Source organism: Bradyrhizobium sp. NBAIM14 (assembly GCF_020193895.1).
Lineage (GTDB): Bacteria > Pseudomonadota > Alphaproteobacteria > Rhizobiales > Xanthobacteraceae > Bradyrhizobium > Bradyrhizobium yuanmingense.
In genome coordinates, this window is sequence record NZ_JADYVQ010000013.1 from 55649 (window position 1) to 113319 (window position 57671).

Here is a 57671-nt window from a genome sequence, read left to right on the forward strand (position 1 = left end):
GTCTGCCGACATCGACTTAACTCCAGATAACAAGAGACCAACGATACAGAGGATGGCTCCGAAGAAATTCGCCCTCATTTCGTCTTGAACAGCTTCGCCGGATCGAATGCCGGATCGGGCACGAACCCGTTCCTGTTGGGCATCCGGACATTTGGCAGGCTCTCCCGGTCGAGCTTGCCATCCGCTGCCACGATGCCATTCAAGCTCAAGATGTAAGCCGCCACCGCATAGGTATCGTCGTTGCTGAGCGAACCAGGAGCCTGGTAGGGCATTGCCCTATGGATGTAATCGAATAGCGTGGTTGCGTAGGGCCAGTAGCTGCCGACGGTCTTCACCGGAGCATCGGATGCCAGCGTTCCCTGCCCTCCGACAAGACGATCCTTGATCCCACCGACGCCGTTCTCACCATGGCAAGCGGCGCAATTCTCCGCGAAAACCTGTCTGCCGCGGGCTGCCGTCCCGCTCCCTGGCGGCAATCCGGTTCCATCAGGCCTGACGTCTATGTTCCACAAGGCGATCTCCTGTGGCGTCGCCGGGCGGCCGAAATCGTAGCTGATAACGGGGTCGCGGGCGAGAACGGGCGTCACGAGCGCGAGTGCACCACAAGCCAGGAGCGCTCGATCAATCCAGGACATTGCGGACCTTCCCCTTGTCGTCGATGCTCCAGGTCTGTTGCGCGCTGTAGTGAAACAGCGCGTTCGTGCCCACCGCGGCGATGAACGATTTCCGATCCGGCTGAACATTGCCCTTCTCGTCGGTAGACCGACTGACAATCTTGGTTGGCTTTCCGTCCCAGACCCAGTCTATCTGAAACCGGGTTTGAGCCTTCGGAAGAGCGGGAAGATTGAGCTTCGCCTCCTTCCAGCTCTTTGCCCCATCCGCAGAAACCTCGACCTTGACGATCTTGCCGTGGCCGCTCCAAGCAAGGCCCGTGATACGCTGATAGCCAGGGCGGATCACCATGGTTCCGGAAGGAGAGGTGATAACCGAGTTCGTTTCCATCCGGAGTTGGAACTGGGTCGCCCTACCGTCCGGACGTAGCTGAGTGTATCTGGCCGTCTCCCATCGGGTCATCCAAGGCTGATCGCCGAACTTGAGACGGCGCAGCCATTTGATGTTCAGGTTGCCCTCAAATCCCGGCATGATCAGTCGTATCGGAAAGCCGTGGGCCGGGCGTAGCGGCTCGCCGTTCTGCCCGTAAGCGACGAAGGCCTCGTCCAGGATTTCGTCGGTGAGCGGAATGCTGCGAGCAACACCGGCAGCGTCTCCACCTTCTGCAAGCAACCAATGGGCGTCTCTTTCACGGCCGACCAGCTCGGCTAGGAACCTCAAGGGAACTCCAGTCCACTCGTTCGTGCTGACCAAACCGTGGGTGTTCTGCACGCTGAGACTTTCGTCCGCCTTCTTCCAGTTCTCCCAACCGTTGCCGGTGCATTCAATGAAGACCGTGCGAGTGACCGACGGCATAGCCTTCAGATCTTCGACCGTGAACACCAACGGCTTGCGAACCATGCCATCCGCCAGCAATCGATGCTTGACAGGATCGATGTCCGGCGCGCCTGAATGGCTCCTCTCGTAATGTAGATCCGACGGAGTGATACTGCCGTAGAGCTTATCGAGCGGCGTCTTGGAGTTGATCGCATCGCTCGGATCGACGTTCCTTTTGCCAGGCCCAGCTTCGGGAATGCGGGCCAGGGTGACATATTTGGAACGTTCGCTGCGGGCGCCCAGATCGGCTCCGACCTCCCGTGGAGGCACATCGGCAAGGGACTCTGCGGCAGCGCGAGTAGAAACAATGCTCCCGGCGACTCCTGCCGAACCGGCGATGAACTTCCTGCGAGACAGATCGGACATCTTGTCCAGCCCGCCCCACGCGGGCGATTGATCTTTGCTCGACATCCTTATCCCTCGCTCTACACGGCCCCGTCAGACATTGTCGGTCTGCACGAGCTTGCGAAACTATACCGAGGTATGGTCTGACGTACCCTCGGCGCTCGAACCGTGCACGCTTGCGCCGAGCATCCTTACGACAGAGTCGGTAGCCAACAATGCGTTCGCCAGCCACCTGAAGTTCAGGAGCGCTGCCGAATAGCCGTCACCCTCCGGGATCCTGCTTCCTGCAGTCGCATCGCGTACGACGGCGACTTCGAATCCATGTTCGACGAAGTCCCGCAGGTGCGATTCTACGCAGAAGTTCGCGGCCATGCCTGCCAGAATCACCTGATCCACCTTGAGCTTGCGCAACTGGAAGATGGTATCGTTGGTCTGCGGTCCGGCGATCTTGTGCGGCGAGCACACGATTGTCCGGCCATCCTCAATGAGATCCTTGAGCTCCGGGAGCCAATCGGCTCCCGAACAGACGAATCCGTCCACGGACAACGGGCCTGGCCGATCAAACATGCGGAGCTTGTGCATAAGTGCCTCGCCTGGCGCAGCAAAGCTCCATCGGTGATCGTGCGGATAATAGTAGTGAGGCGATATGACGATCGGCAGATTTGCATCTCGCGCCGCCACGAAGAGGCGCCCCAGATTGTTCACTGTATCGAGCTCGGTAATGCTGTCCTTGAACACCTCCCAGGCAGCACCCTTCGGACTCAGAAAATCGATCTGGGGGTCGGTTATCACCAGCGCCGCCCGCGAAACATCCAACGCGAATGGTACGTGTGGAAGCGCAGGATTGGCCGGATCGGCGTAACGCTTAAGGTCTGGTGGCATGGAATTCCCCTTCAAAATACTCGCGCCATCTCTACTTCTGAATGAATGCCAATATGTCGGCATTCAGTCTGTCGGCGTTCGTCGTCAACATGCCGTGTGGAAATCCTTCGTAGACCTTGAGCTCACCTTGCTTCAACTGCTTGACGCTCAGCAGCGCCGAATTCGCGATCGGCACGACCTGGTCATCATTGCCGTGCATAACCAGAACCGGCACGTCGATGCGCGCCAGATCCTCGGTGAAATCGGTTTCCGACCAGACCGCAATGCAGTCGTACTGCGCCTTCGCCGCCCCCATCATCGACTGACGCCACCAGTTCCAAATTGCCGCTTCCAAGACCTTGGCACCTGCTCTGTTGAAGCCGTAGAACGGACCGCGAGCGATATCGAGATAGAATTGAGCGCGATTGGCAAAGAGCGCGTCGCGCAGGCCATCGAAAACCTCCTTGGGCAATCCGTTCGGGTTGCTCTGCTTCTTCAGCATCACCGGCGGAATCGCGCCGACAAGGACCGCTTTCGAAACTCGCCCAGGCTTGGCTTGGGCAACATATCGTGTAGCTTCGCCGCCTCCGGTCGAGTGACCCACGTGAACCACGCCGCTCAAATCGAGGTGATCGACGAGCGCCGCGACATCCGCAGCGTAAGTGTTCATGTCCGTTCCCGCGTCTGTCTGAGACGAGCGCCCGTGCCCGCGGCGGTCATGGGCGATGACGCGAAATCCCTTCTCCAGGAAGTAAAGCATCTGAGGGTCCCACTCATCAGAACTCAAAGGCCATCCGTGGTGGAAGAAGATGGGCGGAGCGTCCTTGGGACCCCAATCCTTGTAAAAGAGATTGATCCCATCGCTCATGGTCAAAGTGTTCAAGATCGCCTCCGTCAATCGCCTGCAAAGTAGTCAGGGCAGTATGGATCAGCGCCGGCTCCAGCCCAATCATACCTAGGAATGCTTGCGACCGAGCACCGACTGGACTGTCCTCGGTTCTGTTGACCAGCACTTCCAAAGGAGAACTTATGAAAAAGCTGCTGCTCTTGTCGCTCATCGCGATCGTGGGCTTCGTATCGCCGGGCCTCATCGGCCCGACATACGCCAAGGAGGACCGCGCGGTGCTCAAGCCACCGGTCACCGTGCACTACCGTTCAAAGACTATCGACGGCGTGAAAATGTTCTACCGTGAAGCCGGTCCGGGCGACGGCCCGGTCGTGCTTCTGCTCCACGGCTTTCCGACGTCTTCGCACATGTTCCGCAATCTCATTCCCTTGCTGGCCGATCGCTACCATGTCGTCGCTCCGGACTATCCTGGCTTCGGTGAGAGCGACGCGCCAGATCACACAAAGTTCGCGTACACGTTTGGCCACTTCGCCGACATGGTGGACACGCTGATGCAACAGCTTGGGACCCATAAATACGCGATGTACGTCATGGACTACGGAGCGCCGGTCGGCTATCGGCTCGCCCTCAAGCATCCGGACCGGGTTAGCGCTCTGATCGTTCAGAACGGCAACGCTTATGAAGAGGGTTTGCGTGACTTCTGGAACCCGATTAAGACCTATTGGGGTGATAATTCGGAGAAGAATCGCGAGGCGCTGGCTGGCCTAGTCAAGCTCGAGACGACCAAATTCCAGTACACCGACGGCGTGAAGGATCTGACGCGGATCAGCCCGGACAACTGGGTGCATGACCAAGCCGGGCTTGACAGACCGGGCAACAAAGACATCCAGCTCGATCTCTTCAAGGATTACGGCACCAACGTGCCCCTTTACCCCAAGTTTCAGGCATACTTCCGCGAGCGCAAACCGCCCACGCTGATCGTGTGGGGAAAGAACGACAAAATCTTCCCTGAGGAGGGTGCCCATCCCTACCTCCGTGATCTTCCCAAGGCCGAGATGCACATTCTCGACACAGGGCACTTTGCCCTCGAGGACAAGTTGGACGAGATGGCGCCGCTGATCAGAAGCTTTCTCGATCGACATGTGGCCAACACGGAACGATGACGGCCATCCAAACCTGCTTGAGCGCGGTAATCCCGCGCTCAAGCGCCTCGGAAGCAAGCCGTAGCCGGTTCAACCGCTCAGATCACCTTGTAGGTCGTGATAGAATACGTATCAGGACCTGTTGCGGAGAGCTTCTGTCATTCTCACGAGCGCAGCCAGCGAGCGGGCACCCATCTTCTTCATGACGTTGCTGCGGTGAATTTTGACCGTAATCTCGCTAATGGCCATTTTGAACGCGATCTGCTTGTTCATTTGCCCCTCCACGACATGAGAAAGGACTTCGCGTTCGCGGGCCGAAAGGCTGCTCAGACGCTCCTTGAGATCGGCGAACTCTTTTTCCTGAGCACGATTCTCTGCGTCGAGAGAGAGAGCCGAAGTCACGGCGTTCAATAGGTGCTGATCGTCAAACGGCTTGGGCAGAAAGTCCACTGCTCCCGCCTTCATGCCCTGCACCGTCGTTGGAATATCGCCCTGGCCGCTCATCAAGACGACAGGCATCAGTATTCCGGAATCGATCAGACGCCTTTGCAGATCGATCCCACTCACGTCCGGCAAACAGACGTCGAGGACGAGGCAGCCGGGTGACCGCGCGTTTCCAGATTTGATGAATTCCTCCGCGGCCCTGAACTGGCGCACGTTGTGCCCTTCCGATATCAACAGTTCGCCCAAGGCAACACGGAAGCCTTCGTCGTCGTCGATGATATGCACGGACGGAGCCTCACTCCGCCCGGCAGAAGCAGTAATCACCATTCGTCCCTTCGACCTCCGGGTTGATTTCGATCCGCATGCTCATCGGAACCCGATCGAAAGGGCCCGACCGTCATTGCTTGCCGCCCAGCTTCCTGATGTTCCCTACGAGAACCAAGGGGCTGCAGTTTTCCGGGTGACGGCTGCTGCATAGTTGGGTCAGCGTCGACACCGCGACCATTTGCCTCGGATCGCTCCGGCGTCGCCGATTGGGGCGTCTCATCCACCGCACGAATCCACAAAGGCAATGTGCACCCGAATTCAGCTCCGCCACCCTCGCAATTGCGGGCCCTCAAGGTGCCGTCGTGGGCTTCGATCACGGATTTGCTGATCATCAAACCCATTCCGGTCCCTTCTTCTTTCGTCGTGAAGAAGGAATCGAAGATTCGGTTGAAGATCTGTTCGGATATACCAAGTCCGGTGTCACGGACCTTGATGGTCGCGCACCCCTCGGAGTGAGCCAGAGCGACGATGAGCCTTCGCTGACCAATCCCTTGCTCGCGCAGTGCATGCACGGCGTTCAACACGAGATTGGCCAAAGCTTGCTGCAGGGCCACCCGATCGCCAAGGATCCAAACTTCGGTGGTGGGCTTGTTAACCAACAATTCGGCTCCGACATCGGCAATGTCCTGAGCGAGGAGTTCCAGAACGTCTTCGATCAAGCCGATCACGCCGAGTGGCGCGGGCCGCCTTCGTCGCCCCGCGACGAGTTCTTTGGTCTCCCGCACGATGTCGGCTGCTCGATCCCCCTCGCGGACCACCCGTTCGGCCGCCGACAAGGCCGCGCCGACGTCGGGTACTTCGCGACGCAGATAGCGGAGACATGTCTGGGCATTCAGAAGGATCGCGCCGATCGGCTGATTGAGTTCATGCGCAATCGCTGCCGACACCGTTCCGACGGACGCGACGCGAGTCGCCCGGGCCAACTCGGCGTTTGCCGCCATCAGGGCGTTGTTGGCCGCCTCCCTTGCGCTGACATCGACCAGCGTCACGATCACGGATCCGGCGCCAGCCCCCTTCAGATTGATTGAAGCGCCGAGAATGACATCCACTTTCTTGCCGTCGACCCTGGTGATGCGGCCACCACCGTCGTAGTATTCCTTGCCGGTCCACATCACCTGCAACAGTTCGAGCAGGCAATCGTCGTCGACGGCAACTGAAGCAATCGTTCTCGGAATTAAATCTACGCCCGGCTTCATGCCGAAATGAACGAACATCGCATCGTTCATGTCGAGCAGGCGGACATTCTCCTTCAAATTGGACAAGAAACCGGGCGTTTCGCGACTGAACTGCACCACGTCGACCACGCCCCTGGCCTTGAGGTTGTCCAGGAAGGGCAGCGCGGGCGAAAAGTCGACCTCCAGAATCGGAAATCGGCTTCGCGTGAAGATTGACTCATACCTCCACTCGCACGCCTGCCGTGCTGCGGCGATTCTTGAAAGAAGCAGACCCGCGACCGCAAGAGCGATGAGCTCTTCTGAGAGCCGCACGACCCCTGCCCAATTGGCAGCCGTCCGCGCGTTCACGACGAAGGCGGCAATCGTCAGCAGTGCAGCTATTGCACTGATCCCGACCAGCCCAGTCTCTCGTCCATTGCGCGAAGTCACGAGCAGCTGCGCGAGAAGGTAGAGAAGGATCGGGCTCGCGGTGTGGCCCACGATCAGATCGAGATAAAACGCCGCAGCGGCAAGTCCGGCCGCCCACAGCAAACTTGTGTATTGCCAGGGGCTGCGACACCTGTTGCGGTTGGGCTCCCGGCGAGGTTTGGCAGCCTGTAAGCTTGCCGCCCACCTGCCGGGGTCGCCGGAGGCATCGAACTCCGTGGAAGTATCGGTATCAAAATACCGCTTATCTGCAAGTTTAGGCATTTCGTGGTAGGTGTAACGACGAGATCATCCCATGCGTACCTCCAAGAGCATGAACGTCATCGCGAATTCCTGCTTGGCCAGGACCGAAGCTAATTGTTCTGGGAGTGAAAAATTGCCTGGGAAATCTGGAGATCTCCTTCATCGAAGCTGGACGACAGCCGCCGTCAAGCCGTCAGAACGGTTTGCTTACTACCGCGAGGCGATCTGCCAAGCCTTCATGAGAGTAACGCCCGAGTGTCCCTCCGGCATTGAGTTTTCTGCAAACGGCCAGAGTATCGGCTTGGGAAATGGTGCGCTGAATCGCGTCCAATTTCCGGCGCACACCACGATACGCTCGCGAGCCGACGTTGCGGCATCCGACCGTCGCGGTTTCTATCTCAATCTCAGGCTCGCCGGCGAAAGTGTTGTCGAACAAGCTGGCTGCACCTTCGTTCAGTCGCCCGGCCAAGTGTCGATCATAGACAGCGACCGGCCGTTCAGGTTTGCTCATCAACCGTCGGAGCCCATCAAGGTCGCTTCTTTCTGGGTGCCCGCAGATAATCTGCGCGAGCGACTGGGACCGGCGTTCGACATCAAGCCCGTTCAATTGTCCGGCGATCCTCATCTTGGATCGTTGATTACCGAGACGGCCCGCACGCTGAACGCCAAGGCCTTCTCGATGGAGGCCAACGAAGCTGCGCGCTTGTTCGAGGTCCTTCTTGAACTCGTCGCTCTAGGCCTGAGGCGCGAAAGCCATGGAGTGAAGGAATCGACGTCGATCGCGCATGCAACCTTGCTGTCGGTCAAGCGCGCAATCGAGACGAAACTGCACGAGCCCGGCCTGAAGGCCGTCGATGTCGCGGCTGCAGCAGGCGTAAGCGAGCGCTATGTACATATGCTCCTTGCCAGGACAGGAACGACCTTCTCGGACTACCTGATGGAGCGGCGGCTCGATGGAGCTGCTGCGGATTTGCGCAAAGTCGACCCCCTCAATCAGAACGTCGGAAACATCGCGTTCGACTGGGGGTTCGTCGACCTGTCCCATTTCTCGCGACGTTTCAAGCAACGATTCGGAATGCGACCGAGAGACTGGCGGAACCAGAAATAACCTAGGGGACGTCCGTCCCCCGTCCGGCGCGCAGCGTTGAGGTGCATTCAGCTCACCCTGGTCACCGGCAGATGACGCCCGTTGCGTCGCAACGTGTGACCCGGTCCATGCTGCATCTCCAGCTAGACGAAGGTATGGGTGAATTCCACGCCCTGCACCATATCATCGGCCGGCAATTGCTCAAATTAACAGCATGGCGGCGGGTGTGGACCAACTTGCAACAATCGCACTCGTCGATGACGATCGAGGGTTCCGCGAAGCTCTGGAGGGCCTCATCCTTTCGCATGGATATAGGGTCTGGGCCTTCGCATCCGCTCGCGCTTTCCTGGTCTCGGCGGAAAGATCTAAGGTAGATTGCATTATTCTGGACGCGCGCATGCCCGGCATGAGCGGCCTCGAACTTCAGGCCAGGCTGAACCAGGAAGGCGTCTCCACTCCGATTATATTCCTTACTTCGTACGCTGATCCGGTTATGAAGCGTCAAGCCCTTGATGAGGGCGCAATGGGCTTCTTCGGCAAGCCAGTAGATCATATGGCATTGCTGGAGTGCATCCGTCTTTGTCTCGCGAGAGGGCGGGGGCCATCACGGGCATGAGCGCGCGCCCGACACACGGGCCTCATCATACTCGCGTATGAGTGCCTGGAAGCCCCCTGCCGCCCTACTCTTCTTCCGCGAGTTCATCGGCCCAATCCACCGATGGCGGCATCTGCGTCGGCGTCCCATTGCGGCGCGTAACGCTCGCAATCGCTCAGCCGCGGAAATCATATTCACGGAGAAGGACTCAACCATGCACAAGAAAGCTTTCACACCCGAAACGGCCGCCATGATCTTGATTGATCATCAGCTCGGAACGATGTCCTGGACTCACTCTCACGACATAAACCTTGTGAAGTTGAACACGATAAAGCTTGCCAAAATTGCCAAGGCATCCGGCATGCCGACAGTCCTCACGACGAGCATGGAAGAACATGCGCAGGGTCCTCTGCTTTCGGATATCCAAGAAATTCTTCCCGACGCTTTCGCCTCACGGATCAGGCGTCCCGGCATCGTAAATGCCATGCATCACCAGGGTTTCAACGACGCAGTCAAGGCGACCGGTCGAACGAAGCTGTACGTCGCGGGGATCACAACCGAAATCTGCGTTCTCTTTCCCGTTTTGCAGATGATTGATGAAGGATACGAAGTCCAGGTTTCGGCCGACGCATCGGCATCCTACACGAAATTCGGCGACGACATTGCGCTTCGGCGCATGGAAAACGCGGGCGCCATCATCACCACAATGGACCAGATCGTCTCCGAATTGGCAGTCGATTGGACCCAGCCGCTCGGAAGCAAGCTGAGCGGAATTCTCAACTATCATTAATGTTTGGACCAACAAGGCGAGCTCCGAGGGCCCGGCGTTTCAGCATGGACTGCAGCCGATATTCCTCCGCAGTCCATATCGGCCCGAGTGGCACGCTCCGGGTCTCGGACGGTCGGGCGAGATGATTGATAAATACTCAGACCATTCCGCTAACGAGCGCACTTTCTTGGCTTGGATACGAACCGGGATCGCAATGATCGCATTCGGTTTCGCTATCGGCAAAGTCAACCTGCTGATTTGGAGCCTCGAACAGCGGGTCGCCGTCCCGCCTGGTCATAACACCTGCCCCTGGTCGAGATCTTTCGGTCACCTCGACGGTCTATTGCTGGTCTTCGGTGGGATGTCACTCATCGCGGTCGCGACTAGGCGATTCGTGCGCATCCGAAGGCTCATCGATGCGTCGGAAGTTCATTCGGCTGGAGGCGTACTCGCCGAACTTGGAGTTTCGATCGTCGTGATCATGGCCACTATTGCCGCCTTCATCAGCCTTCAATTATAGCTCTCGTTTCCCTTCAGGCCAGCCTGGGGCGAATGATCTCAACGGCGCCCCCGTGATCCGGATTGCCGCACTTGAAACTGCGCTTCAATTTCATCGTCTTTAGGGCCGTGCTCCTTTTTGGCGCGCTTGATTCGTCCACCCAAGTGACGACGCCAAAGGCACCACGTTTATTTAAGCCAAGCTAGTCTTGCGATTGTCGGCGCGGTAGCCATGCGTCATAGTAAGCCGTGTCGCAAAAGGTGGAATGCGACCATGGAATTGGAAGACTTACAGACCTTCCTCGAGGTGGCGAAATCGGGCGGAGTTTCTGCTGCGGCCCGCAGGCTGGGTCTAGCGAGTCCGCTATAAGCCGGCGGCTGTTCCGCCTAGAGGACGAGCTTGGCGTTGAACTTTTGGCACGCAACACGCGCGGCGCGGCTTTAACAGAAGCGGGCGTAATCTTTCGCGAGCATGCGGCACGAGTCTGCGCTGAATCGAGATCGCACGGGAGGAACTATTGCCGGAGGGCTATCTGCGCGGCGTGCTCAGGGTGGCGGGTCCAATCCTCCTTCAACCAGCACTTCGCACCGTCGCTCGCCGAGATGGCGCGACGTCCCCCACTACTCAACATCCACGTCCGTTATAGTGACGGCTACGTCGACCTGATCGGCGAAGGCTTCGATTGTAGAATCAGGGTGGGATAACCTTCCCGACTCCGATCTTGTCGCTCGCCCGATCAGCTCCTTTCAGGTTGCGGTCAGTGATCTCCACTTAAACTTGAGTATGATGTCCAATTTGGTTGTCGCGATGAACAGTGATCGCTCGCGCCTGAAACGATGGTACACGGACGCCGCAATCAGAAAATGCCCTTCATCCAGAAACAGCCTCCACAAGCCCAGACCTCAAACAACATTGTCCTGCTGCCGATACAGTTGGGCATGATCCTTTTGGGGGTGGGCCAGAAGTAAGCGACCAAGTAGACGTTGCTCGCTCCGTGATCCTAAATGAAACGAAGATTTCTCATAGCCAACGAATCCCAGCGATCCTTACACGCCGTAGATGTTCCAGTTTGATCTGTTGGCATCAACTGCGCCGAGCGCAGTAGCCGCTCCACGAGGCTGCAGCGACTTGCAAAGTTCAACGCCTGCGCCCAAGTCGACATGTGAGAAATTACCCGCTCGTCGAGCTCCAGCGACTTTGGTTACCCCTGTCGGTTCACGACGCGATTGCATCCGAGGAGAACACGACCTGGGAGACGCCAGGTCGCCGAACTGGAGAGGACCATATCGTGGATAGACTGGGTGCGATGGCGATCCTTCTGAAGACCGTGGACGCAGGCAGTCTTTCCGCCGCCGCCAAGGAGCTCGATGTGCCGCTTGCCAGTGTCAGCCGGCGAATTGCGGAGTTGGAGTCTCACCTCGACACACGCCTTTTGAACAGAACGAGCCGCCGATTGAGCTTGACGGAAGCGGGACAGCTGTATGTCGAAGCAAGCAGGCGCATTCTCGAGCAGGTCGAGGAAGCCGAACGCACCGCAACGGGGGTCTATCACGATCTAAAAGGGCAATTGAGCATCGCGGCCCCGGTGGTCTTCGGTCGCACGCACATCATTCCGATCGTTTCGGATTTCCTGCGCAAGTACGCTGACATCGACATCAGGCTTGTGCTCGCCGATCGGCTGCTTGACCTCCTCGAGGCTGAGATCGATGTCGCCATCCGGATCGGAGACCTCGATGACAGCAGCTTGATCGCCTTGAGGGTCGGCTCGGTTCGTCGTGTGACTTGTGCCAGCCCGACATATCTGGCCACTCACGGTTGGCCGAAAGACCCGCAGGACCTATTGCGGCATACTTGCATCACCTTCGACAACCTCGCGTCGTCGGCGGCTTGGCGATTTGCGGGGCCGAAAGGTCAAGTGGTTGTTCCCGTACACTCCCGGCTGACGGTTTCAACCGCAGAGGCCGCAGTGGATGCAGCCGTCGCAGGATTGGGGCTTACACGCTTGCTCTCTTATCAAATTGCACACGAGATCCATGCGGGTCGACTCGCGGTCGTTCTCGAAGACTACGAACTGCCGATTTGGCCGGTCAGCATCGTACATGCGGGTCAGCAACTCCTGCCCAAAAGGGTACGCGCGTTCCTCGACTTCGGGGTCCCCAGATTAAGAGATCTCCTGAGGCAGGATCCTGACGCATTCCAGCCCTAACGCACGACACGGCGCATTCCTGCGTCCTTGCGTTCTCAACTTCTTCCGCTCACGACCGCTGCCCCCGTCTTCAGGCCCGTTTGGCATTCGACAGAACGGCAGCTTGATCGATCGCAAGAGGATCGCTCAGCGAGCAGTTCCGGCGTCCTTCGCGACCATTCAACCTTTCGCGATGAAACTGTTTGCCTCTGCGAGAAGCCTGTAAGCGGATCGCATAATGGGTTGATCAAGCCCTTCTTCAAAGCCGCTGATTGTGCTCCCAATTATCGTAGCTGCGTCGTCGGCGCGCCCACTCGCAAGCACGAGTCGCGCCAAGGATATCGCCGCCCGCAGTTCGAATCCCTTTGCCGACTGATAACGCGCATCCGCCACAGCCTGACGCAGATGATGTTCGGCCTGATCCAGATCGGGTACGGGGCCCTTTGCAATAATCTCGCCACGTGCGCGAAGCATGTCGGGTAGCAGATACAACTCTCCGCTGGATTCCGCCCGGCAAATGGCTTCATCGAGGGTCTCCATCGCCTCCGCGATCAGTCCGTCCGCAGCGAGAGCTTCAGAGAGCGAACGCAAGAACTCCGTCGAGAGCACCCTGTGACGATGGGCATGAAGAACGGAGATGGCTGCTCTCAGGTCGGCTATCCCCATGTCAATGTTGCCGCGCAGCACCGCGACTTCACCGCGCATCGCGATAGCGACCGCATGGTATGGTTCAAGCGCGTTGTCCGCGGCGCAAGCCATAATGCGTTCGATCTGCGCTCCTGCCTTATCGAGATCCTCGGACCAGATGGCAATCGTGGTTGTGTAGATCAACGCGATGCACAGCGCAACTGGCTGCTGTCTCTCGTTCGCTTCGATAATGACCTCATGAGCAAGAGCCACGGCTCGATCGAGAAAGCCGCGCACCCACAGCGTACGCACCAGCACGATCAACCCACGAATTCGGTGGTCGTATCCAATCGAATTGAACTGAGAGGCGTCAATGTGAACTGAACGCCGTAGTGCCGCCTCACAATAGATCTGGGCATTCACCTGATCGCCGCCCAAGTGACAGGTGGTCCCCTGCATCCATTCAGTCATCGCCAACAGATCATCGCGAGAGGTTCGCGCAGCAAGCTCCATCGCTCGGCGCGATACCTCTTTCATTCCATGAATGTCTGCGATGCGCGCCCGGAAGATATGCATTGCCGACAAGAGGCGGAGTTCCTGTTCATCGCTCTCCAGCGCTTTGGCGAGCGACAGGCCCCGCTCGATCGAATGTCGCGTTTCCTCTCGATTACCCCGCGTAAACATCTCGGAAACGGCGAGCCCTTCCCATAGAGTAAGCTCGATCTCGGAACCGCGTTCAGAGTCGCAAAGGAGGTGGAGCGCCCACTCGCACCATTTTCTACATTCCTCGAGAAGAGAGCGCCGAAGTAGAAGGGGGACGGCTCGAACAACCAGTTGGACGGCCGTTCTGCGTTCCGACCGATTTGAAAAGCACCAATCCAAGGCAATTCGCAAATTGCCCATGAGACTGACAATATCCTCCTGAACGAGACTTTCCCCTGTTTGACACGATCGTTGAACTGCTATGAGACGGCTGACGACATAACTGGCGTGACGGCGAGCGACAGACGCGTGTTCTCCGCTTTCCGCGAGCTTCGCCGCAGCATATGTCCTAGTCATGTCCAGAAGACGATATCGAACCTCGCCGTTCGTTCCATCGACGCTAATCAATGACTTTTCCGCGAGCCCGACCAATGAATTGACGACCTCGAGCGGATCAATGCGGTCGTCGGCAACGACTTCCTCTGCAACGCGCACAGTGATTGAACCGACAAAGATCGATAGGCGGGCAAGCACCAACTGATCCGCCCTGCCAAGACAATTGTAGCTCCAGTCCAACACCGCGTTCATTGTCTGGTGACGGCAGACGGCACCGCGACGCCCCTGCCACATCAGCTTGAACCGGTGATTCATCAATTCGCTGGTGCCGATGATGCCGTGACTGGCGGCGCGACTTGCCGCAAGCTCGATCGCCAGCGCCATCCCCTCAAGACGACGGCAGATCGAAACTACCGATGGAACCTCCTCGTCAGCAAGGGCACGCCGATGACCGTTAGCCGCCGCGCGCTCCATAAAAAGCTGAATCGCAGGCCACTCGATCGCCTGATCAGCGCCGAGATCTGCACCATCGGGCGGGCAGGCAAGGCCCTCCAGGCGATAAACATTCTCACCCTCAGCGCGCAAACCTTCGCGACTTGTCGTCAAAATGAATAGATTTGGTGCTCCGGCGAAGAGGCGCTCGGCCGCCGCCGATGCCGCCCCGATGACATGTTCACAATTGTCGAGCACCATCAGCAACCGACGGTTTCCTATATGGGCGATCACTTCGCCCAGTGCATCGCCCGACTGGGTGGTCAGGCAAAATGCGGCGGCAATCGCGACGTCGACACATTCTTCGCTAGTGACGATGCTCAAATCAACGAAGATTGCTTGGTTGTCGAAGTCCCCCATCAGCGCGTGAGCAACCGCGATCGCAACGACCGTCTTGCCCATCCCCCCTGCCCCAACGACGCTGACAAATCGTGAGGTATGCAGCGACGCAGAAATTTCTGCGATGTCGTCCGCACGGCCGATAATCCTACGAAACGCCGACGGGAAGGTTCGGAAGCAGTTCTGGATGGAATCGGTCGGAAGGCCGAACGACGCTCGACTCAGCGTCTCCTCACGCTCGACCCGCGCGACGAAGGAATACCCCCGTCGCGGCACGGTCTTGATATATTCGATACCATCTTTCGCGTCTCCTAGCGTGCTCCGGAGGGCCGCGATCTGAACGCGTAGGTTGCTGTCGTCGACAACAAGGCCGGACCAGGCAGACTCCATCAATTGCAGACGGGTCACGACGTTTCCGGAATTTTGGACGAGCACCAGCAAGATGTCGAACCCACGCCCGACCAGCTTCACCTCTTCACCATCACGACAAAGACGCCGTTCCTGCGGCCAGAGTTGGTAAGGTCCGAACTTCAGTACTTCCCGAGGGTCAGGAGACATCTCACTCATTCACGACTCGATGACGAGGCAATCAGGGCCCCTGTGCTTGAGTCCCTCTTGTCCAAGTCAATTTTGCCAACTGACCGCCTCGCATATCGCTCGCCGCGAGCGACACAGCTGGCCAAGCATACAGCAGCAGTCACGGACAACGCGCTTGCTCTTGGGAAAGGTAATATCAGTGCCCTGAAATAGGAGTAGAAGTGTTGGCGTCCAGGGCATTCGCTCGCGGACGATCGTTTGCTGCCTCCTCAGTCGGTAACTACTTCCCCAGCGCGAGAAGTCTCCGCAACCCAGAGGATCAGTTATGTCGATGCCTTCAATCGCTTCCTTCCGACCGCCAATCTACAGCCGCGGGATCATTGAAGCGTGCGGCGCCGATAGGTGCTTTGAACTGAACGAACTCGCTGACGCTCCCAGCCGCGCCATGACCTCTCCACAACCGGTGAGCAATGTGGTCAGTACGTCTTCTATCGTTGGCGCTCCAGGTCGCCTGCAAGGAAGCGCTTGATCGCATCGTTGAAGAATAACGGATCTTGCAAGAAGGCAAAATGACTGACGTTTGGGAGGATCAACAGCCCTGCACGCGGAATGGTCGCTGCCATGTATTCCGTATGCTCCCGCTTGATTCCTTCATCGTGCTCTCCGTCAACCACCCAGACCGGGGCGTGGATGGTGCGGAGCTGCGCATCGTCCCAGTTCGGCTGGCTTTGCCACATCTTGTCGATCTGCTCCTGAAACGCGGCATATTCGTTCGGAGTAGGAGAAAGTCGCGCATAGTCCCTCCCCGCACGCGCCATGTAGGCCGCAAATACCGGGTTATTGGCAAAGTCGTCCTGAAGGCCAGACGTCTTGGTATTAGCACCGAACGCAAAGACGCGCGTCACCCGATCGGGATAGCGCATTGCCAGATCAAGCCCGACGATCCCACCATCGCTCCAACCGACAATTGCCGCTCTGCCGATTCGCAAATGGTCCAGCAGTGCAACAACATCATCCGCCATGAGATCATAGCTGAAGGGCCGTTGGTCTCGTGTGCTGCGCCCGTGGCCGCGGCTGTCGACTAGAATGACCCGGTAAGAACTCTCGAGGGCACGGGCCTGGTCGGCAAGATAGTCGGAGTTTGCGAGCCCGCCGTGCAGCAAAACCACGGGCGGGCCGACCCCGATCTCCGTATAGAACAGATGGATGCCGTTGATTTCGATGCTGCCGCCATGATCAGAACCAATAGGCGCCGGAGTAGGCGGTAATGTTCTCCATAGCTCCTCGGCGGAGACCCCGGGCGCGAACGCCATGACGAGGAGAGCGGTCAATACTCGGTAGATGCGTAAAATGCCGCAACCCCTGCCGCCGGTCCACCGCTTGTGCGATCCGCAGCTCGCTCTCCCCGGTGATTCCGTGTCCGCCCGAGTTCGTGCCTTGATGTACGATCTCACCTTGTCCGTGGCATGGGATCTGATCATTTTTTCTACGCCTTTCTAATGGGTGCGCGACAAATCGCTCGACTCACCGTATCGAGACCTGTCGTGCGGACGGATCGACGACGTCCTGACGACCACGCCCGCAAGCCTCCAATGCACGCTGCACTGGCCCGCTGCATTCGGTGCAGCCCCAGATGCACATTTGCCTGCTTCCGGCAAAGCCGTCATCGATCTCCGAGCACACGTGTGCTCGGCTCTCTTGTTGATTGGCTCCAAAAGCGGCAGCGCCTGGATGGTCTTCGCCCCATCATCAAGCCAGAGATCACCCCTCCGCAGCGCAGCCTGCCCCCGAGAACCAAACATGTTCAGGTCATCGTGTAGACACCGCGCGAGATATTGGCACATTCGTCCCGCTACAACAGGCGCATGCGAGAAGCATGGTTGTTCAATCTGAGATCATCACAATCATGTGCAGCGAAGACTGAGGCTGCCGTGCAAAGGCGGCACTGTACGCCGCAGCCCACTGGGCACATCCTCATCCGTAGCGTTCTCTTACTTGTCTGTCGCACAACTCTGCGTCTGGTCTCATTGGCCAAACCGACACCCTTCATCGCTACTCCTGACACCGGAGTCTGCTTTCGAATCAGCAATAGCTTCTGAACGATCGAGCATGTCTGCGATGGCGGACAACTCAGGATAAAACGCCTTTACGTACGCCAGACCACCAGCCAGTACGGCTGCAAGGCCCAAGGACATGATCCCCAATAGCGAACGCACGAGATCGGATTGCGCGCATAGATGATAACTCGTTCGGCACCTCAGCATCACCCGAGACTTAAGGTTCGCTTCACCCAATTGCGGTGAGGAATGGCGCGCAACTTGCCGGCTGGACGGCAGTCCGGGCCTAAATGACCTCTCTGATCTCTCGTCGTGTTCACCGCGGAGATACATCGAACACCTTCGCACAGCTCTGTCGAGTTACTCTGGCCGCCACGGCCTTCAATGCGGTTCTATCGACCTTACTCAACGCACTACGTGGCATATCAAGAAGAACTTTCAGCCGCACAGGTAGTTTGTAGTTCGCAAGCTTGCTTGAAGCGTTCCGCAGGATCTCGGCACAAATCGACTCCTTCGCCCCGACAGCGAGCCTGACGAAGCCGAATACCCTCTGCCCGAGCACCTCGTCCGAAATTCCAACAACCGCCGCCTCGACGACAAGCGAGTGCGATGCGACGAGCGCTTCTTCAACCTCGAGCGGCGAGACGTTGGCGCCACCGACGACAATGATGTCTTTCTTCCGCGAGACGTACCACAACTCCTCCTCGTTGCCGCGACGCATGATGTCGCCGGTATGGTACCAACCTCCTCTGAGGCTTTCTGCGGTCGCCTCAGGATCATTCCAGTACCCCAGAAACACATTCGATCGCTGGACCAAAAGCTCACCTGCCTCCAGCGGAGCGACATCATCCCCGGCTTCGTTCACAATCCTGATCTTTGCTCCTTTTGAAATCCGCGCGACCGGACCCGGTTTCGTCCCAAATGTCAGCGATCCCACAACTTCCGTCGCCTCCCACAGATTGTAGAGCGGCGCATCAAAGGCGCTTGAGACTTGAAGCTGCAGCTCCAACGGACACACATCAGCTGCGGTGATACAGATCCGCAACGAAGATAGATCTCGCTCGCGAGATCGCTGTCGTTCCAGCAGCGCGCTATACTGCGCCGGAAACGCCATGAACCACGTACAGCCATAGCGCTCGATGCTCTCGAGACACTCATCGACGTCGAATGTTTCAAGTAAAACGAAAGGGACACCAAGTTGGATGAATGACAGGACGCTCATCAATCCACAAACCTGAGCCATCGACAGATGAACCACTATGACGTCATCGACCGACAGTTCCCAATTATCGATAATCATTGCGGTTGAGCTGGCTAAGGTCTCCCTGCTGTGCGTCACCAGTTTTGGTTGAGCTGATGTTCCAGATGTACAAATCAGGACGGCAGGCTCATCCTTTCTCGAACAGTGTGTCGGCAAATGTTTCACTGGGCTCTCGAAGAGTTCATGCCACGATCGGGCTCCTGCTCCATCCAGGCCGTTCACCAGAAAGCGCTTATCGTGCGGCAACGTCCCCTCGTCGAGGGAGGCAATATTCTCGTAGAGACGAGCGTCGCCTACATAGACTGTCGGCCGCAACCGGCGCACGAGCGACCGTAGCTCTTCGAACTTGAGGGCGGCATGGAATGGAGACGCGATGGCGCCGAGCCGAAAGCAAGCGTAGTAGGCTGCTATTAACTCGGGCCCGTTGTGAAGATGGGGGGCTACGCGGTCACCAGGCTCAACCCCCATCGCGGCTAGGCCCCAGGCGAGCTTTTCTGCTTCGGCACCGAGTCCTCCGTATGTCCACGGGACGCCCTTATAGATGAGTGCGGTCTTATCTGGCCGAACGACGATCTGCCGCATTAGGGCATCGATGGGGGCCGCTTTGCATGTCATCTGGTGTCCGATCCAACCATCGCGCGATACACGAGCAGCAACGTAGAGCCTCGGTAGAGCGCACTGAATGCTGATCCGGCTCAGACCATAAGATTTCGCCGGCTTCGATGTGCAAGGGTAACGATTATAAGAGATCTCGGCACGTAAGATCTTGCAAATCGAGGCAAGGATACGCAACAGGTCCATCGCTCAGCGCAGTCAGCTGATGCTCTGGCATGGGCGATCGGACGAGAACTGGCATGAGGTCGTGTCGACGCTTAAGCGACATTGACATCGTTTCCGAACTTCGTCGGCTCCGCCGCCGAATGTTGGATCGATCAACGATTGAAGCAGGTCGGGCGGCGCGCGCCGGTGCTCGCGTCATTGCATAATCAGCAACGGTTCTCGACGCACGGACATCGCAAGCTCGGTGGCTAAGATGCGGCTTTGCACCGGCAACTTGTGGGGCTTTGACCGCGCTCTCACGCAAGCGATTCTCGATGTCGGTGACAATCTGGGTGCAACGACACGTTATTCTGAGCCGAGCAATGCGGCTCGTCACCACATCGCTCGGCGCAACCAACGAGGACATGCCGCGGACCTGCAGCCTGACCCAGTCCGTTGGATCAGCATAGCCAAGTAGACGACATGAGCTTTGGCTCCTGATAGACGGTCGTGCCGGGCTTTCTACGGAATCCCGAAGCGCGACCTCCGGATGCCCGTAAACTGACTAGTACAAACACATAGCGAGGTAATTCACTTCGTCAGTCCTTGAGCACAGTGTTGTTTGCTCCCTTTTCGACGAGATCAATGACAAGGAGCTTAGTTGGCGCTTGTCCAACGTTCCGACCCTGATGCCAGTGCCCAACTGACTCCAAGATGAAATCGCCCTCCTTGAACACTTCTGTTTTTCCGGTCTCGGTGTTCGCCACCTGTAATGCCCCCTTGAGGACGTATCCATAACGAGGATACGGATGTTTATGTACTGGGAGTTTAGCGCCAGCCGGAATCTCGAACATCGACACCACCACCTGCGCGTCTTTCTGTGGAAGTACGACAGGATCACCTGCTGTCGTTGTCGAGCTCGACATCACTTGCCTCACGACCACGCTTGCTGCGGCTGCTTCTCTGCCACGCCCTTCATCGGCAGCATGTCCGGGAACAGTGGCTCCGACGATAATTCCGGCAATCGATATCACGACTTTTAGCTTCATTCCGACACTCCAGCTTGCATTCACATACTTGTAGCCCTCCATATCGATAACAACTTCAGTCGGCGTCGCATGTTAATTCTTGAAAATAGTTGCGGTCTGCTCCCGTAAGATTCGAACCGCCTTCGAAGTGATCTAGCTTGCACGAAACGATCGGGCGAACGCTTCACGCTCGAATATCGAAATGGTACTCGCCTCCACCGGGTAATCATAGGTATGATTGCAGCACCGTGGAGCTCGCAATAAGTGTCAGTGCCATTCTTAGCCTCGCAGGAGATGTCGAAGATGCCGACCTCAGGGATTTGCAACGACGGAACGGCGGTAGAGGCGTCTCGTTTGGCAATGTCAAGAATGATGGCCGTTGCCGGGCACGATCTGAAGCAACCAATCCAAGTCGCTGTGCTTTGCATGGAAAAGGCCGTCGAAGAGGGCGTCACAAAAAAGGCCGCTCACCTGCTGCGCACCGCGCTGGAGGCGATGGGAAGGCTCAGCAGCGAACTTAACGACATCGCCCGTCTGTCGCAGATGCATTCCGTGTTTCCGAAACGGCGTGTCGTGCGCATGACCGAGGTCCTGTCACGAATCGGACGCGAGTGGCGTATGCATGCACAGCTTCGTCGCATCAACTTGACGGTGTGCCGATCGGATCATCTGGTAAGGACTGATCCGGAGATGCTCTACACGATTCTGCGGAATTTTCTCGACAATGCCCTGAAGTACAGCGAAGCAGGTGGACACATTAGAGTTATATGCCGGGCAGCGGGCGACAACCTCCGCGTCGACGTTGAGGATGATGGATGCGGCATTGCGCCTGGTGTCCTCGATAGGATCTTTGATGCATTCGAACGAGGCGATCAATCGGACCGTTCGGATGGTCTCGGACTCGGCCTGTTGATTGCCCACCAAACGGCCGGCCTGCTCCGTCATCGGATATCTGTGCGATCCGTGCAAGATTCAGGCTCGCGTTTTTCTGTCGAGGTGCCGCTCCACTTTTGCGACGCCGGACGCGCACAGGCAGGAGCCACGAAGGACGAGACGGCGGCACATCGCGAACACGCATAATGCGAGAGCCTGCGTAATGCCCGTCATCTCGTGAAGGCATCAGCATTGACCTCGCCTCGGTCACTCTCAATGCGGCGCTCAACGAGCTCCGCGTTAGTCCGACCAGCTTGACAAAATAGTCGGCTTGCACTGCTCCGTCATGGCGACCTCCCGCCGAGTGGATCGCCATGACGCAGGACAATCATGCCCGCAGAACACACGTTTGCGATCTGCAAACCGAAATATGGCGCATCCAATTACCTCAGATAGGTATCGTCGGTGGGGACGCGCTTCGGATTGTCGTCGACGAAGGCGGCATGCGTCATTCTTCCTTGGGCTGGGGGACGACGCGCAGATAAGGCTTTAGCACGGTGAACCCGTCTGGAAACTTCGCACGAGCCTCGTCATCGCTCACCGACGTCGCAATGATCACATCATCTCCCTGGTTCCAGTCTGCCGGAGTCGAAACACTGTGCTTCGCGGACAATTGGAGAGCGTCGACGACCCGCAATATCTCTGCGAAATTGCGGCCCGTCGACATCGGGTACGATATGAGTAGTTTGATCCTCTTGTCGGGACTGATGACGTAGACATTCCGAACGGTCTGGTTATCGACTGCGGTCCGGGAACTTGATGTGGGCGCGGCATCTGCTGGCAGCATCCCGTATAATTTCGACACGACCAGTTCAGTGTCGGCAATCATGGGAAAGTTTGGCGCATGGCCCTGAGTTTCTTCAATGTCATGCGCCCATTCGGCATGTCGGCTCACGGGATCGACACTGAGCCCGATCACCTTTACGCCTCGCTTATCGAACTCCGGCTTCAGCCTGGCCAAAGCTCCGAGTTCGGTCGTGCATACCGGCGTGAAGTCTTTTGGGTGCGAGAACAAGATTCCCCAAGCGGTGCCCAACCAGTCATGAAAACTAATTTGCCCTTCGGTCGTAGCTGCCTCGAAATCTGGTGCCGGAGAACCGATAGCCAGCGGTCCGTTCATTGCGACTTCTCCTGTATTCTCGCTGAGGTTTGGATCGCGCTCGTTGGCGCGAGGTATTGGATCGTGTTGACTCGTTGACGGTTTTGGTGCGATGGGCTCGATCGTCTCAGCGCCCTCCTTAGCTGAATGGTTGTAGGTCGATCTGTCTGAAGGCTCAGTTCTTGCTCTTGTCGACCAGCGCGCCCTTCTTGATCCAGGGCATCATGTCGCGGAGTTTCGCGCCGACTTCCTCGATCGGGTGCGCGGCAAGCTTGGCGCGGGTCGCCTTGAACGAGGTCTGGTTGACCTTGTTCTCGAGCATCCAGTCGCGCGCGAACTTGCCGCCCTGGATGTCGGCCAGAACCTTGCGCATCTCCTTCTTGGTCTCGTCGGTGATGACGCGCGGGCCGGTGACGTACTCGCCGTATTCGGCGGTGTTGGAGATCGAGTAGTTCATGTTGGCGATGCCGCCTTCATAGATCAGGTCGACGATCAGCTTCACTTCGTGCAGGCACTCGAAATAGGCCATCTCCGGCGCGTAGCCGGCTTCGACCAGGGTCTCGTAGCCGCCCTTGATCAGCTCGACCAGGCCGCCGCAGAGCACCACCTGCTCGCCGAACAGGTCGGTCTCGCACTCTTCCTTGAAGGTGGTCTCGATGATCCCGGCGCGGCCGCCGCCGATGGCGGAGGCGTAGGACAGGCCGAGATCATGGGCATTGCCCGAGACGTCCTTGGCGATCGCGATCAGGCAGGGCACGCCGCCGCCGCGCTGATACTCCGAGCGCACGGTGTGGCCGGGCCCCTTCGGCGCGATCATCAGGACGTCGAGGTCGGCGCGCGGATCGAGCAGGTTGAAGTGGACGTTGAGGCCGTGCGCGAACACCAGCGCCGCACCCTTCTTCATGTTGTCGTGCAGGTGCTCGCGGTAGATGTCGCCCTGGAGTTCGTCCGGGGTCAGCATCATGACGAGGTCGGCCCATTTGGCCGCTTCGGCGACTTCCATCACCTTGAAGCCGGCGTTCTCCGCCTTCTTGGCCGAAGCCGAGCCCTTGCGCAGCGCGATGGCGACTTCCTTGACGCCGGAATCCTTCAGGTTGAGCGCATGGGCGTGGCCCTGGCTGCCATAGCCGACGATGGCGACCTTCTTGCCCTTGATCAGGTTCAGGTCGGCGTCGCGATCGTAGTAAACACGCATGGCTTCTTCCTTCCGTTCGGTGACTGAGGCTCTACCAACTCGCTCGTTGGTGATCCTTCGGCTGACGCTACCGGCTAGTCATAGAAGAACGCGACCACCCGTGCTGGTGCGGCCGAGGCGTTTTGGAGCCGCAACGGGAAGACGCCAACATCGAATCCGTGCGCCGGAAGCAACTCAAGCCCGCGAAGCTGCTCGATATGCCAATAGGGCTTGCGCCGGCCTACCAAATGGCCGGACCAAAACAGGTCATTCCGGTTCTCGGCTCGGCTGCGGCGGATCTGATGGTGGAATGGCAAATCCCACCCCCATTGATCGATCCCCATAACTTTCACACCTTGATCAATCAGCCATTCGGTCGCGGAGGGTCCCACTCCGGTGCCGCGTTTCCAATAGTCCGCTTGCCCTTGATATCGGTCACGTCCCGTCCGAATCAAAGCGATCGTTCCGCGAGCCAGCGTCGCTCCGGTTGCGGCAAGCGAACCTTGCAGATCCGCGACCTCAATTTCCTCGCCGTCCCGCTTGTGGGACATATCGAGCACCACACCTGCACCGAACATCAAGTCCAACGGCATTTGCTCGATGGTCGGCAATTTGCGTCCTTCAGCATCGGTTGGACCATAGTGCCAAGGTGCATCGATGTGCGTTGTCGAATGCACGCCCAGTCGGGTGATCGTATCGTCAGCCCAGCCCGCGAAGTCTTGTGGAAACAAGCGAAAGGGCAGACCAAGCATGCGTACCAGCCAACGTGCGCGACCGTGGGAATAGTGCTTCACCTTCACTTTCATGAAGAACGGATCAGCACGATTTTCAACGATCTCTTTTGAGAGATCGATGAACCGCGATGGTTGCAAGCGTGTCACAGAATACCTCGTGAATCGATCGCGGTGATGAGACGAACGACGGCGGCCGATCTCCGGTTTAACTTTGAAGTGCAGCGACGCGTCCTCATGTGTGCGAATTACCGGTTCGTCAACGTCTTCAAAACTTCAGAAAGTGCAGGTCGAAGCTGAAGCGGCGGTGTGCGGGCGCTTCGCGCAACGACATAAAAAGCGTCGGCATCGCCGCAGCCAGCGCAAAAGACCGCGGCAGCGTCCTGAGATGGTTTTCTGCTTTCTCCCGCCAAGAGCTTGCTTCCTTTCACTTGCGGTACGCGTCGGCAAATTGCGAGCGCAGCTTGGCCTTCTGTATCTTTCCTGTTGCCGTTTTGGGCATGGCCTCCGTGAAGATGATCGCCTTCGGGCATTTGAACGAACTGAGGTGCGATTTGATACTCGCCATCAACTCATCCTCGACGAGCGTTTCGCCGGGCTTGACCACCACCACCGCCGTGACGGCCTCACCCCAACGATCATGAGGCAAGCCGACAACCGCGGTCTCCTCCACCCTGGGATCGGCCGCGTAGACGGCCTTTTCGACCTCGATCGACGCGACGTTCTCGCCACCGGTTTTGATCACGTCCTTGAAGCGATCTTCGAACCAGAGAATGCCGTCGGCATCGAAGTGCCCGCAGTCACCGGAATGAAACCAACCATGGGCGAAAGCGACGTCAGTTGCAGCCTCGTCGCGCAAATAGCCTGATAGCACTTGTGGGCTTCGATAAACGATCTCACCCGACTGCCCTTCAGGCAGGAGCCGACCGGATTTGTCCATGATTGCGACTTGCACATTCACTGACGGCATTCCGACGGCTCCAGGATGGCTCAACTGATGCTCTGGACGGAGATAAGTCGAAAGCGGGTTCATCTCAGTCTGACCAAACATCAGAGCAAACTCGCAACCGAGTGTATCCATTGCCCTCTTCAACTCGTGCGTCGGCATCGGCGCCATGGCGTAGATCGCCAGACGCAGGCTGGCGACATTGCGGCTGCGACGCTCGATGCTTTCGAGTAGCGCGCGATACATCATCGGCAAGGCAAAGACCATCGTCAGGCGGTCCGCCGCAATCAGATCGAGCAACTCCTCTGCTTTGAAGCCGCGCTGAAGGAAGAGCGACGCCCCGACCGCAATCGCCGGGGTCGCAATCACGTTCAGCTGCGCTGTGTGGAACAGCGGCATCAAGACCGTCGCTCGATCAGTCGCCGTCATCCGCGTATCCAACGCGACGCCCAGCGACTCGAGATAAACGGAAAGATGACTGCTGACGACCCCCTTCGGCGCAGACGTCGTCCCACTGGTGTAGAGGTATGAGAGCGGATCACGATCCTCCACGATTGCCTGCGGCTCGGCCGGTGACGCCCCCTGCCCGAGGGACGAGAAACCGCACTGGCGCCGCAACGTCGGCGGACCGGCGAGATCGTCGCCGATGACGATGACATCCCCGACATTGGGGGCACGTTCGAGCCCGCTTGCCAGCTGCTCTCCGAGCGTCCCCTCCACGACGACCCCCTTGACGTTGGCGTGATTGAGCACATAAGCCAACTCGCCGAGGCGCCAAAACAGGTTAATGGGCACGCAGATCAGGCCCAGCTTGGCGCAAGCGAAATAGGTGATCAGGAATTCGGCACAATTGCCAGACATCAAGGCGAGAGCGTCACCGCGTTGATATCCGCGCGTCGCCAACCCGTTTGCGGTTCGATTGACCCATTCATTCAGGTCCCGATAGGAGAATCGACGCTCGCCATCCACAACCGCCAGAGATGTTGGTGATCGTGCGGCGCTGCGAACGAGAAGGTCGCCAACATTGACGCGGGAGATCAGGTTTCGCTGCAGAACGATATCCATCTCGTCATCTCCTTATGTCCTTGTCTTCGGGTACCTGGGAAAGGACACGGACGTTCATCCGGACGTCGACTGCTCGTTGAGATATCGTTCGCGGAGCTTGAATTTTTGGATCTTGCCGGATGCTGTTTGCGGAAATTGCTCTGCAAAACGCCAGATGCGCGGCACCTTGTAGGAGGCGAGTCGCTCTCGACAGAACGCAATCAACTCGTTCACGTCGCACTGATGCCCGGGTCTGATCTGTACAAACCCGACGGGGACCTCGCCCCAATCGCGATCAGGCACGCCAACGACCGACGCATCGAGCACAGCAGGATGTGTATGAAGGACATCCTCGATCTCGCGCGGGTAGATGTTCTCACCTCCGCGAATGATCATGTCCTTGCGGCGCCCCTGTACACGGCAGTAGCCATATTCGTCTAGACTTCCGAGATCTCCCGTATGAAGCCATCCCTCGGAATCGATCACTGACGATGTCGCCTCCGGATCGTCGAAATAATCTTTCATGATCGAGTATCCACGAGCGCAGATCTCGCCGATTTCTCCTCGCGGCACGGTCGCGCCAGTATTCGGATTGACGATCTTGATTTCTGTCTGCGGCAACGGCGGACCCACGGTCGATAACCAGTCGGGATGACGATCGTCGGGCCGCGTATGCGTCAGATAGGGAGAAGCTTCCGTCTGGCCGAAGCCGATTGCGACCTTCAAGCCGCACAGCTGTGCCTGCCGGACCAATTCGGGGGGCACAGGTGCGCCTCCGAGCGTGACGAGCCGCCACGATGAGAGATCTCGATCGGCGGCCCCGATTACGTCCAAGATGCGTACCAGCATGGTCGGTACGCAGAGTAATATCGTTCCAAGCTCTTCCTCGACCAAGCGAAGCATATGCTGCGGATCAAAGGCAGGAGGCAAGACATGTGTTCCGCCCGTTTGCAGCGCGCCGAGCGTGCAGAGACTGCATCCGGCCGTGTGAAACATCGGCATCGGGTTGATCCATATGTCGTCGTCCCCGGCACCTATCGTCCGCGCGAACATCCGGGCGTTGTTGATCAGATTTCGATGAGTCAGGCGAGCTCCCTTCGGCCTCCCTGTGGTACCCGACGTGTACTGGATCTGGGCAACATCGTCCGGTGTCACAGAGGCGAGGGGCACGGATTCGTCGCCGCCCTCGACGAAGCTCGACCATGAGGACAACGGAATGACCTCGCGGAGCTCCGGAAGCAAGTCGCGGACGTCGTTCACGGTGGCGAGGAGGTCCCGATCTCTATAAGTATCCTGTACAATTACAGCGCATGCGCGTGATTGCTTCAACAGGAATGCAAGCTCGTCACCGAGATAGGCTGGATTGACCGTTACAAGCGTCAATCCCGCAAGAGCCGCGCCGAACTCGATCAGGACCCATTCCGGCACATTCGACGACCAGATTGCGACATGTTCACCTGGGCTGAAGTGCATCGATAGCGCGCGAGCGACAGCTTCGGACTGGGTAAGAAGTTGTTCGAAAGTCCAGCGGCGCCGCGCCGCCCTGTCTGAAGTGCCTTCGACCAGCGCCAAACGAGTTGGCCATGTGGCGGCTGCGCTGCGGAGAGCATCACCAAGCGTGATATCCAAGACGGATTCGCTGAGATCGGCGGACTGGTAGGAAAGCTGTGAAGAATTGCAACGTGTCGCGCACATGAGGGCTCCATGCGGTTGCTGAAGATCAACCGGTCATTCGAAACAAATGGCCCAACCACGTCTCACGGCTGCCAGGATATTCGCATGATGTCGATGCGACGGATGCCGCTGTGGCCTCTAATCGTAGGCGCTTCATCCAATCGGAGTTGAGGTATTCTGGCCGCGAGCGCCGCCAGACTCTCCTCTAGTTCGATACGCGCCAGCGCCTCACCGAGGCAGCGATGGGCACCGGCTCCAAAGATGGGAAGCAACCGTGGCTGGTCGGTTCGGCGAATGTCGAAGACGTGGGGTCGTTCATAGGCCTCTTCGTCACGCGCGGCGGACATGGTCGACAAGAGGACGAATTGCCGGGCTGGAAGAACAGCGCCGCTGACCTCGATGTCTTCAGTCGTCACCCTGCTGAACGATGCCACGCTCGGCTCGAATCGCATTGCTTCCGCAACTGCGTCCGGGATCAACGAAGGATCGCGACACACAGCGTCCCATTGCTCCCTGTGCTGGAGAAGAAGCGCCAGTTGCATGACGACGGCGACGCGAGTCGTATCCGTGCCGCCGATGATCAACTGCACGATCTGGAATACGATCTCGAGTGGCGACAACTCGCCGGCTGCGTCGGCCTTCGCCAGGAAATCAGAGAGGAAATCGTCACGGGGGGTGCGCCGCCGGTCTTCGAGCGTCCTCTCCACGTAGATGCGCAACTTTTGGCACGCCGACTCCGATTCGGGAACTTCGTCCGGCAATATACTGGTGCTGAGAAATCGGGTCACCGCGTAGACAAGTTCTGTAAAGGACGGGATATCAGCCCGCGGCAGGCCGAGAAGATCGCCAATGACGCGGGCCGGAAGTTGAGTTGCGAACCGATCGACAAATTCGACCTGACCATCGGCATACCAGCTCTCAATCAACTCGTCCGAGGCGCGCCGTATATGCGGTCGCAAATCGGCCATCGTTCGAGCCGCAAAGCTTCTGGAGAACGGTGAGCGACGGCGGCGGTGAACGGCACCGTTTGCGGTGAGCATTCCCTCCTTGAAGAGGTCAAACAGCGCTCCCTCCGTGACCCCAAACAGTTCCGGGCGGGCGGTTTCCGATGCTGCCATACGGGCATCGGTGCTAAGCCGCTCGATGTCTGCATGGCGGAGCACGAAATAACCTCCCGTTTCATGCCTCACAACGGGATAGGCGGCACGATACCTACGGAACATACCGTGAGGATCCGCGTCGAGCTCTGCGGCAGTGAGAACCGGCAGGTCTTCAACAGCAGCAAGTGCCTCGCGATCCTCTACGCGCATTATCTCTGCCATGGCGTTACTCTCCTTGACCCGGTGTCTCATTAGAGACCCTCACGCCTTACATCTCGATTTCCAAACGACGGAAATTCGTTACAATCGTAACCAGCGGCGAAGCGATTTACGGCTGGTGGCTCGGCAGCGCGACCCGGGATCGGCGCAGCATCGTCAAGGCGGTCATCGCAGCAATCATAACAGCGCCTTACTGCCCACTCGATTTCCGAACGTCCATGGATTCCGATATCGCGTAACGTCCGGTCGTCGAGTTTCATCAAGGCAGGAACTGCACTCCTGACCTTTCCCTCCCGCCGCAGATGCAATCGCAAGAGCGCCAGCTTCTCACCGGCCGAGCGTAGCCAATTGCAACGTCGCTCCGGTTGCGCCTTGCGCGGCAGAAAGCATTGCATGACCTCGCCTTTGTCCTCGGCACCGAGCCGACCGACGCGATCTACCGGCTGGTTCGGCTCCCGATCTCTTCGCGCCGCCAGGATCTCGTGGACCGGCATGGCCGCGGTCGGATGCAACGCCGCACCATAGAGCGCAAACCCTTCCATGAAGGCGAGGATCACCGACCATATTATACCGCCCCGGTCCGGCTTGGCTTCATCCGGCGCTCTATGCGCGCTGGAGTCCGAGAGCCCCTGTCTTCCGATGCGGTCGACATCCAGACGTCTCGCGCTGGAGCGTCCGGACAATGCGGGCGTATCTTGGCCATCGCGCCCCGTGCCATCCGGACGAACTAGCTTGACCACCTTTTGAGAATGCGTCTTCATCATGGATCTCCCACGCGCTGTTTGTGGAGACCAATGTCTACGCCGGCCGTTACACCTCGATCACAGTCCTCGGCAAAGGCGTTGCAGACGCAATCTGCTGGCCGCATTTGGAACAATCTAACAGTTGGGTCGACTGCATACTTGCGCCGACACCGCAACAGTTTCACTCACACACCTAACCATGCCGTGAACTCCGGCATTGAGAGCCACCGCGATACGAGAAGCGTTGCCGCTAGTCGGCTGCAAGAGCAGAGAGGAACGGATTGTTCAGACTAGCAATGCCGTCTCCCGCCAGAAGCGCTTTGCCACCCGCCATCCAATTTGCCCGTTGAATGAGGCCATGCTGCGTGGCGACCTGGATATCGCGAAGTCTTCTCTGGAGTGGAAAATTGTCGTAGATCGCTACACTTCCGGCAAGCTCGAAGCAGGTCCGAACAATATCCAGTGCTTCGGCAGCAATGTAGACAAGCGTCTGCACGGTCTCCCCAAGGGTTAAGGGGTTTGGTGGAACGTTGTTATTTGCGTCTGACCAGTTGGAGCTTACCTGAATGTTGAAGACAGCTTGCGCCCCTTTCAACCGACTATGACACTTTCCAAGTTCGAAATTGATCAGGTCTCGTCGGCCCGACATATCGTTCGCCCGTTCGTGCTCGACCGCGACGAGGTCTGAGACCGCGGCCTGTGCGATGCCGAGATGTACGGCCCCATGTCCCAAAGCGATCAAATGCGCAGGGTGGCGATACAATGGTGCATCAACGGAAAGCTCGCCGGGCCCGAGAGTTAGAACGAAATCGTCGGCCACGAATGCATCCGAGACCGAGATGTGGTGGCTTCCGGTCCCGCGTAGGCCCAACGCCTTCCAAGTATCCTCGATGGTATATAGGTCGGAGCGAAGAAGCATCTGCTTCGTGGTCGGCTTTTCGTCGGCATTCGGCTCGCCATCCTTGAAGCCAGCGATGATCCAGTTTGCCGCGTTGCATCCACTTGCCAAAGGCCACCGGCCGCTGACTCGCCAACCACCCGGCACGCGCTTTCCAACCCCTTGCGGTTGAGCCGAGCCGGCGATTACTTGGTCTGCGCCGCGACTGTATATCTCGCCAAGAGAGGATGTTGATAGCCGGGGCAGCACCAGGCAGGCGCCGCTACTGATCGCCGCGATCCAGCCGATCGAGCCGTCGATGATCGAAATGCGTCTGACCAGTTCCAGCGCAGTCGGAAAAGCCAGCTCTTGCCCCCCAAACTGCTGGGGTGCGAGCATTCGGAAGACGCCCATCGTTTGTAGTTGCTGAACGAGCGCGTCCGGCAGTCGGCGGATGGTCTCCATCTCGGCCAAATGCGGCTCGAACTTGACTCTTAGTTCCTCAACGCCTGGCACCTCAAACCCGGGGCTTGTCGACTTGCTTTGCTTATTCATGCCTGTCTCCTCACACGGGATCTCCAATTGTTGATCGCCCTGCGGCCGACCTTGCTGGCCTTCATTGAGACCTGCACGATTCTCTGGACGATCCCTGTGGGCTCTACGCCCCCGTTTAGCCAGCTATACTCCAGTACAATTTGACTTTCCCGTCAGACTACCTAGTTGACGCCATCGATTGCTCCACGCTCGAACTTCGTTGCATTCGTAAGGGCGGCCGTCGGTCAAACGCAACGCCGCACGATGGAACGCAAACCCTTCCGTGAACGCAAGGATCGCCGACGAGGTTGCACAGCTCCGGTCCGAGCCTGGCCACGTTTCGAGAATGCGTCATCATCATTGATCGCCCACACGCTGTTAGTGGTAACCAATGTGCAAGCCCGCCGTTACACCGAGATCACCGTTCTCGACAAAAGCGTTACAACTGCAATCAGCCGAACGTATTTAGAACAAATCCACCGGAACTGCGAAGACGTAGCCGATACCGCGCTGGGTCTGGATGACGCGCGGTGCAGTCGGATCGACCTCAAGCTTTCGCCTCAGTCGCAACACCTGGACGTCGATGCTGCGATCAAAAATGTCCTCATGGACCCGCGTCGCCTGAAGCAGATGCTCACGGGTCAGCGGACGCTGAGGCGCATCAAGGAAGGCAAGCAGCAGGGCATACTCTCCTTTGCTGAGCGGGACCGTCACTTCATTTGGATCGACGAGCCTTCGGCTACGGCGCTCGAGCTTCCAACCGTCGAATCGGTAACCTCCCCGCTCAAGAGCCGGAGCGTGCGCAACACGGCTCGCCTTTTGCCGGCGCAACACTGCCCGGACGCGTGCCATGAGCTCTCTCAGGGAGAAGGGCTTGATGATGTAATCGTCGGCGCCGAGCTCGAGGCCGACGATACGATCGATCTCGTCGAGACGGTGGCCAGTCGTAATGATTACCGGCACATCGGAATGCAAGCGGATCTCTCGCAACAGATCCAGACCGTCGTCTTGACCGAGGCGCAGGTCGAGGATGATTAGGTTGGGCTGGCCGGTCTCAAGATGTCGATTAAGTTCAGACCTGTTGACAGCCGCCTTGGCCGGAATGTTGTGCTCTTCCAAGTATCTGATCACCATCTGCCGCAAAGTGGGATCGTCATCGACAACCACTATGTGGCCGACCTCTGCAGACATATGTCACTCTCAATATCTGACGGCACCAGCAGAACCAAGTTCACGATCGAGTATCGCTCAAGAGAACCGAGCGACGACAGAACGTTGCGACGCGTCGGCACCGTCTCTCGCGCCCCAATGATTCCGTAATCCGCCGTTTCTGCGACCACGTCCGCCGGATGTCGCAAACGTGAAGCATTGTGATCCGCGCCATGCCGTACTCGACGGCGCCCGACACTCGGACCGCCGCACCAGCGGAAAGGCGTTACGTTTCCGTTTTCACGAGCAGCTGCTCGCGCTGCGATCGCAAGTCTTTGCGGCAATCCGATCGGTTGTCCGCGTAGCGTCGGCCCCGACCACGTCACGATGCGTTTCCGGTGTAACGATTCGATGGCTGGCGGAAGCGCTTGTGTAACGGCGATCCGGTCAATTCGGCTTGCGCAGTAAATCGGCCGCCCTGTAGCGACCGCGCACCCGATCATCAAGAGGTCAGCTCATATGAAGATTCTTATCGCGTCAACGCCCGCAACGGGCCATCTCAATCCACTGCTGGCGATCACTCAAATCCTGGTTGCCGAAGGCCACGAGATTGCACTCGTGACAGGCACAGCCTTTCGGGCCCGCGTCGAGGCCAGCAGCATCAAGTTCTTTCCTTTTCCCGAGGGCGCAGATTTCGATCCGAACGACGTCTTCTCGCTGGTCCCCGAGCTCAAGGCCATTCCCCCGGGGCTGGAGTGGCTGCGTGTCGCTTTCGAGCGCATCTTCGTCGACGCCATTCCGGCGCAGCACCAGGGGCTGCTGGAGGCGTTGCGGCAATTTCCCGCGGACATCATCGTCGCCGACGACATGCTCTTCGGTATCTTGCCGATGCTGCTCGGACCGCGCTCTCATCGGCCCCCCATCGCGTTGTGCGGCACCTCGATTCTGCATTGGGCCCGTGAGGACGGTGCTCCTAATTTCCTCGGCTTGCCACCGGCAAAAACTGACGTGGACCGGGATCGGTATGTAACCCTGGCGCGGGAGTATGACTCGGTTGTCGATCAACCGGTCTTGCTGCGCCTGAACCGCGCGTTGCACGGTCTCGGAGTCGGACCGATCGCGATACCGCTATTCCATTCCGTGGTCGCTCTCGCGGATTCCTATCTGCAACTATCGGTGCCGAGCTTCGAATTTCCACGCGACGTGCCATCTTCGGTGCATTTCGTCGGGACGCCTCCGATCATTGCTAACCAGGTCCCGCCGCCGCCTTGGGCGAAGGACCTCGACGGCTCGCGCAAAGTCGTGCTGGTGACGCAGGGGACAGTAGCCAATCACAACTTCAATTTGCTGGTCGCCCCGACCCTGGCAGCTCTCGCCAACGAGCCCGACATCCTGGTGATCGCGACGGCGGGCGGCCGTACGACCGACGCCATTCCCGGCAAAGTGCCGTCGAACGCACGTGTCGCAAGCTATTTGCCGTTCGAATGGCTACTACCGAAGGTTGATGTGCTCGTCACCAACGGCGGCTACGGGAGCGTCAACCAGGCTATGAGCTTCGGCATTCCCCTGGTTACCGCAGGACTGACCGAAGACAAGGCCGACGTCAACGCGCGGGTCGCGTGGTCCGGAGTCGGCATCGACCTAGCGACCAACGAGCCGACGCCGGAAGCTTTGCGCGAGGCGGTGCGGACAGTGCTCGACGTGCCACGCTATCGATTGCGCGCGTTGCAGATCGCGGACGAGTTTGCAGGGATCGATACGCGGAAGGAAGTTCACCGGATCATCCGCGAACTCGTTGCAGACGATAACAGGTTGTCACGCGTCCGCCCGGGCGCGCCGAACCGGGATCGGCGCGCCGGCCGGCGCGGGTGATCGGGTAGCCAGCCGCGGCACGGAGGACGGTGCCACCGCCCTCCGTCCCCGCCATCAGGGTTCGTCAATAACCACGGATGTTCGTTCATGCGCATGGAACCTGACTCCTTCGCCTACGTTCTGCTGCTCGGGATGCTGGCGACCGTGCCGTATTCCGGCATCGACATCAATCTGCCGGCCCTGGCAGCCACCGGCACCACCTTTGGCGCGAGAGCATCGGACGTCGGGCTGACAGTGAGCGCCTTCATGGTCAGCCTTGCAACAGCTCCGCTGATCTATGGACCCGTCTCGGACCGTTTCGGCCGGAAGCCGGTCCTGGCATTTGGCCTTGCGCTGTTCGTCGCCTCCAGTCTCGGCTGTGCGCTTGCCAGCTCGCTGCAAGTTCTGTTGTTGTGCCGCTTCATTCAAGGTATCGGCGCCGCCGCGACCATCACCATCTTTGCTATCATACGTGATCTCTTCACTGGCGACGCTGCACGAGCCCGAATCGCCAACGTCATGGTCGCAGTCAACATCGCTACGGTGATCGCTCCGACGGCAGGCGCCGCCCTGCTTGCGACCGCCGGCTGGCGGTCGATCTATGCGGCCCAGGCTACGATGGGCTTCATGCTGCTCGTGGTGGTGATGTTTCGCTTCGCCGACACCGCGACGATCGCTCCGTCCGCCCGCCTGGTGCCCACCGCCGTGATCGAAAGCTATCACCGCGTCCTGACGCATCCGGGGTCGTTCTCTTACATTCTGGTCGGCGCGGCCGGCGGCGCGACGGTGTTTGCCTACGTCACTGGATCCTCCCTCTTCTTCGTCGGAGCCGTCGGTCTCTCACCTGGGCAATATGGCCTTATCTTCGCCGCTTGCTCGGCTGCCGTGATGGCCGGCGCCTTCCTCGACGGGCGGCTGGCCCGGCGTGGGATATCTTCGGCAGGCATGCTCGCCACCGGGCTGACGCTGTCGGCAGCGGCCAGCGTCGCCCTGCTGGCGATGACATTGTCCGGGTGGATGCCCACGGGGCCCGTTGCCGCGCTGCTGATGGCGGTCGCGCTGGGCTTCGGGCTCAGCCTGCCGAACTTGACGAGCGCCACGATGCAACATCTTCCCGACATCGCCGGTTCCGTCAGCGCGGCTGCCGGAAGCATCCAACTCATCGCCGGGGCCATATCGAGCGGACTGGTGGCAGCTTGCTTCGATGGACGGACCGCGTTCTCGATGACGGCGGTCATGGCCGCGTCGTCGCTCCTCGCACTCTTCCTATATTTCCTGGTCGCCCGTCCCGCCAACCGTCGGCTGCGACTGCATACGATCGATACCAGCGGCGCGATCCGGAATCCCCGCTGCTAATTTATCTAACCTTTCTCCCGCTCCGCGGTCGCGCTTCACCCGCCTTTCCCTTTGGGTCCATTCGTCATACTGCCGGTTTGGCGCGCCGGGTCCTCCGTCTCCTCCATTCCTCCGCACGCGATCACATTGGCGAGCGCCACCGAGGCTTGCGATTTCGGCCGTCGCGAAACCCCGGGCTCGCAGGCCCGGAAGACCTGCGACAGGACGATGGCAATCTCCTCGGCAACGAGGGGCCAACGCACCACGTCGGAAATTCCGGCTGCCAACAACGCATCGGCGCTGATCTCGAACGCCGTTCTGGTCGCAAGGATGATCGGAACAGACGGAAGCTCGTTATGCAGCATGGTCGCAAGTTCAGGCGATTGCCCCAGTGCGCAGACCGGCCCGACGACTACGATGTCGAACCGGTTTGGAGCTGCTTTGGCCGCAGCACGTGCAGCTTCGACCGTCGCGAAGCCCACGGCTTCGAAGCCGAGCGCAGCCAGCATTTCCTCGTCGGTGAGCAGGCGATGACGGTCACCGGCTACGAGCATCACGACCTTGCCTTGTCCCGTCAGATGTGCCGGCGGCGGCGGCTCCGCAGAGACCACTGCCGTTGCCCGCCGCAACCAGATGTCGAAATGACTGCCCTCGCCTGGACAACTGCGCACGTTGATGCCTCCGCCGTGATCGAGGATGATCTCCTTGACCGTTGCGAGTCCCAATCCGTTTCCGCTGGACCTCGTCGTGAAGAACGGCTCGAAAATCCGGTCTAGTGTCGCACCGTCCATGCCCACTCCCGTGTCCAAAACGGAAATTCGCACGTACTGGCCGGGCTCGATCGTGTCGTGGCTGAGACAGGTCGGATCGAGCACCTCGTGCAGCTCGATCTCGATCTCGATTCGCCCCGTCTCCGGTATCGCGTTCGCCGCGTTGTTGCACAGGTTCATGATGACCTGTTGCAGCTGCACGCTATCGCCAGAGACGATCAATCCTGCCGGATGCTGTCTGACGACGATTTCAATCCGGGGCGGGAGCGCAACGCGCAACAGCGAGACTGTTTCGGCGACAAGCGCCCCAATGCTGACGGGATTCCGACGGATGTCGCTGCGACGACCGAATATCAGGATTTGACTGACGAGGTCGCGGGCGCGGTCCGCGCTTCGCCGGATCCCGGCGAGATGGCGCACCAGCGGCGAACTGAGACGGGCGTGCTCTTCCATCACTTCGGCATGCCCGAGAATGCCTCCCAGGATGTTGTTGAAGTTGTGCGCGATACCGCTGGTAAAGGTGCCGATTCTCTCCATGCGGCGCGCCTGCTGCAAGCGCTTCTGCAGCCGGTTCCGTTCCTCCTCGACAGTCCGTCGCTCGACCGCATGGATGAAGGTATCCAAAGCCATGCGCAAGAGAACGAGCTCGTCGGTATGAGCCACGCGACATTTGCAACCGACGGCATCGAAGCCGAAGGCGATCATGCGACCTTGGCGATCGCTGTTGATCGCACAGGCCCATCCCCCAAGGCCCATGCGTTCCAGGAAGATCTTGTTGTCGCCCACGGACATGCGGCGCACGTCGGGCACGTGGACGACGCCTTCCCCGTCGGCCATCCGGGAGGCCAAATCGATTGCGCCTTCGGGCCAACCGGGCGGAAACTCCCTGCCCGGCTGATGCCACAGATAGCACTCTGTCGTCATGCCGGACACGACGACATAGACGCGATCGGATCCGGCAAAAGTCCCGAACGAAGCAATCGCTCGCTGGATTTCCGCTTCAATGCCTTGCGGAGTCGCATTGATGAAGCCCATCGAGATGTCCGCAATGATGTGCTCGAGCGCCGCGCGCCGATGCAGCGCGTTGGCGCGTGATTTCAACCGGAGACCCAGATAGATCAGGAGCGCTATCAGCGCGATCGAGGAGCCGTAGAGCATCACGCGATAGACACGCGCCGAATGTCGCGAGGCAACCCCCCGGTGCAGGATCGCCGTGCGCAAGGTCTCCTGATCCTGCTTTTGTCGCAGCGTCAGTGTCGTTTTCAGGATGTCGTCGACGGAAGGCAACAACCTGTGCAGGAGACGACCATGAGCGAGGAAGGGCTCGACCAGAGCCACCTGCCCGGATCCGGTCGCCTGCGCATCCAGTTCATCCAGACGCTCCTCGGCTTCCCTGACCGCAACCGACGACGTGTCCAGTGTCAGGTGGAGGATGGCCGTTGCGGCCGACCTGATGGCGAAATCCAGATCGTGCTGATCCGAATTCACCGCGAACCGTGTGAAGAAGGACAACGAGTTGTGCAGGACCGCATTCCGGCTCTTGAAACACTCGACCAGTTCCTCCTGGCGATCCACCGAAGCGGCGAGCCGGTTGATCGTCTCAGTGGTCTGGCTGTCGACCTGGGCAGTTGCGCGCAAGCGGGCGATGGCCTGACGTAGCCCATCGATCTCACTGACCAAGGGATCATAGTTGCGCAGCAGGCCTGCGCGGGCGGTGAAGAGGTCACGGTACAGCGTGTCCTCGATCATGCCAAAGCGATCGATCTCGGCCAGTGCACGGTCATAAAGCTCCGCCTCCGGATTCGCCGCGCGCCACGAGAACCAGGTGAGCAGAACCGACAGCCCGATCGCGACTGGCACCCATCGCGCGCTTCTCATGGCGTCCTTTCGCGAACGGGTTTGCCACGAAAATTGCCGGTCAAGGTGCCCAGGAAGGCGACCAGCGAGGCAACCTGCTCGTCGTTCAATGTCCGATCGAGCTGCGCAGCCGCCATCCGACGCACAGCTTCCTCGAGAGTGGCCGCGCTTCCGTCGTGAAAATATGGGCCGGTCACGGCGACATTGCGCAAGCTCGGCACACGAACCCGGAACGGCCCGCCTGCAACCAGGGGACGGAAAATGCCCTGACGAGCGATCAGATTGCCGCCGATATTGACGCCTTGATGGCACGCGCTGCAGCCGAAAGCCTTGAAGGTCTTGTAGCCTAAGAGTTCGGCCGGGGAGAGTGCGGATGCATCGCCTGCGAGCCACCGATCGAAGCGGCTGTCCGGAGTGAGCAGGGATTTCTCGAACGTCGAGATAGCATCTAGCAGGCTGTCGCGATCGACGTCGCGGCCGTAAGCAACGCGAAACTGCTTGTTCACAGCCGTGTCCGCCCGCAATTTCTGCACGGCGTCCTCAATTGTGCTGCGCATGTTGGCACGACTTCTGATCGAGGCTTCCGCCTGATCGGCAAGAGTGCGGTAGCGACCTTCCCACGTCAGACGAAAGCTCAGCGCTGCGTTGAACACGGTGGGCGTGTCGAGCTGGCCTGGTTCTGGATTCCGCCTCTTCCCCCCATCTGCTCCATTGGTGCGGATGTCGTGGCAGGATGAACATGCAAACGTCCCATCGGCGGAAAGCCGCGTATCGCCGAACAACCGCTCGCCCAGAGCGAGCTTTAGAGGATCAGCCAGCGGCGGCGGCGGGATCGGCGTGATCGGCTCACCATCCGCGTCGGCCGAAGCCGTCGAAGGCCGTCCCCTCGAGGGCTCGGGGCCGACCCTCACTCCTGCAAGCAAGGTCGATACACAGACGGTTACCAATATCCACTTCATCCCAGGTTGATTTTCCCTTTGGCTGCGCTTTCAATATCGAGACGACCGATCCCCACGTCTCGCAGGAGCCGATCGTCGATCTGCCTGCAGTTCGGTCCCAGCGCGGCGCACAGGCCTGCGCGCGCGATCGATCTGCCCAGCGTCGCCGCACAATCGACGCATACCAGGCTGGGGACGGCAGCAAGAAACCACTGACGGGCGGACTGTCGTACATCAACGGCGCCGCATCCCGAAGCGGTAGCGGCCGATGCGATTCCACGTCATCGACCAACAGGCTTGGCCGACGGACGATCTAGCGCAGGCTTCCCCGCGTGCCCTTGCGCCCAATCACTCCTCGGCTGATCAAGAGCGAGTCTGGGCGCGACCGGCGCTTCGCCTTCTTCCGCCAGATTGCGGGATGAATACATCGCACAGGCGTAGGCGGCGCAGCTGGCAAGAAATTCCGCAACCAGCAGGGAGCCGACGGCGAGTGCAGCATCGGCAATTGGTTCGGCCAAGGACATCACCGAGCCCGCGAAACCCTCCCTGATGCGCCTTCCCAGCTTGGGTTGAAGCGCCGCTTGATTGATCCGTGATAGCCGGGGCAAGAACCCCGCCTTAACGATCGTTTGTTCCTGGCGAGTTCGCCTGCCAGATCGAGGCGGCATGCCATTTTGTAGATCGTCGCCCGTCGGCTTCTTGAGCGGTAGCATGATCGTCTCCGTGTCGTGAGCATGGGAGACTCTGCAGCCGTCGCGTTTCCGGGACATTCCAACGCGAGCCGAAAAGGCTACATCTGTAATACGAATCCCAGGAGCCTTCGAAAGGGCGAGCGATGTTCCCGGCCCGTCACCGAATGAGCGGCTCCTTACTGCCCCATCGTCAAAGCCGCTCCACAGATAGCGTGAAGACATAGCCGACACCACGTTCGGTCCGGACGACGGATGGGGCGCTTGGATCTGTCTCGAGCTTGCGGCGCAGCCGAAGCACCTGCACATCGATGCTCCGGTCGTATACGTCGTCGTGCAGACGCGTCGCCTGCAGCAGATGCTCGCGGGTCAACGGCTTCTGCGGCGCATCGAGAAAGGCTATCAGCAGCGCATATTCACCCTTTGTGAGGGCGATTGGCTCGCCCTTCGCGTTGGTCAGGCGGCGCAAGCGCCGATCGATTTGCCAACTGCCAAAACGCCAGCGGCCCTCCTCGACATCACGCTGGACCGCGACCGGAGCGGCCTCTCGTCGCCTCAGAACAGCTCTGATACGAGCGACGAGCTCCCTTAGGCTGAAAGGCTTCGTTAAATAATCGTCGGCTCCGAGTTCGAGGCCAACCACGCGATCGATCTCGTCGCGCCGATGCCCCGTCGTGATGATGACCGGCACATCCGATTGCGCGCGTATCTCGCGCAGCAGATCCAGACCATCCTCCTGACCGAGACGAAGGTCGAGCACTACGAGGTCCGGTGGATTGCGGAGAAGGAGAGCCGGGACTTCCTCTCGTCGCGAAGCAGAGAGAGTCCGAATGTCGTGGTCTTCGAGATAATTGGTCACCAGATGCCGCATGGTCATGTCGTCTTCGACGACGAGACATAATGGCACCCGGCGCTCTGAGCTGTCGCTTGGGGGCAAGGAACCGATTTTACCGCGTTAGTGCCAGTTAGACGGCGAGCGCGGCTTGATCTCAGCTTTCGTAACTCCGATCTTACCGGCTCGCCGCAAACATATAAGACGGCAACCCGAAATTGCAGCACACGTTTCCGAGAGCCGACTTAGGGAGCATCGGGCTTGGCGCTCTGCCCGCGCAGAGCAGCACCATTTCCAGACGATTACAATCGCAACAAAACCCACTCGTATGATCAGGATTTTCTCAACAGATCCCCGACAGCCGCCTGCGCCTTCTCCGCAGGCAGGTTGATTGAGATACGCACTCAATAGTCGAACGGCGCAAATGCACGGTCGACGTCGATCCCTTTCGCATTGAGCGCCTGCTCGACGTCATGATGCCGACGCCCGATCTCGAATAACACGGAGTTTCAACTGGTATCCGATCGCCGGAGACCCAACCCGTCGACAGGATCATTCCATTTGGCGCGTTCGGCCAGCGGCATTGCCGATGGTTCGCGTCCCAGCACAAGAGCTGCGAGCGCATGCTATTCTGGCGCAATCCATAGCCGCAGTCCGTAGGAGATCAGCAGCACGGTGCCGACGCCGCCGAGCCAGAGGACCGCGAACCAACGCACGCGCTGCGCCAGCGTTCCTGAAGTTGACCGATCCTGCACCGGGGGTCCATTTGCCATCAATGATAGCCTTGTCCAGCCCTGACCTTTCCGCGGAACACCCAATAGGCCCATGCGGTGTACCCGAGGATCAGAGGAATCAGGATCGCGACGCCTCCCAGCATGAATAGCTGAGTGTTGTGCGGCGAGGCTGCCTGCCAGATCGTTATAGTCTGCGGCACGATGTAAGGATACATGCTGATGCCGAGCCCCGCGTAGGACAGCGCAAAAAGCGCGAGCGTTAGGAAGAACGGCTTGTAGTCATCTTTATTGGCGAGGCTGCGCGTCAGTAGCGCGGAAACGGCCGCCACTGCAATCGGCACCAGCGCGGTAAGGATGATGTTCGGCCAGCCGAACCAGCGCTGGGTGTATTGCACGCTCAGGAACGGGGTTGCAATGCTGACTATGCCGATAGCGCACAACATCGCGACCAGAAGCAGCCAGCTCAGATGATAGGCCCGGGCGCGCAATTCGCCATCAGTCTTCATCACCAGCCAGGTGGCGCCAAGCAGCGTATAGCCGATGACCAGTGAAATGCCGGTCAAGATCGAGAACGGTGTCAGCCAGTCCCACCAGCCGCCGGCGTAATGCCTCTCGGTGACACGGACGCCCTGCAGGATAGCACCGAGCGCAATGCCCTGCGCCAGCGTGGCCAGCAGTGAGCCGCCGGCAAACGCGAGGTCCCATTTGTTACGTTCGCTCCGGGTGCGCCAGCGGAATTCAAAGGCAACACCGCGGAACACGAGGCCGAGCAGCATCACGATCATCGGCGTGTAGAGCGCCGGCATCAGGACGGCATAAGCCAGCGGGAAAGCCGCCATCAGGCCCCCGCCACCCAACACCAGCCAGGTCTCGTTGCCGTCCCAGACCGGCGCGACGCTGTTCATGATGACGTCGCGGTCGGCCTTCTTCGGAAACAGCGGAAAAAGTATGCCGAGCCCGAGGTCGAAACCATCCATCACAACATAGACGAACACCGCAAACGCGATGATGAAGGCCCAGATCACGGGAAGATCGATGGTGATCATCTCAGCGTTCCCTCGGCGGCGGCGGCGGCAGCGGCGGGCGTGATACCGGCGGCGCGCGCCGGCACGTCGCTGCGCGGCCCCTGCTCGCGATGATGCGGCGGCTGTGCCATCAGGCGCAGCAGATAGATCGCGCCTGCGGTGAACACGACGAAATAGACAATGATGAAAGCGATCAACGACGAGCCGACCGCGGGCGCGGCCAGCGGCGACACCGAGTCAGCGGTCCGCAACAGGCCATATACGGTGAACGGCTGTCGGCCGGTCTCGGTGGTAATCCAGCCAGCGAGGACCGCGACAAAACCCGACGGCGCCATCGCCACAGCAATCAGATGCAGCAAGCGAGAGCTATACAGCGCACCGCGAAACCGCATCAGCAGGCTGAGCAGGCCAAGCGTCATCATCGACAATCCCATGCCGACCATGATGCGGAACGACCAGAAGGTGATCGGGACAGGCGGCCAGTCCTCGCGCGGCACAGTGTCAAGGCCGGCCATCGGCGCGTCGAGCGAATGTCTCAGGATCAGCGAGCCCAGCTTTGGTACGCCAATCGCGTAATCCAGTTTACCTGCGGCCAGGTTGGGCCAGCCGAACAGGTACAGCGGTGCGCCGTCCTTATGGCTGTCGAAATGGCCTTCCATTGCCATGATCTTAACCGGCTGGTGCTCCAGCGTATTGAGCCCGTGCTGGTCGCCAGCAAAAATCTGGATTGGCGCTACGATCGTCGCCATCCACATCGCCATTGAGAACATCACGCGCGGGCCGGCCAGATGCTGGTCGCGCAGCAGATGCCAGGCACCCACCCCGCCGACTACGAAGGCGGTGGTGAGATAGGCTGCAAGCACCATGTGCACGAGACGGTATGGGAAGGACGGGTTGAAGATCACCTTTAACCAGTCTGCCGCAACAAACTGGCCTGCATCATCGACGGCATGGCCGGCCGGCGTCTGCATCCAGGAATTGGCGGACAAGATCCAGAACGCCGAAATCAGCGTCCCGATAGCGACCATCAGGGTCGCAAAGAAATGCAGCCTCGGGCCGACGCGGTCGAGGCCGAACAGCATGACGCCGAGGAAGCCCGCCTCGAGGAAGAACGCCGTCAGCACCTCATAGGCCATAAGCGGACCGATCACGGGCCCTGTCTTGTCGGAGAAGGCCGACCAGTTCGTGCCGAATTGGTAGGACATCACAATGCCCGATACCACGCCCATGCCGAAGGCGACGGCAAAAATCTTCAGCCAATAGTTGAACAGGTTGATGAAGACCTCGCGCTTGGTGACGAGCCATAACGCCTCAAGGACCGCGAGATAACTGGCGAGCCCGATCGAAAAGGCTGGGAACACGATGTGGAACGACATCGTGAAAGCGAACTGCGCCCGGGCGAGCGTCGTCGCGTCCCAACCTTCCGACATCTGCCTTCTCCTGCGTACAACAGCCGTTGTGTTCTAGCCCACAATGACGGCTCAACAATTAGTCCGTAAGGATGATAGACGACAGAAGAGTCAACTGGGGCGTACCTTGCGTTCGCCTCGACCAAGATTGCCGAAACATCGCAGCACCGGAGCAAGGAGCGCAATGTTGCGAGAAAATATCGTCCTGGGTCGGGCGCCCCCAACACTGAGGGCCAAACCATAGTCTGCCTTTTTTGCTCCCTGTTCTCGCTTCGTCTTTGCTTGGCTCACGAATTCATCGGAGACGGAACACGCATACTTGCGCTTTTCTTTTCGACATCTGTTCAGCTGGGTAAACGAGGTTCGGCCGAGCAGCACAAAATATCATTCTGGCTTGCCCGGAAAAACAAGTGCTTGATCATCTAGATTGTCGTCGGAAAGTCCGTGAACGCCTGCACGGTCGTGCATCTCGATCAAAGACGGCATTGCCGCAGCATACAACTCTGTAGACTGCGGTCGCCTCACATAAACGATCGAAAGAGCCATGATCAGGACCAAGACAACAAAAGACGCACCAAAACAATGTACCATCAAATAGTCCTGACCTGCGCGTGCTTATCACTTGATGGACAATGACGATTTCAAGGGCGCACGCCATGTTCGGCGAACGCCACAAGGACGGTCTCCTGCACGTAGCGCTCGATGACAGCCGCAGAGGCGACCGCGATAAGGACGACGCAGAGCAACGAAGCGACGAAAGCCCGCATGAAATGATGTTCCTTTTCGACTTTTTGCTTGATTACGGATAGCGCCGTTTAGTTAGTGAGTATAAACGCTTTCAGTTCGATATCGATGAACGTTCGCCCAACCTTGCCGACCGCGGCGTAAAAGTCTGCTGATCTTGTCCGTTCAAGATCATCGAAGAATTGGATCATCCAGCTTGAGACGTGTTCGTGAAAGAAGACACGCTCAGCACCAGCGTCCACTGAGACGCGCCCGCTGGCAATGGCGGCCATGACTTCGCACACCAGTGACGCGTGATCTTCCGGCTCGTTTTGATTTTGTGCCATCGCAAGGTTCAGCGACAGCAATGTTTCACGTAATTGTACCAGTGGCCTGCCATACAAGGTATGCGACATATAGTGGGATGCGTAGGGGAGCAACGCCTCTTCGCCCAAACCTGAAAAAAGGGCAAAAAACTCCCGCGCAACGGTCTGCTCATTTGACCGATGGGCCGCATGAGCAAGGTTGGCGTGCGCTACTCCCAACGGGCTTTGATCTGCCTCTATTGCTGAGATTCGACGCAAGAGGAGATCGTCAGGGCTGCGCGTCAGCAGTGCCGCCAGCAAGGCGTATTCTTTCGACCTAGCCAGATCAAGCTCGTCTTTGATCTCCACAACTACGTTCCCATTTCGACTTCGCCCGCTTTAGCACGGCAGAGCGCTACCATGGCGCTCCGCCGTCCGCGGAAGTTTGATTTCGGCCGCCACAGCTGGCGAACGCGGAGTTATACAGGGGCAGTCAGAGACCTTAAGCCCGTCACTTCGACACTGGCCAGGTAGGCGGACCCGACGGCTCGATGAGAGAGCTCGTTGGTAGAACCTCCGGCCAGAACATCAACCCATCCAGCGTCGGCGGATCTCCAATTGAGGCAGGTTCCTGCCTCACTCTCTTCTGCAAATACGCGACCAGATCGGAGCAGTTAACTCGAGCGGCCCAAATCCAGACATTGCGTCAGAATCGTTGAAATTCCACTGATTGTCGGCAATCCCGATGAAGTCGCGGATGGCTGGGTCAGCAGTCCAAGCTCGACGTAGTGCTGCACGCGCCAAGTCCTTCGGAACACCGCAGCGTAGATACGCGGAGATGTCAGTCCGATCGGAAATTGATTCGACCGCCGGCAAAACCGCTGGAGCAAATGCGCCATCGGCCTTACTTTGAAACGCGCTCCGCGCGGCCTTTTGCTGCGGTACAGAGTTATCGTGCCCCTTTATCTTTTGCTTAAGCCGCGCCCATCGAAGAAAGACAGTACCGTCTCGCACTATTCTGCCCCTCAAAAACAAGGAAGCACTAACGTATACGCTGTCGCTTGACAAAAGCGCGCTCTACGTGATGCTCGGCAACGAAACGGCTGATGATATTGTATATTCCGATCGGCATAGGCACGGCTTCCACCAGACTATCGCCTGAATCGGTAAACGCCTCGCCTTCCGCCGGATCGGCAGTAATCGCAACCAACTCTAATGGGGGATCTGACCCTGTAGGCCGAACCTTGACCCAAAGCGCGGGCGAGCCAGACGACAGATTTTCGCGGTAGCCGGTGGTTTCGGTGCGATGCAACTCGATAACAGCTTCGCCAGCGTAAAACAGCTTAGCTTTGCCATTGTCTCCGATTACGGTCCACGGTTTTGCAGACGGCTCGCCTGCGAAGACAAAAGCAGGTCGCCACAGAAAATCGAGCCATTGGCTGTTCGCCTTACGTCGTTCTATTGCGACCCCAACGACGATGCTTACAAGAGTAGTAGAGATCACCCTGTTATCTCCCTTAATCTCAGTTCGCGACATGCGAGATTTATGCAATAGACATCCCAGAAGTATGCGTCGCTCTAACTTTGCTCGGACAGATCGTGATCGAATGGGCCTACGGAGGATGCCGTCCGATCTCTTGGCATCGAATCGTGCAGGAAATCATCTGTGGTGCGGACTTTCCGACTTGGCGAACTGTCGAGCCTTGGTCCCTTTGCCACGATAAATCCGACCCTGCAGTCACCGCACATCTTTATGGCGTCCAGGCTCTGACCCGAGCCCGAATACATCCAATGCTGGCCTTCGAGCTTGGTGATTACACGCTCGATGCTACTCCTAACGCCGAACGGCTTGCCGCATTGGATGCAGCAAAACGGCTCTTCCTCCTTGAGGACCTTAATCGGCGCGCGACTAGCGCGGAAATCGATCTGGGGCACCAGCGTGATGACGTTCTCCGGACACGTCGTCCGACACAGGCCGCACTGAACGCAGGAGTCTTCGACGAACCGCAATGCCGGGCGCTCGGGGTCGTCGCGCAGGGCGCCGGTCGGGCAGGCCGAGACGCACGATAGACAAAGCGTGCAGCCCGCCGCATCAATCTCGATGGCCCCTAACGGGGCACCCGCGGGCAACGGAACGACATCGACGGGTGCAGGTGCAGCGCGGTGAAGCTCGACGAGTGCAAAACGCAACACGTCGCGCTTGGGGCCCACGGGGCGGAAACTCGTAGGGTGTGGCGCCGGCGCGTCGGCCGGAGCTTTGCCGAGCGCCTCGATCAGTTGGTCAGGATCATCGGTCGCGATGACTGAGAGGCGGTCGGGGCCAAAACCGAGCCCGACAAGAATAGGCTCAGCCAGGGCGATAGTCCGCGTCACTCCGGAGACGTCATGGCGCGGTTTTGCGCGTATCAGGAAGCGCAGCGCTGAGGCGCCGTATGCCAAAGCCGCCATGATGGTCTCGAGCCCAACCTGCGTAACTTCATTAACCGCGAATGGCAGTACGTTTGCCGGCAAGCCGGCACCGAATCGCGCCAGCGCGTCGATCAGCTGTGCACCGTGGCTCTCGTCATGGACAAGAACAACGGCCCGCTCACCGGCGGCCTGACGATATGCGATCACCATGGCGCGGAGCCTTCTGACTAGTGCGTCTTCGGGCGGCAGCGCATATGACGGGGCTCCGGTGGGACAGCTTGTTGCACATTGGCCACAGCCCGCGCAGATATTGGGATCGATCGCCACATGGTTGCCGGCAGGCGCGATCGCGCTGGCAGGACAGACGTCGAGACAACGGGTGCACCCGATCTGTTTCGACCGAGAGTGCGTGCAAAGTCCGGCGTCGAAAGCGATGTAGCGCGGTTTCTCGAAAGTCCCGACGAGATCGCGCGCCTTGAGTACAGCCCGGAGGATTGCGCCCGGACTGGCGGGGTCCGCGCGCAAATAACCGTCGCGCAGATCTGACGGAAGCAGCGCGGGCCCGCCAGTCAGGTCCAGTACAATGTCGCATACCGAACGGGCGTTGTTCCGCGATGGACCAAACGTCAGGACGCGCCGCGAGGACCTTGCAGCTTCGACGAAATCGTCGACCACCACGTTGAACGCACCCAGATGGCCGCTGACGGCTCGTATCCGACCCTTGGCGATCGGAAAATCGGCCCCGCGCGGCGGCGTAATAGAGGCTGGTGGCACGATCATCACCGTGACGTCGAGATGATCCTTCAGTAGCTCGCCAGCCTCGATCGCAGCTTCGTCTCGACCGTAGATCAAAATGATGCCGCTGCTTTCCAGCTGGACCATTGGCACTGGTGTGGTGGCTTCGGTCGCGGCGGCCAGCAGAGCTGCCATCTTCGGTCCGGCGCGATCGGAATCTCCGGACCAACCCGCGGTCTCGCGGAGATTGGCGAACTCTATCGGATTGGAGCGATCATTTTCGGCTGCTATCTGCCTAAACAGTGTCGCTCGCTCCGTGCACCCTACCGTGAGCGGAACATCTTCGTTGGCAACAGCTTTGAACCGGTCCAACTCGGTGCTGCACAGATGCGTTGTAGCGGTAACGCCACCGCGACAGGCGCCGCTGATTGTAGTTACGTCGAGCGGCATCGACCCTTCGCAGGAGCAGATCAGTATTCGCCTGTCAGATTTCGGGACGCTAGTCACGGTATCCTACTTCCTCGAAGCGCCTCATTCCGCTTGCGCTACCGACGTTTGCCTGCCTTCGGCGAGCTTTTCGGTCAGCCAGCGATCGTGGTGCTCTCGGGCCCAATTGATATCGACCTCGCCGGTGCCCATGGCCTCGAACGCGCCCTCCATACCGAGCGTGCCGATATAAATGTGTCCCAGGATCAACGCGATGAACAGGATCGCTACGACCGCGTGCGCGATCTGGGCGATCTGCATGTCCGCAATATCGGTTCCGTAGAAGGGAAACAGCAGCACGAATCCCGATACGGAGACAGCGAGGCCAGCGGCGACCGATAGCCAGTAGACAAATTTCTCACCGAGATTGAAGCGTCCCGCGGGCGCATGTTTCGACTTGATGAAGCCGCCGCCTTGCCTGACCCAGTCGATGTCGACCTTCCGGAGGAGATTGTCCTTGAAGAAGAGAACCGTGATCAGGACAAGGCCTGTCAGAAAGGCGAAGCTCGTGAAATTGTGCACGTACTTCGCGATCTGGGAAATGTCGGAGAACAGTTCCGGGCCGACCAGCGGCCGCAGCAGGACCTTGCCAAAAGTGACGTTCAGGCCCGTCAACCCGAGCAAGACGAACGACACAGCGGTCAACCAGTGACAGAACCGCTCGAAAGCCTTGAAGCGGACGATCGTCTGTCCGGAGCGCCCGGCCTCGATGCGAAGCCGGCCCATAATCAGATAGGCGAGCGCCAGCATGGCGACCGTGCCAACGATGACCAGTGCGCCGCCCCAGCGCAACAGCACCTCGTGGAAATAATCCCAGGTTCGTCCCATCGGCTGCATCAGCACGCTGGCTTTCACGTCGGGAATGTCGATCCGGCCCTGGATGCGCGGGGCCTGCTCGAGCAGCATCTTCTGGTCGGTCACGCTGGCGGTCGGATTGGGCGCCCCGTCGGGCCCGAACTTCTGGGCGAACGCTGATGCTGTCGTAACCCCGAGCAGCATCAGCAGGAACGCTATGTTGCGAATGCATGCGAAAGCCGTCATGGTGGATACCCAATCTTCGTCTCTAATCTTCGCGCACCCACCGGCAGCAAGCGCGGGTCGTTAAGTCTTGACGTCCTCGTGATAGGCCGTCGTCCAGCCCCAGGCACCGGAGCCGTAACCGCGCTTCTTGACGCGTTCCTCGTAGAGTTGCGCAATGATGTCGCCATCGCCCGCGAGCAGCGACTTGGTCGAGCACATCTCGGCGCACATCGGCAGCTTGCCTTCGCCGAAGCGGTTCGAGCCGTATTTTGCATATTCCTCGGCGCTGCCCGGCCCCTCTGGCCCGCCGCCGCCAGCGCAATAGGTGCATTTGTCCATCTTGCCGCGGGAGCCGAAGTTTCCGACCTGCGGATACTGCGGCGCTCCGAACGGACAGGCGTAGAAGCAATAGCCGCAGCCGATGCACAGATCCTTATTGTGCAGGACGATTCCGTCGTCGGTCGGATAGATGCATTTGACCGGGCACACCGAGGCGCAAGGCGCATCGGTGCAGTGCATGCAGGCCATCGACACTGACCGCTCACCGGGCTGGCCGTCGTTGATTGTGACGACACGGCGCCGGTTGATGCCCCAGGGCACCTCGTTCTCGTTCTTGCAGGCGGTCACACAGGCATTGCAGTCGATGCAACGGTCCGCGTCACAGAGGAATTTCATGCGCGCCATCGGTCCAACCTCTCACGCGGCCCTGATCTGACACAGCGTGGCTTTTGGTTCCTGCATGCCGGTGGCAGGATCATAGCCATAGGTTGTCAGCGTATTGACGCTCTCACCGAGCACGATGGGATCGGTGCCCGCCGGGTATTTCGCGCGGAGATCGGCGCCCTCATACCAGCCAGCGAAATGAAAGGGCATCCAGGCCACGCCTTTGCCGACGCGTTCGGTCACTTGCGCCTTCATCCGGGCCCGCGAGCCGTTCTCCGCACCCGTCACCCAGACCCAGCCGCCGTCGACGATGCCGCGTTCGGCCGCATCCGCCGGATTGATCTCGACATACATGTGCTGCTTCAATTCGGCGAGCCATTTGTTTGACCGTGTTTCCTCGCCACCGCCCTCGTATTCGACCAGGCGGCCCGAGCTTAGGATCAGCGGGAACTGCTTCGCGATTGCGCGGTCGACAGCGGCCTTCTGTACGGAGAAGCCGATATTGGGCACACGGAATTGCTTCGCGTCAGGCAAGGTCGGATAGTCGGCTACGAGATCGGGCCGCGGCGTGTAGATCGGCTCGCGATGCACCGGAACTGGGTCGGGAAGATTCCACGCAATCATGCGAGCCTTGGCGTTTCCGTAGGGCGAGCAGCCGTGCTCGATCGCGACCCGCTGGATGCCGCCGGAAAGATCGGTCGACCACGACACCTTGTCGGGATCAACCGGATTGATGCGCGCGATCACCTTGAGCTCCTGCGCGGTGAGATCCTTGTCCCAGCCGAGCTTCTTAAGCACGCCGAGGGTGAATTCGGGATAGCCGTCCTTGATCTCCGAACCGACGGAGTACGAGCCCTCTGCGAGGAGATTATCGTGAACTTCCCGCTCCACTTCCTGCCCGTTCTCCACCACCTTGCGCTTGACGACGCGTTCGACCCCGAACCGCGCGCGAAAGGTGCCGCCGCCTTCTTTCACGGGAAGATTGGTGTTGTAGAGAATCGGTGTGCCCGGATGCTTGAATTCCGGCGTGCCCCAGCATGGCCATGGCAGGCCGTAATATTCCCCGCCCACCTCGGGATCGTCCTTCGGCGCCCGAAGCGTTACCAGATCGAACTTGTGCTGGTTGCGCATATGCGCCTTGAGCCGCTCCGGCGACTGTCCGCAATATCCGGTCGACCAACCGCCGCGATTGATCTCGCGCAGGATGTCCTCCGCCGAAACCGCGCCGTTCTCGACCTTGATGTTCTTGAACATCAGGTCGGCAAAGCCGAGCTTGCGGGCGAGCATGTACATCGTGTCGTAATCGTTCTTCGCCTCGAAGACCGGATCGACGATCTTCTCGCCCCATTGCAGCGAGCGGTTGGAGTTGGTGCGCGAGCCATCCATCTCGAAACTCGTGCAGGCGGGCAACAAGTAGGTGCCATTCTTCCGCTCCGACAGCACCGACCACGCTGTCGGATAGGGGTCGCAGACCACCAGCATCTCGAGCTTCTCGATGCCCTTCACGGCCTCAGGCATTCGAGTGATGGTATTGACGCCGTGTCCCATGATGAACATGGCCTGCACCGGATTGGGCTGACTGATCTGATTCTTCGGCAGCAAGGCTGCGTCGAACCAGCGCGTGCTCGGGATCCCCGGGGTCTCCATCAGCTTCTTGTCGGGGAAACGCGACTTCATCCAGTCGTAATCGACCTCCCACACCCGGCACCAATGCCGCCAAGCCTCTTCAGCCAGGCCATAGTAAAGCGGCAAGGAGGTGACATCGAGACCGAGGTCGGTCGCGCCTTGCACGTTCGTATGACCGCGGAAGATGTTGGCGCCGGCACCTAGCATCCCCACGTTCCCGGTGGCGAGCAACAACAGGCAACTGGCCCGGACATTGGCGGTTCCGGTGGCGAACTGGGTCTGCCCCATCGCCCAGATCAGCGTGGCCGGCTTCTGCGTCGCGAACAATTGGGCGACGTGCTTGACCTGCGCCTCGGGCAGGCCGGTAACGCGCTCGACCTCCTTGGGAGGCCACTTTGCAATTTCCTTTCGGACTTCATCAAGTCCATAGACACGTTGACTGAGGAATTCCTTGTCTTCCCACCCATTCTCGAAGATGTGCCACAACATGCCGTAAATCGTGGCGATATGCGTGCCGGGGCGAACCCGGACGTACTCGGTCGCGTGCGCGGCCGTTCGCGTCATCCGGGGATCGACCACGATCATGTTGGCGCTGTTGAGCTCCTTGCCTTCGAGAATGTGCTGCAGGGACACCGGGTGAGCTTCGGCAGGATTACCGCCCATGAGCAGGATGGTCTTGGCGTTGCGGATGTCGTTGTAGCTATTGGTCATCGCACCGTAACCCCAGGTATTGGCTACGCCGGTGACCGTTGTCGAGTGACAGATCCGCGCCTGATGATCGGAATTGTTGGTGCCCCAGAACGCCGCGAGCTTGCGATTGAGATAGGCGGCCTCGTTGGTGAACTTCGCGGAACCGAGCCAATAGACCGAGTCGGGCCCCGCTTTCTGGCGGATGTCCAATAGCTTGTCGCCGATCTCGTCGATCGCCTTCTCCCAAGAGATACGCGTCCACCGTCCGTCAACGAGCTTGACCGGATAGCGCAGGCGTCGCTCGTTCAGCACGTCGTCGCGAACCGCAGCACCCTTGCAACAATGCGAACCGCGATTGACCGGACTGCCGAAGTCGGGCTCCTGTCCAATCCACACGCCGTTGGCGACCTTGGCGATTACCGAGCAGCCGACCGAGCAATGCGTACAGATATTCTTCCGGATCGTAACCGACGCGCCGACGGGCGGCGGTGGTCCCGCCTCTACCTTCCGCACGCTATGCAGCGCAAGTTCACCCACCGCCGCCAATGCGCCAGCCGTAATTCCCGATTGCTTCAGAAATGTGCGCCTGTCCAGCTTCCCCGATGCTTCGTCAGTCACCGCATCGATTCGGTTGGCACGCTCTGGCCGACGGTCAGACTTCCTGATCAGCACGGAAGCCTCCTATCGAGCAGGATAGCTGTTTACGCGATAGAAATTCCTGACTTCCTGTGAGTCAGGTCGATAGCGAGCCCTACGCTTCTGATCAAGATCGACAAGCTTCGCCGCAGCCGCCGTCGACATGACCGGACCCGCAGCCAATGTGCAGACACTAACAAAAGTGAGCCAAAGTATGTCACGTCGAATCAGCTTCGGTGCTTGATCATCCTTCAATGAAGTGCACTCCCCGATGGAACGACCAGCGACGGCCGAACTGAAGTAAGCGATCGACATCAATCGATATGCCGCACAGCCTTACTTCTGGAGCTACTTGGGTAGCCTCGAGCGCCCAGATAGGGAATCATATCATCGTATAAGTAGCCAACCGAGAAAGGACCGCCGTCACCATTGGTTCCGCTATGACCCTTCAATCGTCGCACGTAGTACAACTTCGTCGGATCAGACTTCGTGTCGGCTTCTATGTGGGGTGTGCCTCTTCGAGCAGGCAGGGGCGATAGGTTGATTTGACCTTCCGCGAGGATGTTTACGTTAAAGGGGCCGGCCCGTGCCGTATGTTCAGGTCTGAGAGGTCTGATTTCGGAGGCCACTAGACGAGGTTGGCTGCCGCCGTGCGGGTTCGACGGCTACAGCCAAAGACAAAGAAGCGGCTCTATGCCGCTTTATGCATGAGAAAACCGCAGATCGATCAATGGGGCAAGCGGTCGGGCAGCAATTTTGGTGCGCGCTCACCCGTCAATGGAGCGATGATCGTCAACCGGCGCTTGTCGTCTTAATCGGAATCGCAAGGGGTGCCGTCCCGGCTTCACCGGAACGGCACCTCGGATTACTAGGCAGTCATGACCAGCACGTTTCCGCTGAACATTCCACCCTTGAAGACCGGCGCTTTTTCGTCCGTCGTGAACAACACCAGATCGGCGCCGGAATTCGATGCTACCTCGACTTCGCGTTCCGAGAGGAACGCGCCTTCGCCAGCCTCGAGCACCAGATCGCCTACACGCACATCTCCCGAGAACACGTAGAGCAATCGTGTAGCTCCGAGCGCTTGGACTTGCGGTAACGATAGGGTCTTGCCACCGGACAATCGTGTATCCTGTACCCAAACTTGAGCACGCACCTCTAGCGGTGCGCCGCTCGGAGCGGCGAGGAGACGCCAAGCGTCAACGCTAACTGCTTCGCCAAAGTCATGGAATTGCACCTTCGGCTCAAGGGATGTCGCGCGAGGGCGCAGGAAAATCTGAAGGGCTTCCTGCGGTTCGCTCCCGAGGATCGTCTCCTCGTGCTGGAATGTATGGCCTGCATTCATCATCATTAGCCGATTAGGCCGGATTTCCTCACGGTGTCCGACAGTGTCCTTGTGGAGCATGGACCCGACTCGCACATAGGTGAGAATCTCGTCGTCACGATGAGGATGCATCGCTATCGTGTGCCCGGGGTGAATGCGAGCCCGATCGATCCGGCCAATAGCTCCAACGCCACTATCGCCTCTTTCAAACGTCAGGCCGGGATAGATTATCTCGAGCGAAAATCCACGATCCGGGTTGCCACGTTTTGCGCCGCGCTTCATCTTAATAGTCTTCATAGCTCAGATCCTTGGTTTCGAAGCGCTAGTGGACAATTAGCGCTCCTCGTTGCGTGTACCTAAACTATCGACGCTGTTAATCCCGAAGTAGCCTTAGGAAGCGGACAGCAGTGTCGCAAAAAGCGGGACGCGGAAGATGGAGAGACCGCTCACTCGATGGTTGGAGGGTGTCTTGAGCGTTTGAGCAGCTGCCCAATTAGGGCAACCTTGACTTGCTCACGGGTTACTTTCCTGTCTGCTCGCTGCGGTACCAGGGAAAGAGCCAATACAGCAGCATCATGAAAAGCGTGTCGGCGATAAAACCGAGGATCGCGAGCACGACGATGCCGACGAAGATGGTGTCGACACGGAACGACAGCGCCGACATCTGGATCAGATAGCCGAGGCCGGCCAGCGCGCCGGCCAGCTCGGCCGCGACCAGCACCGTGAAGGAGATCGACAGAGCGACCCGCATGCCGGAGAAGATCGGCGCCAGCGCTGCCGGTATGACGACTTTGAGGAGCAGCGTACCGCGACGCGCACCGAGACTCTGGCCAGCACGGATGAACAGCGGATTCACGCCCTTGACGCCGAGTAGAGTATTGATCCAGACCGGGAAGAACGTCGCCCAGGCGATCAGGGACACTTTGGCGCCTTCGTTGATGCCGAACCAGAAAATGATCAGCGGCACTAGCGCGAGCGGCGGGATGGCCCGCGCCATCTGCAGGATAGGTCCAACCAGCGACTCCAGGAAGGTACTGCGGCCCAGCAGCACTCCCAAGAGGATGCCCATGCCGGATCCCGCAGCATAACCCAGCGCCATTCTGAAGACACTCGCACGAATATGGCCCTGAAGTTCGCCGGTCTTCGCAATCGCGAATGCCGAGCGGAAGACCTCGGCGGGCGACGGCAGCATGACCGGATCGACCAGGCCGCTGGTCGCGATCAAGTGCCAGAGCAGGAAGAACCCCCCGATGCCGGCGGCGCTGATGGCTGCGCTCCGGACCCTGCGCGTATCCTTCCGGATGCTAGGAGCTTTCAAGGCCGATTTCTGTTTCGAAACGGTCGTAGAAGCGAGCGAATTCGACGGAGGTGCGAGCACGGGGCTTCTCCAGATCAATCATGACATCGGATACGACGCGGCCGGGATTGGGCGACATCACCAGGACGCGGTCGGCGAGCCTTATCGCCTCGTCGATGTTGTGGGTTACGAACAGGATGGTGGGTCGTTCGAGTTCGTGAATGCGGATCAGTTCACTCTGCAGCTTGCTTCGCGTCATCGCATCGAGCGCGGCGAACGGCTCGTCCATCAGCAGGACTTTGGGCCCGGCTGCGAGCGCCCGGGCGATCGCGACACGCTGCTTCATACCGCCGGACAATTGGGTGGGGTAGCGGTCGGCGATCTGCCCAAGATTGACCAATTCGAGATAGTGCATGGCCCGCTCGCGCCGGGCCGACGCGCTCATGCCGGCAATGCCGGGTCCGAACTCGATGTTCTTGAGCACGGTCAACCAGGGAAATAGCGAATAGTCCTGGAATACCATACCGCGATCCGGACCGGGGCCGTCGACAACCTTGCCGTTGACGAACACATAGCCGTCGGTCGGAACCAGGAAGCCGGCGATCAGATTGAGGAGCGTGGTCTTGCCGCAGCCGCTCGGACCGAGCAGGCAGACGAACTGGCCGAGCGGAATGGTTAGCTTTACGTTGCCAAGCGCAAGTTGCTTCGGGTCGAACCGGAAGGTAACGGAATCGACGTTGATGAAGTTGGGAATCGCGGTGAAGGCCGGCTGCTGCAAGGTTTGCGCCATCATGTCTTTCTCGCGTCGGCCAGCAGGGTGGGATCGAGGTAATCCGCGTATTCGGGGACCGGCGATCCCGGACGGGCAATACCTTCGGCCAGTGCCCAATTGGCCTCGTCGATCATTTTCGCCTTCATCATGGGAACATCCAGCGACAAACCGATCTTCATCCGGCTTATCGCGTCGGCAGCGACCGCGGGATCCATCTGCGAGAACTGCGCGCCGATCCGCACAGAATCCTCGCCGTTGGCCTTGATGAAGGCGCAGGCCTGGTCCAACGCGCGCAGCGCCTTCACCAGCACCGGACGCCGCTCCTGCAGCGTCTTCTCGTTGACGATGATCGAGGCAAAGATGGCGTTCAGGCCGGGCTCGGCAAGGCGATGAAACTTCTTGCCTTCGAGCTTGGCCGCCTGCGTCAGGAAAGGCTCCTGCCAGACGAAACCATCGATCGATCCGCCGTTGAGCGCGGAGATCATTTCGGCCGGTCCTAGCCGTACGATGGAAAGATCCGACGGGGTAAGATTGTATTTCTTCAGCAACAGCGAGAAGTAATATTGCGACGGGTTGGCCTGCACTACGGCGATCTTCTTGCCCTTCAGGTCGGCCGGGGTCTTGATTGCGGTCGAGCAGGCCAATTCCATGTTCTCAACTTGGTTAAAGCTCGCGATGATCTTGACCGGCGTCTTGCTGAAGGCACCGACGCAAACCGACATTTCCGTCGACACACCAATGTCGGCGGCGC

The 57671-nt window shown here is 59.1% G+C and carries 49 protein-coding genes and 1 pseudogene (2 of these 50 running past the window's edge); 11 read left to right on the forward strand and 39 right to left on the reverse strand.

What is annotated here, in order from left to right; genetic code table 11:
• From I6F28_RS25805 to I6F28_RS25825, 5 genes are all read right to left on the reverse strand, one after another.
• A protein-coding gene (locus I6F28_RS25805; protein ID WP_225141732.1) for a DUF302 domain-containing protein crosses the window boundary here: on the reverse strand, window positions 1–12 show its beginning. It extends 393 nt beyond the left edge of the window; only the first 12 of its 405 coding nucleotides appear in the window; its start codon is at window positions 10–12; the stop codon falls past the left edge of the window.
• Window positions 13–74: 62 nt separating this feature from the next.
• Window positions 75–635, reverse strand: coding sequence for a c-type cytochrome (locus I6F28_RS25810; protein WP_225141734.1), 561 nt, complete (start codon window positions 633–635; stop codon window positions 75–77).
• The gene (soxC, locus tag I6F28_RS25815) at window positions 622–1899 is read right to left on the reverse strand and encodes a sulfite dehydrogenase (protein ID WP_225141736.1); all 1278 of its coding nucleotides are present in this window, start codon (window positions 1897–1899) and stop codon (window positions 622–624) included. The genes I6F28_RS25810 and soxC overlap by 14 nt, the downstream gene beginning before the upstream one ends.
• 60 nt (window positions 1900–1959) lie before the next feature.
• On the reverse strand, window positions 1960–2715 hold the full coding sequence (locus I6F28_RS25820) for a cysteine hydrolase family protein (RefSeq protein ID WP_225141738.1): 756 nt from the start codon (window positions 2713–2715) through the stop codon (window positions 1960–1962).
• Between the two features lie 31 nt (window positions 2716–2746).
• Window positions 2747–3562, reverse strand: a complete 816-nt coding sequence (locus I6F28_RS25825; protein ID WP_524536118.1) for an alpha/beta fold hydrolase — start codon at window positions 3560–3562, stop codon at window positions 2747–2749.
• A 161-nt stretch (window positions 3563–3723) separates the two neighbouring features.
• Between I6F28_RS25825 and I6F28_RS25830 the strand changes: the two genes are divergently transcribed.
• Window positions 3724–4704, forward strand: coding sequence for an alpha/beta fold hydrolase (locus I6F28_RS25830; RefSeq protein ID WP_225141742.1), 981 nt, complete (start codon window positions 3724–3726; stop codon window positions 4702–4704).
• Window positions 4705–4815: 111 nt separating this feature from the next.
• Here I6F28_RS25830 and I6F28_RS25835 read toward each other — a convergent pair whose 3' ends face one another.
• Both I6F28_RS25835 and I6F28_RS25840 read right to left on the reverse strand, forming a co-directional pair.
• Complete coding sequence (locus tag I6F28_RS25835; protein WP_225141744.1) at window positions 4816–5412, reverse strand: response regulator transcription factor; 597 nt, start codon at window positions 5410–5412, stop codon at window positions 4816–4818.
• A 35-nt stretch (window positions 5413–5447) separates the two neighbouring features.
• Window positions 5448–7160 (reverse strand): sensor histidine kinase, encoded by a 1713-nt coding sequence (locus I6F28_RS25840; protein WP_225141746.1) that lies wholly within the window; start codon window positions 7158–7160, stop codon window positions 5448–5450.
• Window positions 7161–7431: 271 nt separating this feature from the next.
• Here I6F28_RS25840 and I6F28_RS25845 point away from each other — a divergent pair, with 271 nt between their 5' ends.
• The 6 genes and pseudogenes from I6F28_RS25845 to I6F28_RS25870 all read left to right on the forward strand — a co-directional run bounded on the left by I6F28_RS25845 (window position 7432) and on the right by I6F28_RS25870 (window position 12454).
• The gene (locus tag I6F28_RS25845) at window positions 7432–8406 is read left to right on the forward strand and encodes a helix-turn-helix transcriptional regulator (RefSeq protein WP_524536119.1); all 975 of its coding nucleotides are present in this window, start codon (window positions 7432–7434) and stop codon (window positions 8404–8406) included.
• A 193-nt stretch (window positions 8407–8599) separates the two neighbouring features.
• Window positions 8600–9001, forward strand: coding sequence for a response regulator transcription factor (locus I6F28_RS25850; protein WP_225141749.1), 402 nt, complete (start codon window positions 8600–8602; stop codon window positions 8999–9001).
• 193 nt (window positions 9002–9194) lie between these two features.
• Entirely contained in the window at window positions 9195–9770 is a 576-nt protein-coding gene (locus I6F28_RS25855; protein WP_225141751.1) for an isochorismatase family protein, read from the forward strand.
• Window positions 9771–9891: 121 nt separating this feature from the next.
• Entirely contained in the window at window positions 9892–10269 is a 378-nt protein-coding gene (locus I6F28_RS25860) for a YidH family protein (protein WP_225141752.1), read from the forward strand.
• A gap of 252 nt (window positions 10270–10521) precedes the next feature.
• Window positions 10522–10986: pseudogene (locus I6F28_RS25865) on the forward strand (LysR family transcriptional regulator); the annotation flags it as partial.
• A gap of 550 nt (window positions 10987–11536) precedes the next feature.
• The gene (locus I6F28_RS25870; protein ID WP_225141754.1) at window positions 11537–12454 is read left to right on the forward strand and encodes a LysR family transcriptional regulator; all 918 of its coding nucleotides are present in this window, start codon (window positions 11537–11539) and stop codon (window positions 12452–12454) included.
• Between the two features lie 159 nt (window positions 12455–12613).
• On the opposite strand, the gene I6F28_RS25875 is transcribed toward I6F28_RS25870, so the two are convergent.
• From I6F28_RS25875 to I6F28_RS25890, 4 genes are all read right to left on the reverse strand, one after another.
• Window positions 12614–15496, reverse strand: coding sequence for an ATP-binding protein (locus tag I6F28_RS25875; RefSeq protein ID WP_225141756.1), 2883 nt, complete (start codon window positions 15494–15496; stop codon window positions 12614–12616).
• Window positions 15497–15954: 458 nt separating this feature from the next.
• Complete coding sequence (locus I6F28_RS25880; RefSeq protein ID WP_225141758.1) at window positions 15955–16779, reverse strand: alpha/beta fold hydrolase; 825 nt, start codon at window positions 16777–16779, stop codon at window positions 15955–15957.
• A gap of 1060 nt (window positions 16780–17839) precedes the next feature.
• Window positions 17840–19366: a class I adenylate-forming enzyme family protein gene (locus I6F28_RS25885; protein WP_225141760.1), complete on the reverse strand. Its 1527-nt coding sequence runs from the start codon at window positions 19364–19366 to the stop codon at window positions 17840–17842.
• Between the two features lie 776 nt (window positions 19367–20142).
• Window positions 20143–20592, reverse strand: a complete 450-nt coding sequence (locus tag I6F28_RS25890) for a cupin domain-containing protein (protein WP_225141761.1) — start codon at window positions 20590–20592, stop codon at window positions 20143–20145.
• A gap of 348 nt (window positions 20593–20940) precedes the next feature.
• Here I6F28_RS25890 and I6F28_RS25895 point away from each other — a divergent pair, with 348 nt between their 5' ends.
• The gene (locus I6F28_RS25895) at window positions 20941–21651 is read left to right on the forward strand and encodes a sensor histidine kinase (RefSeq protein WP_225141763.1); all 711 of its coding nucleotides are present in this window, start codon (window positions 20941–20943) and stop codon (window positions 21649–21651) included.
• Window positions 21652–21952: 301 nt separating this feature from the next.
• Here I6F28_RS25895 and I6F28_RS25900 read toward each other — a convergent pair whose 3' ends face one another.
• From I6F28_RS25900 to I6F28_RS25940, 9 genes are all read right to left on the reverse strand, one after another.
• A complete protein-coding gene (locus tag I6F28_RS25900) occupies window positions 21953–22624 on the reverse strand; it encodes a peroxiredoxin (RefSeq protein WP_225141765.1) in 672 nt (223 codons plus the stop codon).
• Window positions 22625–22778: 154 nt separating this feature from the next.
• Window positions 22779–23798 carry a ketol-acid reductoisomerase gene (gene ilvC, locus I6F28_RS25905; RefSeq protein ID WP_225141767.1) on the reverse strand — a complete coding sequence of 340 codons (1020 nt, stop codon included), beginning with the start codon at window positions 23796–23798 and terminating at the stop codon, window positions 22779–22781.
• 74 nt (window positions 23799–23872) lie between these two features.
• Window positions 23873–24658 (reverse strand): cyclase family protein, encoded by a 786-nt coding sequence (locus I6F28_RS25910; protein WP_225141769.1) that lies wholly within the window; start codon window positions 24656–24658, stop codon window positions 23873–23875.
• A 277-nt stretch (window positions 24659–24935) separates the two neighbouring features.
• Window positions 24936–26519 carry an AMP-binding protein gene (locus tag I6F28_RS25915; RefSeq protein WP_225141771.1) on the reverse strand — a complete coding sequence of 528 codons (1584 nt, stop codon included), beginning with the start codon at window positions 26517–26519 and terminating at the stop codon, window positions 24936–24938.
• Between the two features lie 54 nt (window positions 26520–26573).
• Window positions 26574–28127 carry an AMP-binding protein gene (locus I6F28_RS25920; RefSeq protein ID WP_225141773.1) on the reverse strand — a complete coding sequence of 518 codons (1554 nt, stop codon included), beginning with the start codon at window positions 28125–28127 and terminating at the stop codon, window positions 26574–26576.
• Window positions 28128–28255: 128 nt separating this feature from the next.
• On the reverse strand, window positions 28256–29494 hold the full coding sequence (locus I6F28_RS25925; protein WP_225141775.1) for a cytochrome P450: 1239 nt from the start codon (window positions 29492–29494) through the stop codon (window positions 28256–28258).
• A 29-nt stretch (window positions 29495–29523) separates the two neighbouring features.
• Entirely contained in the window at window positions 29524–30255 is a 732-nt protein-coding gene (locus I6F28_RS25930) for a YjiS-like domain-containing protein (RefSeq protein WP_225141777.1), read from the reverse strand.
• Window positions 30256–30484: 229 nt separating this feature from the next.
• Entirely contained in the window at window positions 30485–31666 is a 1182-nt protein-coding gene (locus I6F28_RS25935) for an acyl-CoA dehydrogenase family protein (RefSeq protein ID WP_225141784.1), read from the reverse strand.
• Window positions 31667–32110: 444 nt separating this feature from the next.
• Window positions 32111–32836: a response regulator gene (locus I6F28_RS25940; RefSeq protein ID WP_225141785.1), complete on the reverse strand. Its 726-nt coding sequence runs from the start codon at window positions 32834–32836 to the stop codon at window positions 32111–32113.
• A gap of 477 nt (window positions 32837–33313) precedes the next feature.
• On the opposite strand from I6F28_RS25940, the gene I6F28_RS25945 reads away from it, so the two are divergent.
• Both I6F28_RS25945 and I6F28_RS25950 read left to right on the forward strand, forming a co-directional pair.
• A complete protein-coding gene (locus I6F28_RS25945; protein WP_225141786.1) occupies window positions 33314–34666 on the forward strand; it encodes a glycosyltransferase in 1353 nt (450 codons plus the stop codon).
• A gap of 93 nt (window positions 34667–34759) precedes the next feature.
• Complete coding sequence (locus I6F28_RS25950; protein ID WP_225141918.1) at window positions 34760–36001, forward strand: multidrug effflux MFS transporter; 1242 nt, start codon at window positions 34760–34762, stop codon at window positions 35999–36001.
• 35 nt (window positions 36002–36036) lie between these two features.
• Here the strand turns inward: I6F28_RS25950 and I6F28_RS25955 are convergent, their stop codons facing one another.
• The 8 genes from I6F28_RS25955 to I6F28_RS25990 all read right to left on the reverse strand — a co-directional run bounded on the left by I6F28_RS25955 (window position 36037) and on the right by I6F28_RS25990 (window position 44825).
• Window positions 36037–38610 carry a two-component system VirA-like sensor kinase gene (locus I6F28_RS25955; RefSeq protein WP_346656746.1) on the reverse strand — a complete coding sequence of 858 codons (2574 nt, stop codon included), beginning with the start codon at window positions 38608–38610 and terminating at the stop codon, window positions 36037–36039.
• Window positions 38611–38624: 14 nt separating this feature from the next.
• Window positions 38625–39566 carry a cytochrome-c peroxidase gene (locus tag I6F28_RS25960; protein WP_225141788.1) on the reverse strand — a complete coding sequence of 314 codons (942 nt, stop codon included), beginning with the start codon at window positions 39564–39566 and terminating at the stop codon, window positions 38625–38627.
• A gap of 260 nt (window positions 39567–39826) precedes the next feature.
• Window positions 39827–40258 (reverse strand): hypothetical protein, encoded by a 432-nt coding sequence (locus tag I6F28_RS25965; protein WP_225141789.1) that lies wholly within the window; start codon window positions 40256–40258, stop codon window positions 39827–39829.
• Between the two features lie 169 nt (window positions 40259–40427).
• Window positions 40428–41180 carry a response regulator gene (locus I6F28_RS25970; protein ID WP_346656749.1) on the reverse strand — a complete coding sequence of 251 codons (753 nt, stop codon included), beginning with the start codon at window positions 41178–41180 and terminating at the stop codon, window positions 40428–40430.
• 512 nt (window positions 41181–41692) lie between these two features.
• The gene (locus I6F28_RS25975; protein WP_225141793.1) at window positions 41693–41839 is read right to left on the reverse strand and encodes a DUF2474 domain-containing protein; all 147 of its coding nucleotides are present in this window, start codon (window positions 41837–41839) and stop codon (window positions 41693–41695) included.
• Window positions 41839–42846 carry a cytochrome d ubiquinol oxidase subunit II gene (cydB, locus tag I6F28_RS25980; RefSeq protein WP_249782072.1) on the reverse strand — a complete coding sequence of 336 codons (1008 nt, stop codon included), beginning with the start codon at window positions 42844–42846 and terminating at the stop codon, window positions 41839–41841. The genes I6F28_RS25975 and cydB overlap by 1 nt, the downstream gene beginning before the upstream one ends.
• A complete protein-coding gene (locus I6F28_RS25985; RefSeq protein ID WP_225141795.1) occupies window positions 42843–44255 on the reverse strand; it encodes a cytochrome ubiquinol oxidase subunit I in 1413 nt (470 codons plus the stop codon). The genes cydB and I6F28_RS25985 overlap by 4 nt, the downstream gene beginning before the upstream one ends.
• A gap of 363 nt (window positions 44256–44618) precedes the next feature.
• Window positions 44619–44825, reverse strand: coding sequence for a hypothetical protein (locus I6F28_RS25990; RefSeq protein ID WP_225141797.1), 207 nt, complete (start codon window positions 44823–44825; stop codon window positions 44619–44621).
• Window positions 44826–44890: 65 nt separating this feature from the next.
• Here I6F28_RS25990 and I6F28_RS25995 point away from each other — a divergent pair, with 65 nt between their 5' ends.
• A complete protein-coding gene (locus tag I6F28_RS25995; protein ID WP_225141799.1) occupies window positions 44891–45043 on the forward strand; it encodes a hypothetical protein in 153 nt (50 codons plus the stop codon).
• 6 nt (window positions 45044–45049) lie between these two features.
• Here I6F28_RS25995 and I6F28_RS26000 read toward each other — a convergent pair whose 3' ends face one another.
• The 11 genes from I6F28_RS26000 to I6F28_RS26050 all read right to left on the reverse strand — a co-directional run.
• Window positions 45050–45631 carry a TorD/DmsD family molecular chaperone gene (locus I6F28_RS26000; RefSeq protein WP_225141800.1) on the reverse strand — a complete coding sequence of 194 codons (582 nt, stop codon included), beginning with the start codon at window positions 45629–45631 and terminating at the stop codon, window positions 45050–45052.
• Between the two features lie 267 nt (window positions 45632–45898).
• Window positions 45899–46276: a DUF3306 domain-containing protein gene (locus I6F28_RS26005; protein ID WP_225141801.1), complete on the reverse strand. Its 378-nt coding sequence runs from the start codon at window positions 46274–46276 to the stop codon at window positions 45899–45901.
• Between the two features lie 28 nt (window positions 46277–46304).
• Entirely contained in the window at window positions 46305–46766 is a 462-nt protein-coding gene (locus I6F28_RS26010; protein WP_225141802.1) for a DUF3305 domain-containing protein, read from the reverse strand.
• 74 nt (window positions 46767–46840) lie between these two features.
• Entirely contained in the window at window positions 46841–48856 is a 2016-nt protein-coding gene (locus I6F28_RS26015; protein ID WP_225141803.1) for a 4Fe-4S binding protein, read from the reverse strand.
• A gap of 81 nt (window positions 48857–48937) precedes the next feature.
• The gene (locus I6F28_RS26020) at window positions 48938–49933 is read right to left on the reverse strand and encodes a formate dehydrogenase subunit gamma (RefSeq protein WP_225141804.1); all 996 of its coding nucleotides are present in this window, start codon (window positions 49931–49933) and stop codon (window positions 48938–48940) included.
• Window positions 49934–49993: 60 nt separating this feature from the next.
• The gene (gene fdh3B / locus I6F28_RS26025) at window positions 49994–50596 is read right to left on the reverse strand and encodes a formate dehydrogenase FDH3 subunit beta (RefSeq protein WP_225141805.1); all 603 of its coding nucleotides are present in this window, start codon (window positions 50594–50596) and stop codon (window positions 49994–49996) included.
• A 12-nt stretch (window positions 50597–50608) separates the two neighbouring features.
• Entirely contained in the window at window positions 50609–53509 is a 2901-nt protein-coding gene (locus tag I6F28_RS26030) for a formate dehydrogenase subunit alpha (RefSeq protein ID WP_524536115.1), read from the reverse strand.
• An 886-nt stretch (window positions 53510–54395) separates the two neighbouring features.
• The gene (locus I6F28_RS26035; RefSeq protein WP_225141807.1) at window positions 54396–55148 is read right to left on the reverse strand and encodes a pirin family protein; all 753 of its coding nucleotides are present in this window, start codon (window positions 55146–55148) and stop codon (window positions 54396–54398) included.
• A 223-nt stretch (window positions 55149–55371) separates the two neighbouring features.
• Complete coding sequence (locus I6F28_RS26040) at window positions 55372–56169, reverse strand: ABC transporter permease (RefSeq protein ID WP_225141808.1); 798 nt, start codon at window positions 56167–56169, stop codon at window positions 55372–55374.
• Window positions 56156–56941: an ABC transporter ATP-binding protein gene (locus I6F28_RS26045; RefSeq protein ID WP_225141809.1), complete on the reverse strand. Its 786-nt coding sequence runs from the start codon at window positions 56939–56941 to the stop codon at window positions 56156–56158. Before I6F28_RS26045 ends, I6F28_RS26040 begins: the two co-directional genes overlap by 14 nt.
• Window positions 56938–57671, reverse strand: the 3' portion of a protein-coding gene (locus I6F28_RS26050; RefSeq protein ID WP_225141811.1) for an ABC transporter substrate-binding protein. Its footprint extends 238 nt past the window's final position; 734 of the gene's 972 nt are visible here — the last part of the coding sequence; its start codon lies beyond the right edge, outside the window; its stop codon occupies window positions 56938–56940. The genes I6F28_RS26045 and I6F28_RS26050 overlap by 4 nt, the downstream gene beginning before the upstream one ends.

What these genes read in the sequence shown, in the direction of transcription:
- I6F28_RS25810 (WP_225141734.1), bottom strand. Translation starts at nt 635, where the DNA reads ATGTCCTGGATTGATCGAGCGCTCCTGGCTTGTGGTGCACTCGCGCTC.
- soxC (WP_225141736.1), bottom strand. Translation starts at nt 1,899, where the DNA reads ATGTCGAGCAAAGATCAATCGCCCGCGTGGGGCGGGCTGGACAAGATG.
- I6F28_RS25820 (WP_225141738.1), bottom strand. Translation starts at nt 2,715, where the DNA reads ATGCCACCAGACCTTAAGCGTTACGCCGATCCGGCCAATCCTGCGCTT.
- I6F28_RS25825 (WP_524536118.1), bottom strand. Translation starts at nt 3,562, where the DNA reads ATGAGCGATGGGATCAATCTCTTTTACAAGGATTGGGGTCCCAAGGAC.
- I6F28_RS25830 (WP_225141742.1), top strand. Translation starts at nt 3,724, where the DNA reads ATGAAAAAGCTGCTGCTCTTGTCGCTCATCGCGATCGTGGGCTTCGTA.
- I6F28_RS25850 (WP_225141749.1), top strand. Translation starts at nt 8,600, where the DNA reads ATGGCGGCGGGTGTGGACCAACTTGCAACAATCGCACTCGTCGATGAC.
- I6F28_RS25855 (WP_225141751.1), top strand. Translation starts at nt 9,195, where the DNA reads ATGCACAAGAAAGCTTTCACACCCGAAACGGCCGCCATGATCTTGATT.
- I6F28_RS25860 (WP_225141752.1), top strand. Translation starts at nt 9,892, where the DNA reads ATGATTGATAAATACTCAGACCATTCCGCTAACGAGCGCACTTTCTTG.
- I6F28_RS25875 (WP_225141756.1), bottom strand. Translation starts at nt 15,496, where the DNA reads ATGAGTGAGATGTCTCCTGACCCTCGGGAAGTACTGAAGTTCGGACCT.
- I6F28_RS25880 (WP_225141758.1), bottom strand. Translation starts at nt 16,779, where the DNA reads ATGGCGTTCGCGCCCGGGGTCTCCGCCGAGGAGCTATGGAGAACATTA.
- I6F28_RS25885 (WP_225141760.1), bottom strand. Translation starts at nt 19,366, where the DNA reads ATGCGGCAGATCGTCGTTCGGCCAGATAAGACCGCACTCATCTATAAG.
- I6F28_RS25890 (WP_225141761.1), bottom strand. Translation starts at nt 20,592, where the DNA reads ATGAAGCTAAAAGTCGTGATATCGATTGCCGGAATTATCGTCGGAGCC.
- I6F28_RS25895 (WP_225141763.1), top strand. Translation starts at nt 20,941, where the DNA reads ATGATGGCCGTTGCCGGGCACGATCTGAAGCAACCAATCCAAGTCGCT.
- I6F28_RS25900 (WP_225141765.1), bottom strand. Translation starts at nt 22,624, where the DNA reads ATGAACGGACCGCTGGCTATCGGTTCTCCGGCACCAGATTTCGAGGCA.
- ilvC (WP_225141767.1), bottom strand. Translation starts at nt 23,798, where the DNA reads ATGCGTGTTTACTACGATCGCGACGCCGACCTGAACCTGATCAAGGGC.
- I6F28_RS25915 (WP_225141771.1), bottom strand. Translation starts at nt 26,519, where the DNA reads ATGGATATCGTTCTGCAGCGAAACCTGATCTCCCGCGTCAATGTTGGC.
- I6F28_RS25925 (WP_225141775.1), bottom strand. Translation starts at nt 29,494, where the DNA reads ATGGCAGAGATAATGCGCGTAGAGGATCGCGAGGCACTTGCTGCTGTT.
- I6F28_RS25930 (WP_225141777.1), bottom strand. Translation starts at nt 30,255, where the DNA reads ATGATGAAGACGCATTCTCAAAAGGTGGTCAAGCTAGTTCGTCCGGAT.
- I6F28_RS25935 (WP_225141784.1), bottom strand. Translation starts at nt 31,666, where the DNA reads ATGAATAAGCAAAGCAAGTCGACAAGCCCCGGGTTTGAGGTGCCAGGC.
- I6F28_RS25940 (WP_225141785.1), bottom strand. Translation starts at nt 32,836, where the DNA reads ATGTCTGCAGAGGTCGGCCACATAGTGGTTGTCGATGACGATCCCACT.
- I6F28_RS25945 (WP_225141786.1), top strand. Translation starts at nt 33,314, where the DNA reads ATGAAGATTCTTATCGCGTCAACGCCCGCAACGGGCCATCTCAATCCA.
- I6F28_RS25950 (WP_225141918.1), top strand. Translation starts at nt 34,760, where the DNA reads ATGGAACCTGACTCCTTCGCCTACGTTCTGCTGCTCGGGATGCTGGCG.
- I6F28_RS25960 (WP_225141788.1), bottom strand. Translation starts at nt 39,566, where the DNA reads ATGAAGTGGATATTGGTAACCGTCTGTGTATCGACCTTGCTTGCAGGA.
- I6F28_RS25965 (WP_225141789.1), bottom strand. Translation starts at nt 40,258, where the DNA reads ATGCTACCGCTCAAGAAGCCGACGGGCGACGATCTACAAAATGGCATG.
- I6F28_RS25975 (WP_225141793.1), bottom strand. Translation starts at nt 41,839, where the DNA reads ATGGCAAATGGACCCCCGGTGCAGGATCGGTCAACTTCAGGAACGCTG.
- cydB (WP_249782072.1), bottom strand. Translation starts at nt 42,846, where the DNA reads ATGATCACCATCGATCTTCCCGTGATCTGGGCCTTCATCATCGCGTTT.
- I6F28_RS25985 (WP_225141795.1), bottom strand. Translation starts at nt 44,255, where the DNA reads ATGTCGGAAGGTTGGGACGCGACGACGCTCGCCCGGGCGCAGTTCGCT.
- I6F28_RS25990 (WP_225141797.1), bottom strand. Translation starts at nt 44,825, where the DNA reads ATGGTACATTGTTTTGGTGCGTCTTTTGTTGTCTTGGTCCTGATCATG.
- I6F28_RS25995 (WP_225141799.1), top strand. Translation starts at nt 44,891, where the DNA reads ATGTTCGGCGAACGCCACAAGGACGGTCTCCTGCACGTAGCGCTCGAT.
- I6F28_RS26015 (WP_225141803.1), bottom strand. Translation starts at nt 48,856, where the DNA reads ATGCCGCTCGACGTAACTACAATCAGCGGCGCCTGTCGCGGTGGCGTT.
- I6F28_RS26020 (WP_225141804.1), bottom strand. Translation starts at nt 49,933, where the DNA reads ATGACGGCTTTCGCATGCATTCGCAACATAGCGTTCCTGCTGATGCTG.
- fdh3B (WP_225141805.1), bottom strand. Translation starts at nt 50,596, where the DNA reads ATGGCGCGCATGAAATTCCTCTGTGACGCGGACCGTTGCATCGACTGC.
- I6F28_RS26035 (WP_225141807.1), bottom strand. Translation starts at nt 55,148, where the DNA reads ATGAAGACTATTAAGATGAAGCGCGGCGCAAAACGTGGCAACCCGGAT.
- I6F28_RS26045 (WP_225141809.1), bottom strand. Translation starts at nt 56,941, where the DNA reads ATGATGGCGCAAACCTTGCAGCAGCCGGCCTTCACCGCGATTCCCAAC.